Below are 56058 nucleotides of genomic sequence, written 5' to 3' on the forward strand. Positions count from 1 at the left end.
GTTTTCGACACCACACTGCGCGACGGTGAACAAACGCCGGGCATCTCATTCACGCTTGAAGAGAAGCTCGGTATTGCAGAGCAGCTCTCCGATATCGGGGTACACGCCATCGAAGCGGGCTTTCCCGCATCCTCCGACGCCGAGCGCGAGATCGTCAAAGCTATCAGAGGCCTCGATCTCTCGACGCAGGTCTGCGGTCTTGCGCGGTCGCTCCGGGCCGATGTGGACGCGTGCATCGACTGCGACGTCGATATGATCCATGTCTTCATCCCGACGTCCGACGTCCAGCGCGAGTACACCATCAGGAAGACCCGCGAGCAGGTCCTCGAGGCCACCGGCGATATCATCGCGTATGCCCGCGACCACGTCGGCCAGTGCATGTTCTCCGCGATGGACGCGACAAGGACCGACTGGGATTACCTGATCGAGGTATACCGCGTTGCGGTGGACGCCGGGGCCACGGTCATCAACGTGCCCGACACCGTCGGCGTGATCACCCCGACGACCATGAAGCGCCTTATTTCCCGGATCGATCAGGAGGTGAGGTGTCCGATCGACGTCCACTGCCACAACGACTTCGGGCTTGCGGTGGCAAACACCATCGCAGCGGTCGAGGCCGGCGCCTCCCAGGTGCAGGTGACGGTGAACGGCATCGGCGAGCGGGCAGGCAACGCCGACCTCGCGCAGACGGTGATGATCCTCTCGTCCATCTACGGGATCGATACCGGCATCCGGACGACGAGCCTCGTCGAGACCTCAAGGCTTGTCTCGCGCTACTCCGGGATGGGCATTCCCGCCACACAGCCGATCGTCGGCGAGAACGCCTTTGCTCACGAGAGCGGGATTCACTCCCACGGCGTCATCACCCGGTCGGATACGTTCGAGCCCGGGATCATGACGCCGGAGATGGTCGGTCACCGGCGCAGGCTGAAACTCGGCAAACACGCCGGGAGGCATGCAGTCAGGCAGATGCTCGCCGAGGTGCATATGGAGCCCGTCGATGCCCAGCTCGACGAGATCGTCCTGCGGGTGAAGGCGATTGCCGGCAAGGGCAAGCGGGTGACGGACGCTGACCTCTACGAGATCGCCGGAAGCGTCATGCAACTTGCACCCGACGAGAAGACCCTGGAACTCCAGGATGTCGCCATTATGACAGGCAATCACGTGATCCCGACAGCCAGCGTCATGGCAACCGTCGATGGGGTTGAGCATATCTTCTCAAGCGTCGGGAACGGACCGGTGGATGCGGCCGTGCGAGCGATCCTCGGCATCATCCCGGCCCCGGTCCAGCTCAAGGAATTCAACATAGAGGCAATCTCGGGAGGGACCGATGCGATCGGGCACGTCACCATCGCCGTCGAGGACGAGCAGGGCCGGGTCTTCGATGCCAGCGCCTCAAGCGACGACATCATCCTCGCATCCGTCGAGGCGGTGATCAACGCGATCAACCTCGTCTGCCGGACGCGAAAGCTCGACCGCGAGCAGGAGAAGTGAAGATCTCACTTCAACATTTTTAAAAAAAATTTAACTCGTGGGGGTAAAGGGGGTGGAGCGGGAAGTCCCCACCGTTCAGGGTGGGGATGAAAGCGGAGCCGCCCTTCGTCACTTTCACCCTGCACGGATCAAGTATATTTTATTTCAGATGAACTCTCTTGTTTGTCTATGCTCATTTCCTACAAGTATCGAGCGTATCCAGACGCAACCACTGAGGCACGGCTGAATGCCGCACTCGATACCTGTCGGTGGCTCTACAACAAACTCCTCGAAGAGTGCAATACCGCACGAGAGGCCGGGATCGCTCCGACAATGCGAGGAACGCAGGCGCGGATTGTCACCCTGAAGGATGAGAGTCCGTCTCTGAAGAACGTGTACTCCAAAGTACTTCAGATGGTGAACGCCACCCTCTGGAGCAACATCGCCGCACTCTCGCAGACAAAGAAACGAGGACGGAAGATCGGCAAACTCCGGTTCAAGAGTGCAGTCCGGTACCGGACGCTCAACTATAACCAGTCCGGGTTCAAGATCGACCGTGAGCATAGTTCGATTACGTTCTCGAAGATTGGAACAATTCCCTTCACCATGCACCGACCCTACACCGGAAAGGTGAAGGGTATTCTGATCACCCGTTCTGGGGATCGATGGTATGTGATCGTTCAGGCGGAACAGAAGGTCTCTGAATCGAAACGAGAAGGGAGATCTGTCGGGATCGATGTCGGTCTGAACTCGTTTGCAGTCGATAGTGACGGTGCGGCGATCGAGAACCCCCGGTTCTATGAGCACTCACTTGACCGGATCAAGAAGTTACACCAGAGTATTGCCCGGAAACAACGGTTCTCGAAAAACTGGAAGAAGGCAAAAGGGAAACTGGAGAAGGCGTATGAACATATCACGAACCAGAAGAACGATTTCCTGCACAAACTTTCTCGTCAGTATGTTGACACCTATGCAACGATCTGTGTTGAAGACCTGAATATCAAGTATCTGAAAGAGCACGGCACATCTCGCGGGCTCCGGAGAAGTATCCACAGTGCGTCGTGGGGACGATTCTATTCTCACCTCTCGTACAAGGCTGAAAGTGCTGGTACGAACTTCATTCAAATCGATCCCCGAGATACGACGCAACTGTGTGCAAACTGCGGAAGTATCGTGACGAAGGATCTCTCGGTGAGAGTTCACGATTGCCCATACTGCGGGTTTGTTGCCGATCGAGATTACAATGCTGCGGTGAATATTCACCGCGTGGGGATGGAACAGCCCTTCGAGCCGGTGGAGCCGAGACCTCTCCATCACATCTCTGTGGTGCAAGTGTTGGCCATGAAGCAGGAAGCCCCGCCCTTCAGGGCGGGGTAGTTCACTGTTCAGGTAGCGCCGGGAGGCTGCTGTTTTCCTTCGAGCGCGCCCCGGATCTGTGAAGAGAGCTGCTCGAACCTGCCCTGCAGGGCCTTCTCCTGCTTCTCGAGCGACTTGACCCGGAGTTCGAGCGTCTCGACGCGCTCGTTTAAGGAAGCGAGTACCTGCTCTCTGCTCTTCTGCATCATGACGCTGCCGACGTTCATGAAGACCGCCGCGTTCTCGGGGACGTCGGCCAGATCCTCGACCGCCCGCCGGGCTTCGCGGATCGTCAGTTCGTACTGTGCTTTCTGCGAGACTACAGTCTGCAGTTGCTGCTGCATCTGCTGGAGCATCGCCAGCTGGTTCTGGACCTTTGGTGGGATATTTTCCATATGCATCAACCCTCCTGAAACGGGACAAAGTTGGTAACAATATTTCAGGTAACCGACAGAGAACGCTCCGTCCTCTGCCATCTCTTTACATGATAGGGACGTGGAACTCATTAAATGTGAGGGTTCGGAGAAGGGGGATCTCATTCATCCGGACGGGGCAGCGATCTCCCGCATCTCGATCGCTATGGTGATCAGCCGCAGCCAGGTGTTGAGGGCCGCCCGAAGCGCCGGGATATCGGTGGCTATCACCTCGAGGACGAGCGTATCGTCGCCCACGAGCCGTACGCGGGCCGACGACCGATCTCCCACGTCGTCCATCTCCCGCGAGACCGAGAGGTAGAGGGCGCGGGCGTCGTCGGCGGTGAACCGGAAGACTGCCGTATGCATCAAGGGAGAACCTTCAGGGTGTACCGTTTCCGTTGCGTTCCGTCAAAGACGATACGGTGGTCCGGGATGGTTTCCCCGGCGAACAGAACGTTGAGGTAGTCCTTGAGGGCCTCATACACGGAACGGTCCGAGACGAAGAGCCCGCGGGCGATCACTCCGGGACGCTCTGTGACCGTAAATGACTTAACCGTGATCTCCGCCGCCGGTTCACCATCTGAGAAGGCCTGGATGAGAAAAAAAGGACCTGAACGGGAGACGATCACAATTGTCCCGTCAAGGGCGAAAAGGTCGCCCATGCCCGCCTTGCCCCGGGTAAGATACTCGGCGCCGGCCGCGAACGCCAGGTCCCGGGCGAGGGAGCGCACCTCGGGGACCGGTTTACGTGACGTCGTGACGACCGTCATCGAGCCTTCAGGTCTTTTATCGCGGCTCCGCGTTCCTTGAAGAGGATGCGGTGCCCGCAGTAGGGACAGCGGATATTGACGTCGATCTCCACTTTCTGTTTGCAACGAGCGCACTTATAGGCAGCCACGACCTATTAGCCCTCCTTCTGCAGCGAGCGCTCGATGCTCCGTGTAGCGACGCGCATCGCGGGCGTCTCCGGGACGTAGCTGCCGCCCGCAAACTTAAACCCGCACTTGCGGCACGTCCAGATACCCGTTCCCTCACGCTTGACCGCTGCCTGGTCGCAGCGGGGGCAGGTGTGACTCGCGCGGGAGACCGTCTCGATCTGGTTCACTCTCTTGCGGATAAACCGGCCATACCTCGGGCCAAAGCGCCCGGAATTTCCGACTACCCTGCCCTTTGCACTCTGTTTGCGGCTTGCCATTTCGCGTACCTCTGATATGTCCTATAATTTTTGCGTTGGCGACTAATATAGTTACTCACAACACGCGTTCGATGATCCGGGTCTCTGCATTTCCCTTTGAAATTTTGTTCACCAGGTCATAGAACTCTTCCTGGATGCCTGCTGGAATCCTGACGACGGCGATCCAGGAACCGTCTTTCTGCCACTCATCCTGTTCGAGCATCCCGGCGTTCTTGATTTCGTAGCCTCTCGCGGCGTAATCCGGCGGGAGCTTCACGGCGATGCGGATCTCCTCGAAGCGGATGGGGAGAAGCGGCCGGAGTGCCTTGATCACCTCTTTGACCTGCTCCTCGACGGATTTGAAGGGATCGATGCTCACCCTCGCCTCCTCCATGGCGAGTTCGATGCGTTGCGGGGGGTGAGGGAACCCGGTCTGCGGGTTGACGGCGTTCCTCGATATGAACGTGACGACCCGGCTCCGTTTCTCTGCAATAAGGTGGCGGCGCTGTTCGGAGGTGAGGTGGATCTCGCCCTTCTTGATGATCCGTATGGCGGCCTCTTCAAACTCAGTCGTCTTGAAGACCTTCAGGAGAGATTCATCGGATGCCCGTTCGGCATGGGCGGCGTTTGAGAAGATGGAGTCGGCTGCAACCGCGTCCTCCAGGTCGACGTCCTCCCCCTGCCGGATACGCTGAGCCTGGTCGGGGTCGACAAGCACCTCAAACCGTTCGCCGTAACTCTCAAGCCGTGCTACAACTGCCTGGTCCAGAGGTATCATAGGGGGTGTCACTCACTCTTCGAACTGGTCGACGTAGATCTTCACTTCGTCCTTCTCCAGCTTCCGGAATTCCCGGGTCGCGATGGAGACGAGACCGATCTCGATGGCGCTCACGTCGAGTTTGCCTTCTGTTGCGGCGTGCAGGGCCTTGATACCGAGCTTGATGGCGTCGGCAAAGTTCCCTTCCTCGTTGTACTCGTCCTCGAAAACCTTCATGACCGCGGGCCGGCCCGTGCCGATCCCGGTTGCCTTGTACTCGAGCAACGTGCCGCTCGGATCGGTCTCAAAGAGCCGGGCCTCGCCGTCGCTGACGCCTGCAATCAGGAGAGCGGTCCCGTAGGGGCGTGCACCGCCGAACTGGGTGTAGGTCTGCATGTGGTCGCAGAGTTTCTTGGCCAGGGTTTCGACGTTGATCGGTTCGTTGTAGGAGACCCGGTTGATCTGGGACTCGACCCGCGCCCGATCCACGAGGGACCGCGCGTCGCCGACGAGGCCGGAGGATGCCACACCGATATGCGAGTCAATCTTGAAGATCTTCTCGATGGAGGCAGGCTCGAGGAGACGGGACGTCACCCGTTTGTCGACGATCAGCACGACGCCTTCGCTGCACTTGATCCCGACTGCCGTCGTACCCCGTTTCACCGCTTCTCTGGCGTACTCAACCTGGTAGAGCCTACCGTCCGGGCTGAAGACAGTAATCGCCCGGTCATATCCCATCTGATATTGTGGTTGCATTATCGTTCCTCCAAATCGGCTTCGGTGAAAAATAATAACTTCTGATGTTTAATACCTTGTTCAACCAAATCAACCTTTTGACGGGGGTAGCGGTACACCGTGAAACAGTGCTCCGCGAACCTCGTTTCTCCTGCCTCAGAGAGAGGCCGGATTGGTTTCATCCGGCGCTTCAGAGCATGGATGGTCCCGGAGACGGCGACCGTCCGGAGGGCAACCGGCCCATCGGCGATCGCGGTGACCGTTGTAAGGGCGGTGGCGATATCCTTCTCCGTTCCGCGACGGCATCGGACCACAACGTACCCGGTGTCGCAGAAGACCACCGCCGGCTGTGCGAACCCGACGGCCGCGTCGCCAAAGAGCGAGGTCGCGGCCTCGATGACCGAGAGGTATGCCTGTTTCTGGTCAGGGGTCACTCCGTACGGGAGGACCCGAACCAGGATGTAACGCCTTTTTGCCCGCATCGCCGGGGGCCTCGGCTTCATCCGACCACCCTCACGGGCTGCTCCGGTTCGATGAACCGGCCGACCGACGCGAGAGCCTCGCTCACTTCCGTTCCGGTCATGCCGAAGAGCGCGCAGAGGCCCCGGACCTCGCGGACCGACCGCTGCTCGAGAATCGAGTGTGCGTCGGACGATATCGTCAGTGGGAAGCCGTAGCGCCGTTGCAGCGAGAGGATGTCAGCGTACCGCTCCAGCGCCCTCTGGCGTCGGGTTCCCCGGAGCCGGATGATGGGGGCAAGCGAGATGTCCACCGCCACGCCACGCTCGGCCGCTGACCGTGCGGCAACGTGGTCGAACGCGTTCCTCCGGGCGGCATGGATATTTCTGATGCCATTCACCTCTCTCAGCCCGACGACGGCCCGGTTGAAAGAGGTGTCGCCGGCATTGACAAAGACCACGTCGGCACGCCGGACGGCAGGCTCGCGCACCCGCCTGATGACCTCCTTGTGGGACGCGGCGCTGATCACGACCCCGCGGATAACCTCCGCCCCAAGGGGTTGACGCCCGACCTCGCCGATGGCGACGATGCTGTCAAACCCGAGGTCCGTCGCCTCAAGCGCCATCCGTGCAAGCGTCGAGTCGCCGGTGGGGTAGGGATATACACTCGCGTCCGTGACCTTCATCAGGAGTAAACCGTATGTAAAAAAAGGTAATTATTTGCCGCGGTTCGCATGGGAACGGATGCTCGGGCGAGTCTTCTCGGTCCCGTGCCCGCGCGTCCGCATCCCGCGCCCCTTCATGCCGGCGGAGGTCTTACCGCGCTCCGCCCGGCCCCGGTGAACCGGGTCGGCCAGCCATGCGAGGTTGCGGTCGCTCCGGATCGATGGGTGGTGCCCATCGACCAGGATCACCTCAAACCACTTTGACCGTCCATCCTCGCCGACCCAGTAGGAGTTTAAGGCCTCCATATTCGGGAACTTGCGGGATGCACGCTCTTCGGCCATCCGCTGCAGGCTCTTTGCCGGGGTCATGCGGCGCATACCCATACGTGCGGACCGGCGCCCGCGAATGTACCGGGGCTTCCTCCGGCCACCGCGGCGGACCTTGACCCGCACGACGATGATCCCCTGCTTGGCCTTGTAGCCAAGCGAGCGGGCCCGGTCGATCCGGGTCGGATGCTCCACGCGTACGATACTCCCCTCGCGCCGCCAGACCTGGAGGCGCTCCCAGAGGAGACCTTTCACCTCGGAACGGTCGGGCCTCTTCCATGCCTCGCGAACGTAGGCATACATTGACTTTGCCATGCTTTTAATCACCTCAGGTTCAGCGTTTCCGCCACATTCCTTTTCCGGGACGTGTCCCGTGGTTCCTAACAGGTTGGCGAGAGCGCTAATAAAGAATTCCTTTCTCCGCGGGAAGACCTAGATGCCCTTCCTCTTCTCGACGACACGGATGGCATCGATCCGGGTGACCGGGTACTGCCCGTTCTCGTCTTTTTCGGCCGATTTGACCATATCCCAGACGGTGAGGAGCGCAACGGAGACGCCGGTGAGCGCTTCCATCTCGACGCCCGTCCTCCCGTAGGACTTCACGCGGGCGGTCGCCTCAATGTAGCCGTCCCCCTCCTCGAAGTCGATGACGATGCCCGCAAGCGGTATGGGGTGGCACATGGGGATGATGCGCGCCGTCTCTTTCACCGCGAGGGTGGCCGCCACCCGCGCGGTCGCGAGGACGTTGCCTTTGACCGCCGTCCCTTCCCGGATGGCCCGAAGCGTCTCGCTCCGGAGGTAGATCCTCCCGGCCGCAACTGCTTCCCGGGGGACCTCGGTCTTTGCCGAGATGTCAACCATCTGCGCGCGGTCGTTCTCGATGTGGGTGAAGACCGGGGTCTTGCTGTGTTCGCCGGACTCGCTCATGTGAATCAGGAGATCTTCGGTCTCTTTGGGGATAAAAGGAAACGCCCGGGGTGAGGTCACTCCGCCACCGGGCGGCCGAAGAGTTCCTCCGGAATGCAGTCCAGCATGTCGGTCGCGAGCATCCCGCATCCGCGCCCCTCCGCGGCCCGCATCCCGGCCTTGCCGCAGACGTACGCGGCGATGCAGGCCGCCTCGAACGCCGGAACCTGGCAGAAAAGCGCTCCGGCGACACCGGCGAGCAGGTCACCCGTCCCCCCGGTGGTCATTGCAGGGGTTCCGGTCCGGTTGAACCTGACCCGCGTTCCGTCGGAGACTACGTCGACCGGCCCCTTGAGCAGGACGGTCCCCGCCGTTGCGGCGGCTTTCACGCACCGGCCGCGCGCCGCGAGGTCCGCCGGGGGTTCTGTCCCGGTGATCCTGGCAAACTCCCCTGCATGCGGGGTGTAGATCGTCTCCTTCGCCGCCGGCAGGGGGTGGGCGAGCGCATCGGCATCGAAGACCGCCCGCCTGGCCGCCCCGGCGACGGCGAGGACGACGTCGTGGCTCTCGACCCCGAGACCCATGCCGCAGACGACTACATCGGCCCGCCCGGTGAGCCGGAGGATCGTCTCCAGGTGGTCGGCCGTGATCGCCTTCCCTTCTAAGGGCTCGTAGATCAGGTCGGGCATGGGGATGTATGCCGGGGAGGCAATCCGGACGATATCCGCGCCGGCACGGAGCGCCCCCATCGCCGCGATGTAGGGCGCCCCCTGGTAGGGCCCGCCCCCGATGACGAGCACCTCACCGCCGACACCTTTGTGGGCCCCGGACGCCCGGGCCGGGACGAGCGTGAGGTCACCGGGCCCGCAGAAGACCTCAGCCTCGAGCGGGATGCCGATACCCACGACGTCCGCGCCCGCCACCTTCGCCCGGTGGAACGATACGACACGGTCAGCCCGGAGGCCGGGGGTGGGGATATCGACGGCGAGGACCGGCGCGGCGCTCGCGTTCGCCCGGGCGACGAGGGTTGCAAACGGCTCCCGCACCGCGCCCGATCTCCCGGTGCCGAGCATCGCATCGACGATGAGATCGGCCGCATCGAAGAGATGGCCGAGCCGATCGACGTCGGCGGCGCACCGGACCGGGTGGAGGGCGACTGAGCAGCGGTGGAGGAGCGATTCCTGGAGAGCCGCCGCGGAGGTGATCGAGCCGCAGTCAGGGTAGACGACGTCGACCGCATCGAGGTACTGGAGGTACCGGGCCACCACCATCCCGTCGCCGCCGTTGTTCCCCCGCCCGCAGAGGACGAGGACCCGGGAGGGACCGGAGGCGAGGACAGCGTCCGCGACGGCCCGTCCGGCGCTCTCCATCATCGAAAGCGACGAGTGGCCGAGCGCCACAGCGTTCCCTTCGACCGCCCGCATCCGGCCGGCGTCGATCACGCCGGTCTCCAGAAACTCATGCATATCGTTCGTTGTCATGCTCTGCACCTCCAGGAGTGTTGCCTGGTTGGTGCTATGGTGTTTCTTTCTTAGATAGTTTTAGTTTTTTTTGACCGGGAGAAATGCCGGGGGGCCGCCGGGTTAGAGCGGTGGAAAAACCCCGGATGCTGGACCGTGGGATATCGCCACGCGGGGGCGGGGCCGATGGGGGGGCAGTTCCCCTCCCCTGTCTCCACGCTTCAGGTATGACGGTAACCCCCTCACCCGTCATCGATCCCATGCTCCCATGCTTTATTGACCTTTCACGACGCACTCCTATGGAGATGGGCCTCGAAAACGATCTACGGAGAGCAGCGGATCTGGCCTGCGATGCGGAGTCGGTGACGATCATCTCCCACATCGACGCCGACGGCATCAGCACGGAGTCGATCCTCTCGCAGGCGCTCAGCCGCGAGGGTATACCCGTCACCTCCGTCTTCGTCCGCCAGCTCGAGCCGATGGCGATGCGTCACGTCCCAAAGGACGACTCCCTGAAGGTCTTCACCGACCTCGGGGCCGGCCAGCAGAGCCTTCTTGCGGAGCACGGCCTCTCTGCGGACGAGGTCCTGATCCTCGACCACCACGTCAGCCAGCCCTGCGAGACGGCCTACCCCCAGGTGAACAGCCTTGATTTCGGCATCACCCGGATGAGCGCCGCCGGTATCGCCTACCTGGTCGCAAAGGCGATCGACGCAACCTGCACCGACCTCGCCAAACTCGCCGTGGTCGGGAACGTCGGGGACATGATGGCCCGGGAAAACTGTGGGCTGGTCGGTCCGGCCCGCGATATCGTCCAGGATGGTGTGGAGTACGGCAACATCGTCGTGCAGAAGCCGGACTTGAACTGCTACGGGACGTCCACACGCCCGATCCACGTCTGCCTCGGCTACTGCGACGACCCCTACATCGACGGGATCTCGAACAACCCAAACGCGGCGCTCCGGTTCCTTGAGAAACTCGGCGTCGAGTTGAAATCACCCCGGGGCGGCTGGCTTGTCTGGGAAGAACTCCCGTTCGACGACAAACGCACGATCATCAGCGCCCTTGCCCAGCAGCTCATCGCTCACGGGAGGGAGACCGACCGCCTGCTCGCCGAGATCTACATCTTCCCCGACGAGCCGGAACGGACACCGCTCCGGAACGCCTCCGAGTACGCCACCCTCTTGAACGCCTGCGGGCGGTGGGCAAAACCCGGGATAGGGGGGAGCATCTGCCGCGGGGATCGCGGGGACGCCTACCGCGATGCGGAGTACATGCTCGCCCACCACCGGACGGTCATCCGCGACCTGCTCCAGTACATCCTCGATACCGGGGTGACGGAGCTCTCGCACCTGCAGTATATCCACACCGGCGACCGGTTCCCCGACACCATCGTCGGGATCGGGGCGGGGATGGCACTCTCCAAACTGAACTGGAAGAAGCCGATCATGGTCTTAAGTGCGATGGTGGACGAACCGGAGGTCACGAAGGTCTCGATGCGGACGAACGAGTGGGCGCTCGGCCGCGGAGTCGACCTGCAGGAGGCTCTCGTCGAGGCGTCGGCAGAGGTCGGCGGCGCGGGCGGCGGGCACCGGATCGCGGCCGGGGCGTTCATCCCCTACGATACAGAAGAGGAGTTTGTTGATAGTGTCAACCGAATACTCAAACGACAGTTCGCTTCGGCGGATCCGGACAATCGCTGACTTCCAGTTCGGCACCGGAGCAGGAGACGCAGTCTTCCCCGATGAGTGCACCTTCCAGTTCTCCACGACGGGGCGCGTCCGCCAGGTGCGCCTCGGGAAGGAGCGGCTTGCAACCGTTCGCGCACAGGACGGTCGCCTGACCCTCGGAGTCGGCGGAGCGGCGCGACTTTGCGCCCATCTTCCTCCGCCGGCCTACCGGGTGACAGTGCAGGAAGATGTGGCGACATTTATTGCGGACGGGAAGAACACGATGGCAAAGCACGTCGTCGCTGCCGACGACGGCATCCGCGCAGGGGACGAGGTGCTGGTGGTGACCGGAGACGATGTGCTCCTCGCCACCGGAGCAGCCCTGCTCTCCGGTCGGGAGATGCTGGCATTTAATTACGGTGTAGCGGTAAAAGTACGACAGGGAAGGGGATCTGAATGTTTCCAGGTAAGATAAACCCGAAAAAAATGAAGCAGATGATGAAGCAGATGGGCATGGAGATGGAGGAGATCGAGGGCGTGGAGAAAGTGGTTATCTACACGCCCGCGGGAAACTACGTCTTTGACGAAGCCCAGGTCGTCGCGACCACCATGCAGGGGGTCACCACCTACCAGCTCACGGGAGAGGCCCGGTTTGAAGAGGCGGTCCCGGAGATCCCCGACGAAGACGTCGCCCTCGTCGCGTCCCAGACCGGAGCAGCCAAAGAGGTTGCGAGGACAACACTCATCGAGACCCGCGGCGACATCGCCGAAGCGATCCTGAAACTCTCGCAGCAATGATCGAGGATGGGGAACACCTCCTGCTCGTCGGCGGGGAGCGCGAATACTTCGTGAAGGCGGGCGAAGGAAAGTTCTCCACCGACCGGGGGATGATCGATCTTTCGGCGCTCGCGGGCATGAACCCGGGAGGCGAGATCAGGACCCACCTCGATGTCCCGTTCACCGTGCTGCGCCCCCGGCCGACCGACTTCTTTGTCCACGCAAAACGGAGCGGAGCCCCGATGCTCCCCAAGGACATCGGGATCGTCATCGCCTACACGGGCATGAACCGCAACGATGCGGTCCTCGACGCCGGGACCGGGAGCGGCGTCGCCGCAATCTACTTCGGAAGTATCGCCCGCGCGGTGAAGACCTACGAGGTGCGCCCGGAGTTCGCCAGACTTGCGGAGAAGAACATCAGGAATGCGCGGCTCGAGAACGTCGAGGTGGTCGCGGCCGACATGCTTGAAGCGACCGGTGAGTTCGACGTCGTCCACCTGGACCTGACGATAACCCCGGCACACGTGGAGCACGCCTTCTCGCTCCTCTCGCCCGGCGGGTACCTTTCATGCTACACCCCGTTCCTCGAACATACGTTTGTTGCGCTCGACACCGCAACGCCGCTCTTCCGCGACGTCCACTGCTATGAGTGCATGGAGCGGGAGCTGACGCGCTCCGCCCGGGGGACCCGGCCGTCGACACGGGTCGCCCACAGCGGCTACGTCACGATCGCGCGAAAATAGGTGGGCTTACTCCTTGAGCGGGTGTTCCCACCCGGTGTAGCCGCAGTAGATGCAGCAATCGCCGTCACAGTGATGGCACTTCTGCGAGGGCTGCGGCACCATTACCGTACCTTGTTTGTTGCAGTAGGTACATCCAAGCCCTCCGCAGTGACAACAGACCTCAGGGGCATACTCTTCCTTCTCTTCGGACATGTCTCTCCTCCCAGAGTAGTATGATGTGTGCGGAGGTGACAAAGGTTTGTCTTTGGTAGTGTTGGAAAAAAGGTATTAGTGGATGCGGGGCGAACCAGTATTCAGGAGAGAAGAGGTGTTTTGTCCGCGTCACGGCGGGAGGCGGGATGATCCGGGCGCCACCCCCGCCGGCCGGGCTGAAAACCCCGGAAGGTAGCCACACGATGTACCACATTATCTCTATCCGCGATTTTGAAAAGAGCGATCTCGATCACCTGCTGGACCGGGCTGAGGAGTTCGATACCGAGAAGTACCGACCCCGGATGCTTGAGGGCAAACTTGCGGCCCTCCTCTTCTTCGAGCCCAGCACCCGCACGAGGATGTCGTTTGCGACGGCTATGGCCAGGCTCGGCGGGGACTCGATCAGCGTGGACTCCGTGGAGGCAAGTTCCATCGTCAAGGGAGAGACGCTGGCCGACACCATCCGGGTGGTGAGCGGCTACGCGGACGCCATCGTGCTCCGCCACCCAAAGGAGGGGGCGGCACGGCTGGCAAGCGAGTTCGCCACGGTGCCGGTCATCAACGCAGGGGACGGCGCGGGGCAGCACCCAAGCCAGACGCTGCTTGACCTCTACACCATCAGGCAGTCGATGCCGATCGACGGGCTCGACGTCGGCCTCCTCGGCGACCTGCGCTACGGCCGGACCGCGCACTCGCTGGCGCTCGCCCTCTCCCTCTACGGCGTCACCCTGCACACGATCGCACCGGGTGGACTGGAGATGCCGGCGAACATCGCCCTCGAACTGCGTGAGCGCGGGATGGACGTGATCGAGCATACGGACGTGGAGGAGGTGATCCGGGAGTTAGACGTCCTCTACGTCACGAGGATCCAGCGCGAGCGGTTCCCGGACTCGGCATCCTACTACAACGTCGCGTCCAGTTATCAGATCACGCCCGATCAGCTCCGCGGTGTCCGGGAACACCTGATGATCCTCCACCCGCTCCCGCGCGCCGGGGAGATCGACCCTGCGGTGGACCAGACGCCGTATGCGCGCTACTTCGAGCAGGCGAGGAACGGGGTGCCGGTCAGGATGGCCCTCCTCTACGAGGTGATGAAATGAGCAGAAAAGACCCGTCAGGGGGGTTGGTCATCAGCCCGATCAAGAACGGCACCGTCATCGACCATGTCACTGCCGGAGAAGCTCTCAACGTCTTGCGGATACTCGGCATCACCGGATCGACCCGGGAGTGCCTGAGCATCGCAACGAACGTCAGGAGCAAACGGATGGGGAGGAAGGATGTCGTCAAGATCGAGAACCGGGAGCTCCGTACGGAGGAGGTCGACCGGATCGCCCTGCTTGCGCCGCAGGCGAAGATCAACATCATCCGGGACTACCAGGTGGTGGAGAAGAAAGGTGTCGAGATCCCGCACCTCCTCAGAGGTGTGGTCCGGTGCCCGAACCCCGGCTGCATCACGAATACGAATGAGCCGGTGGAGAGCACATTCGAGGTGCTTCCGAAAGGGCTGCACTGCCTCTACTGCGACTGGCTGATCAAGAATGATATTGCAGGCCACATCATCTGATCAGGTTTCCGTGCCGGTCGATCTCCCCCCGGTAGATCCGGGTGCTCGAGATCCGTCGGCCGTCTTCGGCGAGGACGCATGAGATCTCATGGAGGTCCACTTTTCTCTTCCCTCGCTCTCGTCGGCGTTCGTTGATCTCCACGGCGACCGGGAAGGTCTCCTCGGAGACGACGAGGATATCGAATTCCGTATCGAGGGCGCTGCCGTAGCGGTCAGCGAGCGGCTCGACCTTCCACGCCGCGGTGTAACCGCGCTCCTTGATGAAGGACGCAACGGTTGCCAGCCGTTCCTGGTACGAGTGGACGGGGTGGACCTTCGCCCCGGCAAACTCGTCGGTTGTCAACCCGATGATCACCTCTCCGTCAGGCCCGGCGAGCTCAAAGGAGCGGGCGAGGAGTTTCCTGTGTCCGGCATGCAGGGGATCGAACGTCCCCCCGACCATCACTCTCATCTGGAGGCGTTTGACGTGAGGGGGTTTATGGGTAGTGGTCGGCAGTGGTGCGGTGAGCACGGTCCAGTCTTCCCCCTCACCGCCGGGGGAGAGCATTTTGTATCGAAGCGATCAATAGTAGACGTACATGGAGAGCGGATCAATTGTGGGGGACCGCGTCTTTATTGCGGAGAACGCAACCGTCATCGGCGATGTGACGCTTGCCGATGATGTGAGCGTCTGGTTCGGTGCCGTTGTCCGGGCTGATCGGGATACAATCGCCGTAGGGACGGGCTCAAACATCCAGGACAATGCCGTCGTCCACACGACGCCCGGGTTCCCGGTCGGGATCGGGGCGGGGGTCTCAGTCGGTCACGGCGCCATCCTGCACGGCTGCACCATCCGTGACCGGGTGCTCGTCGGCATGGGTGCCGTCGTCCTGAACGGCGCAGTGGTGGGCGAGGGCTCCATCATCGGGGCCGGCGCCGTCGTTACCGAAGGAAAGGAGATCCCGCCGCACTCGCTGGTCCTCGGCGTGCCCGGGAAAGTGGTCAGGGAGACGACGCCCGAGCAGCAGGAGAGCATCATTAAAAACGCGCGTGAATATATCAAACTCGCAGGGAGGTACCGCCATGGCTGACGTCGTGGTCATCGGCGCCGGGGTTGCCGGCATCCAGGCGGCGCTCGACCTTGCCGACCACGAGGTCCACGTGCACCTCATCGAACGCGAACCGACCATCGGGGGGCACATGGCCCAACTCGACAAGACGTTCCCCACCAACGACTGTTCGATGTGCATCCTCTCTCCGAAGATGGTGGAGGTGGCCCGGCACAGAAACGTCACGATCCATACCTGCTCCGAGGTCGAGTCGGTCGAGGGCGAGGTCGGCAACTTCACCGTCCGGGTCCGGAAGCACCCCCGCTACATCATCGAGAGCGAGTGCAACGGGTGCGGGGACTGCACCCGGATCTGCCCGGTGGAGGTCTACAACCGGTTCGACGCCGGCATCGGGGTCCGGAAAGCAATTTATAAACCCCACGCCCAGGCGGTTCCCGATATCGTCATCAAAGACCAGGAGCACTGCATCGAGTGCGGCCTCTGCTATGACGTCTGCGGCAGAGAGGCGATCCTGCACGAGGAAGAGGAGCGGGTGTTCGATATACCGGCGGCAAGCATCGTCGTGACAACGGGCTATACGACGTTCGATGCCCGGAACAAGAGGCAACTGCGCTATCTCATCATTCCGGACGTCATCACGAGCCTCGAATTCGAGCGGATGATCAACGCGAGCGGCCCGACAGGGGGTAAACTGAGACGCCTCTCAAACGGCAAGCCGCCCCGGAGCATAGCCTTCGTCCAGTGTGTCGGCTCCCGCGACCTCGCCGCCGGCCGTCCCTACTGCTCAGGGGTCTGCTGCATGTATGCGATGAAGAACGCCATGCTCGTACGCGAAAAGAACCCCGATGTCGAGGTCACGATCTTCTATAACGACGTCCGGGCGTACGGCAAAGGCTACGAGGAGTATTACGAGCGGGCGAGGAACCTCGGGGTCCGGTTCGTCCGCGGGTTCCCGGGCGAAGTGCTCGAAGAGAACGACCACCTGATGATGGTCGCGGAGAACACAGAGACCCGTGAGGTGGAGACGTTCCACCCCGACCTGGTGGTGCTCTCCGTCGGGATCGAGCCTGCCGACGGCGGGGAGGCGATCGGCCGGATGCTCGGCATACCCCGGGACGACTCCGGATTCTTCGGGGTCGCCGACCAGAAGGTCGGCCCCGTCCTCACGGTGAAGCCCGGGATCTACGTGGCCGGGACCGCCACCGCGCCGAGGGACATCCCGGACTCGGTCGCCATGGGCGGGGCGGCGGCGATGCGGGCGTACCTCGACGCGATCAGGGTGGGATAGATGCAAAAAGAGCCCTACACCATCGCATGGGACGCGGAGACCGACTGCATCGTCTATATCGACCAGACCCTCCTCCCGGGGAGGTACGACGTGATGCGGTGCACCACCGTCGAGGACCTCGCCCGGGCGATCAGGAGACTCGAGATCCGGGGGGCACCGGCGCTTGGCATCGCCGGCGCGATGGGTGTTGCACTCGCGGCCGCCCGGAGCGCCGAGACGGATCCGGGGCGGTTCCAGGCGGAGATCAGGCGGGCCGCCGGCCTGCTCAGGGGCACTCGCCCGACCGCGGTCAACCTTGCATGGGGGATCGACCGCGTGGCAAGAAAGGTCGCGATGGCCGCGTCGGTCGCGGAGGCGAAGGCGCTCGCGGTCGCTGAAGCAAACGCCGTCGCCGAAGAGGACGAACGGACCTGCCGGAGGCTCGGTAACTTCGGCGAAGAACTCTTTCCGACCACGTGCACGGCGCTCACCCACTGCAACGCGGGAGCGCTCGCCTGCCGGTGCTGGGGGACGGCGCTCGGCGTGATCCGGTCGGCGGTTGCGACCGGAAAGGACGTCAGGGTGATCTCCTGCGAGACCCGGCCGCTGAACCAGGGGTCGAGACTTACCTGCTGGGAACTCGCCCGCGATGGGATCGACGTGACCCTTATCCCCGACTCCTCGGCAGCATACCTGATGCGGAAGGGTGAAATCGACCTCGTCATCGTCGGCGCGGACCGGATCACAAAGGACGCGGTCTTCAACAAGATCGGGACCTACATGCACGCCGTTGCCGCCCACCACCATGGGATACCGTTCTATGTCGCGGCCCCCCTCTCCACCTTCGACCTCTCCCGCAGGGAAACGGATATCGTTATCGAAGAGCGGGATAGGGCCGAACTCGCCGGCTGCGGCGACCGACAGCTCGCACCCGACGACGTGAAGGTGCTCAACTACGCCTTCGACGCCACCCCGCTCGACCTCGTCGATGCGATCATCACCGAGATCGGGGTGTTGCGACCGCCGTATGATAAGTCGTTCCGACTGGTCAGTGAGCCGGCAGAGAGCCGGGAGATCTAACCATGGGGTTCTTCGACTCTGGGATCTGGATTCAGTTGATGACCATCGTCGGGGAAGTCACGTTCTTTCTCATCCTCGGCATGCTGATTGCGGCAATAGCCCTCGCAATCATCGCCACCGCCTCGATCACCAGAGGGAAGTTCTACCTCCCCCGGATCCTGATACCCGGCATGGTCCTCCTGGAAGGGCTCGTGAAGGCGTTCTGCAAACTCCTGGGGCTGGACGACAAAGACCTCGTCACGTTCTTCATAACGCTCAGGAACACCATGAACACCAAGGCCTTCGCCGAGACACCGGTTGAGCAGCGGGCGGTCTTCCTGCCCCAGTGCCTGCGGTCGGCACAGTGTCCGGCGCACCTGACGCCGGAAGGCCTGAAATGCCGGCGTTGTGGACGCTGCTCCGTTGGAGAGAACGCGGAGTGGCTGGAGGGTGTCGGCTACCGCGTCTTCATCGTCCCGGGCTCGACGTTCATCAAGCGAATGGTCAAGAAGTATCATCCGCAGGCGCTCATCGGCGTCGGCTGTCTCATGGAGGTGAAGGACGGGATCGATATGTGCGACCGGGTGGGGATTATCGCCATCGGTGTCGTGAACGTCAAAGACGGGTGCGTGGAGACGATAGCGGACTGGAACGGGGTGAGGGATGTCGCCCTGCTCGGCCTCGAGCACCCGTCAGTTCCCGTAGACCTTCACGGCCCTGCCGAATAACCGCTCGCTGGTGACCTTGCCGTAGACATAGATTGTCTCGGCGCTGTTCACGTCGCCGACCCTGACCCCGGGCCGGAGAGTGATGTTTCCCCCGGCCTGGATGGAATGGAGAGACGCGTTATCGCAGATGGTGGCGGTTCCTTTGATCCGGAGTGGCCCTTTTATCTTCGCATCGTGTCCGACAACGATGCTCTCCGCCTCGATGAAACCGCCGACCGTTGAACCCGACCCGAGTTCGAGACAGCCGGCAACTACTACATTGCCCCAGATATGCGTCTCCGGAGGAGTGATGAAATTCCCGTCTACCTTCACGTTTCCGTCAAAAAAGGAACCTTTCGGTGCTATGTATGTGTCCCCGTGCCGGTAAACTTTCATGAAGATCTCTTCCGGATAACAGGTCGGTCCGAAACCAGATAAAATTATCAGTAGGTTTATCCGAAGATTGCAGAGCTGCATCTGTTTTTGCCGGCCCATATTCGCCAGGTACTCACCCGCTGGCTAAAGCCTAGAAAATTCCTGCACCGACCACAGCCCGGCAACCCGGCCTCGCGGAGCAATGCGTGGCGATAGGTGACGCGTGCCCCCCGGGCAGGCGGAGTTCGAGCACCGTCAGGTGCGCAGTCCAGGGGAAAGACGAGCCCCAGGGAGCGAGTTGGGGCTCCACCCATTTCCCGTATCATCCCGTCTGGTGGACCGTGGAGGCTATCGCCATTGGGGGAGTGCGACGGGCCGACGGGTGCGACGTTCCAGCGGAATGCGACGGGCCGAAGGGTGCGATGGTCCGAAGGACCAGAGCTTGAGAAAACGCGAAGCGTTTTCGGGGCCGGAGCATGAGCACCGTCAGGTGCGAACGGAGCAGGAGAAATCCTCAGGCTTCGATTCCGGAGCTGGAGAAACCCAAAGGGTTCCGGGCCGGGAGCATGAGCACCGTTAGGTGCGAGGGGCTGACGGGGAGTGCGATGTTCCGGCAGGAACGGAGCATGATAAGCCGTTTGGCTTTGAGGGGGTTTGTCCCCTCCCCTGTCTCTATCGCGTAAGGCTCTATCGAAAGCCCCCACCCGAAGGTCTTCGAGGGGAGCGGGGAGGGGGTCTCCCCCTCCCCGCAGGTGGGTACCCATACAGCTCTCTGTCCCAGGACAGAGCAACCTCGAGATCTTCGCGGCAACGCGAGAGGTACCAACCTGACGAAAATTAAGGTGCAATGCTCCAGTAGTGAGCCACTGAGGCTCCCGTGGTTATATCACCGCGGCAACCGCAAAGACCGCGAGCGCGACGAACATCCCGGTCCGCAGGATCGACGTCGCCCGGGACTCCCGGACACACCCCGGTGTCGTGCATGAAAGGCCCCGGGAGGCCCCGAAGAGGATGACGGCATCCACAACCGCAATGGCGGCGAGGTAGAAGGGGCTCCACCAGTCGCCGACGGGGAGGACGCTCGCCGCGACGGCGCCGCAGGCGCAGGCGAACGCGAGTATTCCCGTCCGCCGGACGCCGATGATCATGGGAAGCGTGTGTGCGCCTCCCGCCGCATCCCCGTCCACGTCCTCTGCATCCTTCAAGATCTCCCGTGCTATGGTGGCAAGGAACGTGATCGCCGCGAGCGAGAGGTTCTGGACGAGCCCCCCGACGCCCGCGAACGCTCCGCCGAAGAGGAAGACGCTGGCAGCCAGGTAGGCGACGGCCAGGTTGCCGAGGACCGGGATCCCCTTCAGCCGGGTGGCGTATGCGATGAGAATGATCGAGTTGGCGAGGGCGATCGCGAAGCAGAGCGTCGTCGTCAGCGCGGCGAGCGCGATTCCGCCGGCAAAGAGCGCCGCCGTATACGCCCCTGCACCGGCAAGGCTGATCTCTCCTGCCGGTATGGGCCGCTCGGGCCGGTTGATCCGGTCAATCTCGACGTCGCAGATGTCGTTGATCACGTTCCCGCCGGCAGTGATGAGCGCGACGACCGCGGCGAGCAGGAGCGACGGCGGCGTGAGGGTGCCCGTGGCGATAAGGTACCCGACGAGCGCGGTAAGGCCGGCAACGACGGCGTTGTGCGGGCGGGTGATCCTGACGAAGGCGGAAGCGCTCATTCTCGAAGGGTTAGGTTCTCAGGCGGACGATAAATAACCCGATGGTCTATCAGGATGGGATTTGGAAAAACGACGGGCTTGGGGGGATTTGAACCCCCGACATTCAGCTTAGGAGGCTGACGCCATGTCCGGACTAGGCCACAAGCCCATACTATCGGAGTAAAAGTATTACTCATGAGAAGGTATAAGGGTATCGAGCATCCACCTTTTCCGGAAGCATGGATGTTGTTGCGGTTACGGAAGGAAAAACCCGGTTCTTCGTGCCCATACAGGATCCTCACCTCCAGTTCCCGCCGGGAAGCGGTCCGGTCTTTTATAACTCGCGCATGGAGTTGAACCGTGACGCTACCATCCTCCTGCTCTCCGTCCTCCGGCCGGAGGGTTATCTCGACGCAATGGGGGCATCCGGCGTCCGGGGGCTCCGGGTGGCGCACGAAGTCGGTATACCGGTGACGATCAACGACCGTAACGTCAAGGCGGTCGATCTGATCCGGCAGAACGTAGAGACGCTGGGTCTTGCCGCCGAGGTCACCAGGGAAGATGCAAACGCGCTGATGAGCGCAAGAAGGTTCGATGCGGTCGACCTCGACCCCTTCGGGACGCCGGCACCGTTCGTCGATTCCGCGGCACGGAGCGCTGTGAAGTATCTCTTCGTCACCGCCACCGACACCGCGCCCCTCTGCGGGGCGCACCTGAAAGCCGGCATGCGCCGCTACTTCTCCCGTCCCCGGAACACCGAGTATCACGCCGAGGTCGGCCTCCGGACGCTACTCGGGTTTGTTGCACGCGAGGTGATCAAGTACGACCGTGGCTTCGAGCCCCTCTTCTGCTACGCGCACGAACACTTTCACCGCCTGCACCTCCGTATCCGGTACGGGGCAGCGGCGGCCGACCGGACGCTTGCGCGGATAGGCTACGTGATGCAGTGTCCGCACTGCCTCTATCGTTCGGAGAGGACCGGGATGCTCCCGGAACCCGAGGCGTGCCCCCTCTGCGGCGCAGACCTCGTCCCGGTCGGCCCGCTCTGGACAGGGAGGATAGAGGACGACGCGACGCTCTCTCTGATGCAGGAGGCATTACCGGGGGTCACGGCCGGGACCGGGGCGCGGATCGCGCGGCTGCTCGATACCTGCCGTCAGGAGCTGGAGACCTCAAGCCACTACGACTACCACATTATTGCAAAAGCGTTGCGGGTCTCTCCCGGCGGGATCGGGACTGTCATCGAGCGGTTACACACGCTCGGCTACCAGGCGAGCCGCGCGCACTACTCAGGGACCGCCCTCAAGACCGACGCGCCGCTCCCGGTCCTCGAAAGCGTGATCAGCGGCGGGTGACGACGGTGAGGATGTCCTGGTCCTCGAGTTTGTGAGTGAGGCCGACGCGCTGCGCGTCGTGCTTGGCCGAGTTCCCCCAGACCTTTGCGTACCGGAACTTGTCCGCGAAGTCCCGGTGAAGGCGGTTGCAGACGTCCTCAACCGTCGCCGGGCTCCGGATGATCAGCGGCTCGTCCATATCCGCGGGGCCGCCGACCGGTTTTAAGTAGACCCGCATGAACCCCAGGTTATCGAATATGGCGTCTTTGAGGTCTTCGATGCGGTAGCCGCTGTGCGCCGACACCATGATCGGGGCTTCGTCGAACCGTTCGGTCAGTTCTCCCTCGATCTCCGTCCGCGTCTTCTGGTCGACCAGGTCCACCTTGTTGACCGCGATGAACGCAGGGACGTAGACCCGGTTGCCGATCATCGCGTCGATGAAGTCGTCCTGGGTGACGCCGTTGCGGATCAGGACATCGGCATTGACGATCTTGTTCTCTGCGAGGATTGCGCGGATATCCTCGAGATCGAGGTCGACGGCGCCGACGGTGTTCAGCCTGATACCGCCGCATCCCGCCTTCTTTATGGTGATATCGGGTTTTGGCCGGTTGATCCGAATGCCGGCGTCGTGGAGCTCGCGGAGAAGGACATCCACGTGCTTCTCGTTGAAGACGTCGACCAGGACCAGGATCAGGTCGGCGCTCCGGACAACGGCGATCACCTCTTTCCCGCGGCCCTTGCCCATAGCCGCACCGGCGATCAGGCCGGGGATATCCAGGATCTGGATCTTTGCGCCCCGGTGCTCCATTGCGCCCGGGATGACGGAGACGGTCGTGAAAGCATAGGCAGCCGTCTCGCTGATATCCGAGCCGGTGAGCCTGTTGAGCAGCGTACTTTTTCCAACTGACGGGAAGCCGACCAGGACGACGGTGGCGTCTCCCGACTTCTTCACGGAGTAACCTTCGCCCCCCCCGGAGGAGGCCATGGCCCGGGCTACCGCTTCATCACGAATTTTTGCAATTTTTGCCTTGAGGCGGCCGATGTGCTTGGAGGTCGCCTTGTTGTACGGGGTATTCTTGAGCTCGTCCTCAAGTTCTCGTATCTGCTCTTCGACACTGCTCATTGCTGCCGGTACAGATATGTGTGGCAGCTACTTATTGATGTCTATGATGGAAATCATCGTGCCGGGAGGAAATTTGAGCCAGGAAATGACTCCGATTGCCGGGTTAGCGGCAGGACCGGAGGGTGGGGGACATGAGAAAGACTTAAATAAAAATGTATCTAACTATTTAGAGCACGTTGGTGCGCGCTGCTATAGTGTAGACCGGCCAATCATGCAGGACTCTCACTCCTGCGACTGGGGTTCGAATCCCCATAGCAGCATTCCGTTTTTCCAGACTTCACTTCCGAGACATTCCCATGGACCAATCCCCCGACCAAGACGTTAAAACTCAGCGATATCTTGGCGATAAGGGCCTGATCATTCTGATCGCTCTCCTCTCCGCCTTCGTCCCGCTCTCGACCGACCTCTACCTCCCCGCCCTTCCCGGCATGGGGGATTACTTCGGCGTCTCCGCGACCCTCACCAACCTGACCCTGATCCTCTTCTTCATCTTCTTCAGCCTCGGCCTCCTCTTCTGGGGGCCGCTCTCCGATAAATACGGCCGCAGACCCGTCCTGCTCGCGGGGCTCGCCCTCTACATCGCCGCAAGTCTCGGGTGCGCCGCGTCGGGAGCGATCTGGCATCTGATCGTCTTCCGCATCCTTCAGGCCGCCGGGGGGAGCGCGGCCTCCGCGGTCGCGACCGCGATGGTAAAAGACGTCTACGACGGGAGAAAGCGTGAGTCGGTCCTCGCGCTCGTCCAGTCGATGGTCGTCATCTCGCCCGCCGTCGCCCCGGTCCTCGGCGCGTTCATGCTCCCCTACACATCGTGGCGGGGCCTCTTCGTGGCACTCGCTCTCATCGGGGTCGTCTCGATGGCCGGCGGTCTTCTCCTCCAGGAGACCATTCCCTCTCGGTATGCCGGCACCGTGGCGCAGTCCGTTCGCCGGCTCGGCGTCGTGCTCAAAAACCCCGGCTTCACCTCGCTCCTCATCGTCTTCTCGCTCGTGAGCACCGCATCGCTTGCGTTCGTCTCCGCCTCGTCGTACATCTACCAGGAGGGGTTCGGGCTCTCGGAGCAGGGGTACAGCCTCTACTTTGCCATCAATGCCGTCGCCCTGATTGCGGGCCCGCTCCTCTACCTCCGGCTCTCCCGGAACTTCAGCCGCAGGGCAATCGTCGGGGCCGGGTTTGCCGTCATGATTGCGGCAGGCCTGATCGTCTGCTTCTTCTGGAACCTGGGGCCTCTCATCTTTGCCCTCGCTCTCTTCCCGGCGTCCTTGATGGGGAGCGCTGTGCGCCCGCCGGGTGCATTCCTGATGCTCGACCAGCAGAAGGAGGACACCGGCTCTGCCGCCGCCCTGATCAACTGCTCAAGCCTCGTCTTCGGCAGCGCCGGGATGGTCCTCGTCTTCCTCGGCGGAAGCAGCCTTGCTTTTGCCCTCGGCGCGATCAACGTGGCCGTCGGGGCGGTGTGCCTCGCAGGGTGGGCGGCGATCGGGAGAAGGGAGGTGGTGAGGTGCTGAAGGGAGGCGTCCTTCGCGGCTCCCGAGTTATCCTGGTTTGATATCCTCGGATGAGCCCTCAGAATATCCCCACTGCTGAAGGCATCTCGGTCATCGCAGCTCCCGGGACGGCAGAGCCTCTGTAGGAGGACCGATTCCGGAGAAGATTGCCAAAAAAGCAACTGGCAAAATTAATGCCGCGTGAAGCCGAGTTTCTGAAAGGGGTTTTTCATGGGCCGGGATATTGATAAACAGTTCTCCAGTTGCTTGAAGCGATAGCAAAGCGTGAGAATACAACCGTTGAGATGCTGGGAAATACATTTGCATCTAAGGAGATCGAGAACAGAAGGACGTTTTACCGTCCAGATCTTTCCCAAACTCTGTGCGTGTGATATCTACCAGGAACAGAGAGCCACGGTTGCAGGAAACCTCCTCAAGATGCTCTCCCATACGGGAAACGTCCCCATCACCGAACTGGACCAGGTAGGCCTCGATCTCAGGAAGATGGACCTCTTCGAGGTTTTCATCCGCCTCTTCGCAAAGAACCTGCTGACTACGATAAAGAACTCGCTGAGAAGAGAGTACATCCGGAGCTCAGATGAACTCCATGTAATCCGGGGGCGGATAGACTTCCGGCACCACATAAACCCTGCTCGCATGCATATCATTCCCTGCCGGTATCACGAGCTCTCGGCCGACAGTCTCCTGAACCGAACCTTCAAGTATACCTGTTATCTGATGTCGAGGACAGCCTCTGACTTTACGACGATCCGGCTGCTCGGCGCGATCGTCAACCTCCTCGAGCCGGTGACGCTGACACCGATCTGCGTAGCAGAGATCGATCGCATCGCATACTCCCGTCTCAACCGCATCTTCGAGCCCTATATCCGGATGTGCAGGATATTCCTCTCGAACTCTTCCCTCACCCTGCAGGCTTCAGAAGTCGAATCATTCTCTCTGCTGATCCCGATGGAGAGGCTGTTTGAAGAGTTTATCGGTACAGTCCTTGCAGAAGACCCGGCCTACTTCTTCGGGCGGAATGTGCCGGTCAGATCGCAGGCAACCGTGGGCAGGCTTGCCAGGGATGCGAACGGGGCTGAACTCTTCAGCATGAGGCCGGATATCATCGTCGGGTGCCCGCAGATCGAGGCCGTCATCGATACCAAGTATAAGCAGCTGGACACGGCCGATCGGAAAGCAGGCATCTTACAGGCAGATCTCTATCAGATGTATGCATATGCAGCGAAGACAAACGCCAGGAGATGTATGCTCCTCTATCCGGAAGTACTCCTCAAGCAGAAGCAGGACTTCTTCCTCACAGTGCGCTCTCTGGAGGGGATGGACGTGGACATTTTGCTCATGATCCGGGCTATCCGACTCTCCCACGACCTCAACCGTCGGGAGGGATGGGAAGCGTTCCATAGCGAAATCCGGGAGATTGTCAGGCCCCTTATCGCGAAGCAGAATCCCCTGGCGACAGGGGGAGCGGCAGAGCTAACGCATAGGTGTAATCACCTTGCCATGAGCATGCCCGTAAAGCGGAAATGACGCCGCTACATCACATCGCTGTGCTGTAAGGGGTCAATAGACAGCAGCCCCCGTCAGGGCGGGGTAGTTGACTCGCTAACGGTATCAGTTCTCCGCTTGCGGTGCCGGCTCCCGGACGGACAGCACAAAGATCCCGCAGACTGCTGTAGCGATCAGGAAACTCACGAAGAATCCCGGGCCAAACCCGGCGGCGGCAACAATGATCCCGGTAATCAGGGGCCCTGCCGAGTGCCCGATGTCCATGATCGACGACAACGCCCCCATCGAGGCCCCCATCTGCTCTTTTTCTGCAACGTCTGCGACGTATGCACTGGTCGCAACCGTAGAGAGCGACATACCCAGAGCGAGAAGGGAACTTATGAGGAGAAACGTCGTAAACGTCGATGCAAACGGGATAACGGCAACCGAGCCCCCCAGGATGAAGAGTCCTACGACGATCTGGAGACGTTTGTCGACCTGGTCGGCGAGCCTGCCGAAGACTGGTTTCGACACCGCGATGATCAGCGTCTGGGCAGCGAATAGGATCCCCGCCTGGTACGCACCCATCCCCCGGGAGAGCAAGACGAGCGGCAGGAACGTCTCGAACGCCCCGAAGGCAAAGTAGGTCGCCATATCCACGAGTGCCGTTGCCCGCAGTCTCCGGTTCGTGAAGAACGTTACAAAGCTTCTGCGAAACGCCGAGAACGGGAGGACCTTCAGGGGGCCCGGAGTATCCTCCCGGTAGAGCAGGATCAGGATAACTGCCGGCACTGCGGCAATCGCCGCAGTGAGGTAGACCATCCGATAAGGGATAATTCCGGGGTAAACGATGAAGAACGATATGATAGCCCCGCCGACGAGCGGGGCAAGGGTCCTCCCGATCAGCGTTGCGGAAGAATACTGCCCGAGCACCTCCCCCTTCTTCCCGGGAAACCGTACTGCAATCATCGCAGCGATCACCGGCCCGAGGATTGCGGTTGCCATCCCGTGGAAGAACCGGACCGGGATCAGCCAGAGCGGGTCGGTGATGAAGAGGTAGAGCAGAGGCGCCGAGAGGAATACCGCTCCGGATGCGATGAGCAGCCTCCTCTTCCCCAGGTGATCCGAGAGGACCCCCACCGGGAACGAGAAGAGGATACCGGCGAGCGGGGAGACTGCCGCAACGAGACCGATGACCGCATCGCCGGCACCCAGGGCCTGAGAGAAGAGGGGCAGCACCGGGTTCTTCGAGATGGTCGTCGAGAAGATTGCAAAGAACCCGATCAGAAAGAGACCGTACATTGCGTCCGGTGCGGAATGGTGCCCGACCATGGTTCTTATCGCTGGAGATCTCTTCCGCGAGCGGGCTTATACGTTGCGATTGACGGGGAAGGGTCTCTGCATGACCTTCCGGACAGCACACCCCTGCAAGAATCGGGCACGATATCCCATCTCCCGGACGGCGGTTTTTCAGCGAAGATCCCGGCCCCCGCGGCCGGGCATCCACGGGAGAGACCTCACGCAGGACACACGAATGGCGGATTTATCTCAATGGTCCAGGCAATTCCGCCAAAATCTGCTGAGATCCGGCACCTTCTGGCGGTATTTATCATGTTGAATCATTACAAAACCTATAAAGCACATATGAGACCACGCTTTACAGTTCATTCCGACCTACTGGTTTTGCTTTCCCGGAAACGGCCCATCGTTCAGGGAACATGAACTCGCAGGATCATAAAGACACCTGAGTAGAGATACTCAAAGACATGAGGAGACAACCATGGTCAAAAGAATGCTGAGTGAATTCGAGTCGTACGATCTCCTGAAACAGTACGGTGTACCAGTACCCGAACATGCCATCGTCAAGACCCCTGCCGAAGCGGGCAAAGTGGCGGAGAAGATAGGTTTTCCGGTCGTTATGAAGATCCACTCGCCACAGATCGTCCACAAGAGCGACGCCGGTGGTGTTATCGTCAGCATATCGTCAAAACAGTCCGCGGAAGAGGCGTTCAATAAGATTGTCGCGAACGCGAAGGCGTATAACCCCGATGCCGAGATCAAGGGCGCCATCGTCGAGCAGCAGGCGGCACCGGGGCTTGAGCTCATCATCGGGGGGAAGACCGATCCGGCGTTCGGGAAGGTGCTCACCTTCGGTATGGGGGGGACGCTCGTCGAACTGATGAAAGACGTCACCCTGCGTATCCTCCCCGTCACTGAAGAGACGATACGGGAGATGATCCGGGAGATTAACGGATACCCGATAATCAAGGGCTACCGGGGATCGAAACCGAGGGACGAAGAGACGCTTGTTCAGGTAATTTGGGCGATCAACCGCTTTTTTTCCGAGAACACCAACATCGTCGAGTTCGATATCAACCCGGTCAGGCTCTACGAGTCCGGCGCCTGCATCGTCGACGCCCGGATCTTCGTCGACGACGAAGCCGTCGAAAAGGTAGCCAAAGAGCGACCGTTCGTGCCGATCGAGTATTTCACACCCCGTTCCATAGCGGTTATCGGCGCGTCCTCCGAACCCAAGAAGATGGGATACGCCGTGATGCACAACCTCCTTCACTTCCCGGGGCAGCTCTACCCGGTGAACAACAAGCGCCCGGAGGTCCAGGGGCTCAAAGCCTACACCTCCATCCTTGAGATCCCGAACCCCGTCGATATGGCGGTCATCACCGTCCCGGCAAAACACGTTCCGAGCGTGATCGAGGAGTGCGGTCAGAAAGGAGTCTCCATGGCGATCATCATAACGGCCGGGTTCAAGGAGATGGGCGAGGGAGGAAAAGCCCTCGAAGAACGGGTCCTCGCGATCGCAAAGGGCTACGGGACGCGGATCGTGGGACCGAACTGCCTCGGGTTGATCGTCCCCCCGAAGGGCATCGACACCACCTACGTCCACGAGTCCCCGAAACCCGGCAACATCGCCTTCATCTCCCAGAGCGGCGCCATCGTCAACACGGTCGTGGACTGGAGCATCAGGCAGGACATCGGTTTTTCCGCCGTCGTCTCGGTGGGCAACCAGGCGGACCTCAATTTCATCGACTTCCTCAGGTTCGTGGAGCGTGACCCCAAGACCAAGGGCATCATCCTCTACATCGAGGAGATCCAGGATGGCAAGACCTTCATGAAGGTGGCGAGCGAGGTCGCAAAGACCAAACCCATCGTGGCGATCAAGTCCGGTTCGTCCGAGAAAGGACAGGCGGCGGCCTCGTCCCATACCGGTTCGCTCTCGGGCTCCTACGACGTCTACATGGAGGCGTTCCGCGAGTCCGGCGTGATTCCCGTCCACACCCTGACCGGCACGTTCCAGGTCGCAGAGATGCTCTCGCTCCCGAAGGGCTACCCCCGCGGCAAGCGGGCGGTCGTGATCACGAATGCCGGCGGGTTCGCCGTGCTTTCCTCCGACTACGCCGAACGCTACGGCATCGATCTGATCACCCTGCCGCCGAAGGTCTTGAAGGAACTCAACGAGATCCTGCCCGATTTCTGGAACAAGAACAACCCGATCGACCTCCTCGGCGACGCCAACGAAAAGCGATTCGAGCAGGTATTCAGCGTCCTCGCCAGGCACCAGGACTGCTGGGACATCGCGTTCGTCGTCGGGTTCCCCAACCTCGTCATCGGCTCCGAGCAGCTCGCAAACCAGATCATCGGGTTCTCAGGAAATACCGAGAACATGATCGTCTCAACGCTCCTCGGCGGCGGGTCCATGGACCGGGGCCGCAAGATCCTCAGAGAGAACGGCATCCCGCTCTTCGATGAACTCGACTTCACCTTCCGGGTGATGGGAAGAATCCTCTGGCAGAGATTCCGGTAAGGCTTCTCCCGGGACGAACACCTTTTTTAGCCGGCGGTCATTCCCCGCCCTCACCGGGCACCACTCGCCCATCCCTCCGCCAGACCACCAGGAACGACGAGAGGACGACCAGAGTGTAACTGGCCCAGAAGAGCGGAATGGCCGTACCTGAACCCGATCCCCCGGAGGCGAGCCGCACGATGCCGACAGTCATCGATACCAGAACGGCCGCGATCACGATGAGGACCGGTGCTATCCGGACCCGGGCGGACCCCGACGCCACCTTCGGCGTCACGACGAACGGCAGCTGCTTTCCCGAGACGGCGTACCATATCCCCCGGGCGTAGACGAAGGCGAGCGTGTTGAAGATCGCCTGCGAGAGAGCGAGGTCACGCAGGGAGTACTGCCGTTCGCGGATGCTGATGATGACCTGGATCGCGATCACCACGGCGAGCACCACGGCAAAGACCGGGGGGAGCCAGACAGGCAGGATCGGGACACCGAAGATCAGCGTGGCGACGGGGAGAAGAAAGAGCACCACGTTCACCCCGCCGAGCAGGTAGATCGAGACGGTCACGATGAACTCAAGCCACTGTACCGGGGCCATGCTCCCGGGGTGCATCACGAGTTGCCGGAGGATGGTCCCGAGGAGCCTGGTGTTGCCGTATGCCCAGCGGAGTTGCTGCGTGAAGTACGCGGCGAGGTTCGGCGGCGCGATGCCTTCCGCGTAGACGACGTCGAGAAATACTCCCCGGCGTCCGCAGAGGTGGAAGAGGAAGGACGTGGCGATGTCCTCGGCGATGCTCATCTCGTCCATTCCCCCGATGGCAACAAGGTGGCTCACCCGGAAGATGCAGTTTGAGCCCGTCAGCATGGCGGTGTCGTTGGCGGAGAGCCCCCTGCAGACGTGTTTGTTGTAGATATGCTGCTGGTACGAGAACGTGACACTTATCGAGTCATTCCGCTCCGACCGGAAGAACTGGGGGGTCTGGATGAAGGAGACGGAGGGGTCGGCATCGAGGACCGGGATGAGGTCAGCCAGGATCGCCGGCTTCACCTTCTGATCGGCGTCGATGACCATGAGGTAGGGTGTATCGGCGCCGAGGAGGGAGACGGCATGGTTGATCGCCCCGGCCTTAAACCCCCCCCTATGGTTGCGGTGGACGTAGCGGAGGCGGTACCGGCGACAGATATCCTGCATCGATACGCGTTTCTTCTCATCCGTGGAGTCGTCAAGAAGGAAGATGCTGACGTCCGGATAGGCAATCGCCGTGCATGCCCGAGCACAGGCCTCGACCACATCGGGCTCTTCGTTGTAGACAGGGATGAAGACTGCAACGCGAGGGAGGAGTCCGTCGGATCGTTGTGGCGCTATGGGATGTCCAGAGTAGGCGTAGAGCGAACGGAGGAGGTGATCGGCGTAACTCACGAACTGGATCACCCCGAACGCGGTGACAACGACCAGGAAGGCCGAGAGGAGTCTCGCAACAAGTCCCCATTCCGCTCCGGCGAGGATGAGGTGCAGGTCCCGGAGGAGGACGAACGCGAGCAGCGCCATGAGCGTGGCGGTAAAGAGCGAGATACGTGTTGCCGTCTTCATGGAGGGTCCACCGTTGTCCGGATAAGCACGCGTGCGTACGACGCCTTCGCGGTTGTACGGAGATCCGGTCATGACCGGGGTACCGGGGCGAGGTTCCTGGCGCGCGATGCGGTTCAGGTAGCATCCATCATACCGGTGCATTTAAAGGTTGTGGCGAGAGGTGCGCCGGGGGTTTCGGAGCGGTCCTTTCAGGTGGGTCTTCAGGCTGTCGGGAATAATCGTCGAAATACTCGTGCTCAAGCCGGATCTCCGGGCATGATAGGGTTGGGTCGTATCCGGGCACCCGAACCGCACACGTCGGGCAGAGACGCGGGAGAGCGCTCTGCCGTATGACCGCCGGCCGCCGTAACTATGAAATAGATTGCTTTCCTTCTGACAACTGATAACTATGGCTGCACAGAAGATGGCAACGACGCCGTTGAAGAAGTATGAACTGCCGCCCCTGCCCTATGCGCCCGACGCTCTCGAGCCGCACATCTCAAAAGAGCAACTTTCCCTCCACCACGACAAGCACCACCAGGCATACGTGACCGGGGCGAACGCGAACCTTGAGAAGCTGGAGAAGGCACGGCAGGAAGGCGCCGAGCTCGACATGAAAGCACTGTTAAAGGAACTCTCCTTCAACATAGGCGGTCATGTCCTGCACACCCTTTTCTGGCCGACCATGGCACCGGGAGGCAAGGGCGGCGGCGGAACCCCGACCGGTGCCCTTGCAGAAAGGATTGACCGGGAATGGGGTTCCTTCGACCGGTTCAAGGCCGAGTTCACAAAGACCGCCGCGAGCACCGAGGGGTCCGGCTGGGCGGCGCTGGCCTACGACGCCATGACGGACCGCCTGGCGATCATGCAGGTCGAGAAGCACAACAACAACGTCTACCCTTCGTTCCCGCTCCTGATGGTGCTCGATGTCTGGGAGCACGCCTACTACGTCGATTACAAGAACAACCGGGCCGGGTTCATCGACGCGTTCTGGAACGTCGTGAACTGGGATGTCGTGAGCAAGAGACTGGAAAACCTCTAACCTTTTTTTCCCTCCACGAGCCCGCACCCGGCTTCTCACTAAAGATGCCTCCGGGGCAGTCACCGTTTCTCTATACCGGGCGGGTCGGGGGAGGAAGCGTCGCGTCGGGGGGAGAGGTGGCTCTCTCACTGCATCTATCACAATCTTTATGTGGTCCCCTTCGGATCGTAGTCAAACGTCGTTGTCAATAAAGGGGGGGACCAATGAACCGATACTGCAGGCCGTATACCGCCATCCTTAGATATCCGGGCTCTTCAAGGGGAGGGCCGACCGGTAGCCCTCATGTACGGGCAGCAGGGGCCAGAGACCCCTGCACCTCATCATGTCATACTCCGGACCCGTTTTCATGGGTAGATCTGGCCGGCGCAGGGATCGACCATGCTCAGTAAAGCTCTCCCGGCAGACGAGCGGATCCGGGACGCGATCACAGCGGGGGCGATACGTCACCTGCTGCGCGAAGAGGACCCACGGCTCCGGAACTTCCAGCTCTGCAACGCATGCGGCTCCTGCACGCCCTACTGCACGGCACAGATCAACGATCCCGGGACGGAGAGAGACTGGGGATACCTTGCACGGAAGGTGACCGCCGCCCTCCAGGCAGGTAGGTGCCCGGATATCGACCTCTCCGACTGCGTCCAGTGCTATTCCTGTGAGACTGCCTGCCCACGATCCGTCAGCATCGGTGGGATCATCAACGCGGTATACGAGGCGGAGCATGCGCAGCCGCTCTTTAGAAAAATGCTCCTCGACCGGGGGTGCCTCCCCCCTCCCGCCTTCCTCCCGCTGTACACCGGCAGGGGCCGGTTCAGGAAGTTCGTCGCAAAGGCCGCCCTGCGCCCGTCCCCGGTGGATGCGAGGGCCGTCGACGAGGTCCGGAAGATGCTGCTCCACCCCGTCCGGGCATCGACGTTCTCCCATCCAGGCGGGCACGTGCCAGAACGGCCCTCCGCCCCCCCGGATCGAGTCGTTCACCTCACCTCCTGCTGCGCCTTCAACTACCCGGGCTCCGACCTCTCGCAACGGGCGATCCTCACCTCGCTCGGGATCCGGTATGAGACCTCCGGGATGCAGACCTGTTGCGGGGGAGCGCCTCATTACATGGGCAGCGCAGGGTTTGCGGACCGGCTGCTCCTCACCGCCCGGAACCTCAGTGTCTTCCAGGATACGCCCGGAGCGGGCGACGAGATCGCTATCACCGGGATATGCCCGACCTGCAGCGACTCGTATGCGTCCACACTGAAGCTGCTCTCCGGGAACGGGAACAGAGCGGCGGTGAACGAGGTGCTGGGCCGGATCGGACGGCATGTGGGCGATCCGGGGGTCTTCCGGGTCGCAAACATACTCGACCTCTACCCTCTCTATCTTGACGAACTCCGGCGGCTCGTCGAGACGCGGCTATCGAGGCTGCGCGTCGGGGTGCACGTCAGCTGCCACTACCGGAAGATGAACGGCAGCCTCGCCGTCCCGCCGGGGCTGCGGGACCTTGCGGCGGTCACCGGGGCGAAGGTCGTCAGGAGCGAGATGGAGCACTACTGCTGCGGCGGGGTCAAGAACCTCTTCGACCGGCACCTGACGTTCCCTGTCGAGGGACTCTCCCGATTAAACCAGATGGTCTACCAGGACTTCGTGCAGCAGCATCTGGACGTGATGGTCGTCGACTGCCCGGGGTGCGAGCTGGTCTACGACCACATGGGGGTGCCGGTACTTCATATTACCGAGCTCCTCGCGCTCTCGCTGGGTGCCGACCCCCGGGAGACGGTCCGTATCCAGGGCCACCTGACATCGCTCAAACCGGCACTCGGCCGGATCGGGCTTTTGTAACCCCCGGCAACGGTGAGCAGAGGGGCGCCGGCCCCCGGTGCTCTCCCTCCGCCGCACGGAGAGCATGCAGCCTCCAGAAGGACGAGAGGTGCGCATACATTGGCCCACCAGAACCACCGGCAATCCGGCTTTAAGAGGGTTATTACCGCAAATCTCTTATCTACAGGAATATGAGTTTGTTTACATAATTTCCACCGAATAATATTCTTGAGGGGCAAATTCATATGAGCATTGTAGATTCGGTGTCTACTCAACCGGAAGAGACGTTTCAGATCCTCGACGAGCCGGGTGTGGGCATCTTTGTGCTCAATCGGGATATGCAGGTGACCTGGGTAAACGCTTACGCCAGGGAGATCCTCTCGGCCAACGAGGATGAACTCCTGGGATCCGATATCTGCCAGGTCCTCGATACTCACCTGATGCCGCTCGTAGACGAGGAGGAAGAGACAGGGAAACTCCTCGCCGCGGTTGGTGCCGGAGACGAGGTGCCCTGCCTCGACCTCCGGGTGCAGGACGGCCAGGGAGAGGCACGCCGCTACGTCTACTCTAGTCGGCGGCTGAACCGGGAGCCGTTCGCAGGGATGTGGGTGCTCCGGATACGGGACGTCACCGGCAGGAAAACGAGCGAGCGGCTGCTCTCCGCAAACAGACAACTTCATATCCTTAACCAGATCATGGGGGTATCCGCATCGTCCCTCTCGCTCGACGAGCTGCTTGAGGCGTCCCTCTCAAAGACGCTGGACCTGATCGGCTTCGATATCGGGCTGACCTGCCTCCTGAACCCGGAGAGGACGCTCGCGCTGACGCGCTACCACCACGCCGTCCCGGCGGAGTTCCTCGCCCGAAACAGGGCGATAAAAGTCCACCACTGGCCCTGGAACTTCGTCTTTATTGCCGGGCAGCCGCGCTATCTTGAACTCTGCAGCGAGCCGGGCACGATCGAGCGAGATATCCTTGCATCGCTCGGGGTCGCCACCCTTGCCTGCATCCCTATCCTTGCGGAGTCAGTCGTGGTCGGCGCGCTCTTTCTCGGGAGCAGGGAAAGAGATAGACTGCAGGATGAGGAGCGCCGCCTTCTTGAGTCAATCGGGAACGAGATCGGCTCGGGGGTCCTCCGGAGCATGCTCCACAAGCGGCTGGAGGCAGCCCACCGCGAGACGAACCTCTACCTCGACATCATGACCCACGACATCAAGAACGCGGGGAACGTCGCGAGCCTCTACTGCGACCTCTTGCTCGACATGCTCGAAGGAGACGCCGCAACATACGCGAAGAAACTCAAGGAGAGCGTCAGGAAGAGCACGGGCATCCTCCAGAACGTCTCGACGATCCGCCGCATCCACCAGGAGCCGCCCGAACTCGCACCGGTCCACCTCGGCCACGTCATCAGGGCCGGGCTCGACCGCACCCCGGACACGAGCGTCTCGTTTGAGGGGGCGTCGGCCGAGGTCTGGGCCGACGACCTGCTCCCTGAGATCTTTACGAACCTCATCGGGAACGCCGTTCAGTTCGGCGGACCGGAGGTCGGGATCACGATCCGGGTGGAGGACTCTCCCGAAGAGGACCAGATGGTAGTGGTCTCGGTGGAGGATACCGGCCCCGGCATCCCCGACGGGATGAAAGAAGCCGTCTTTGACCGGTTCAACCGGGGCTACGGAGAAGGGCTCGGCCTCTATATCGTCGGGATGCTCGTTACGCGCTACGGCGGCAGGGTCTGGGTTGAAGACCGGCTCCGCGGGCGGCCGGACGAAGGGGCGTCGTTCCGTTTCACGCTGCGCGAGGTGGTCCGCACGGGGACCGACGAGACGGCGTGAAGGTGTTCTTCACGCTGCTGCCGCTGCAGCCTGCCTACCCCTGAGCCCTGTGGTATAGCGGCGCGCCCAGGCGTACCCGAACACCGCACCGACCGCGTTGCCCGCCGCGACCCCCCACCAGACGCCGGAGAGGCCGAACCCGAGTTCGATCGCAAAGACCCAGACGAAGAGGGCCGAGAGGACGACGGTCTGCAGGACCGTGATCGTGAGCGACCGTGCGCCGAGCCCCGTCCCCTGGAAGAACGACGCCGAAACGAACCCGAACCCGATCATCGGGTAGACCAGGCTCATCACCCGGAGGTAGGTTGTCAGTTCCAGGGTTATCCCGGCACCGTCGCCCGGCGCCGCAAAGAGTGCGGCGATCTGGGGGGCGAAGACGAACATCCCCACCGCGAGGCCGAGCCCGATGAAGACCCCGAGCCTGACGGCGTAGAGGAGGGCGGACTCCATCCGGGCATACGCCCGGGCGCCGTAGGTGGCGCCGGTGACCGCGACCACTGCCGAGGATATGGCGAGGATGGGGGTTAAGCCGATGCTCACGATCCGCCACCCGGTCGAGTAGACCGCGACGCCGTCCGTGCTCGATATCAGGACGATGACGCCGTTCAAGACCAGAGTCATCAGGGCAAGCGAGAGCTGCTCGACGGCGGCAGGGAAGCCGACCCGCAGGATGTCGCGGGTGGCCCCGGCGTCGGGGACGAACTCCCTGAGGTGAAGGGAGACATAGGTATCCCGCTTCACGAAGAGCCAGTAGACCATCGGGACGGCGGCGATGACCTCGGCGATGATCGTCGCCCAGGCTGCGCCGCCGATCCCCAGATGAAGGGTGTAGATCAGGATCGGGTCGAGGACGACGTTTGCCACTGCTCCGAGCGCCATGGCGTACATCGCCCGTTTTGCGTCCCCTTCCCCGTGCATGAGCGCGTAGGCGATCTCGCCGAAGAGGAGGGCGAACGTCCCGAGGAAGAGGATCCGGGCGTACTCGGTGGCAAGGCCGGCGGCACTCCCCGCCCCCATCAGGACGAAGATCTCTTCGGCGAAGAGGGAGAGCGGGATGGTGACGGCGACGGCGAGGACGGTCATCAGGAGGATCGTGTGCATCGCGACGCTGCTCGCGCCGGGCCGGTTGCGGGCGCCGATCATCCGGGAGAGCGCCGCTTCACCGCCGGTGCCGAGGCCGGTCGCTAACCCGATGGTTATGATGGTAAGCGGGAATGAGAACCCGACGGCGGCAAGAGCATCTGCACCGAGGCCCGAGACCCAGAACGCGTCGACGGCGTTGTAGAGGGTCATGAGGGTCATCGCGACCATCATCGGCAGGGAGAGCCGGATGATAGCGGTCTTCGGATCGGCGAGGAGGAGTTTTGTTCCTTCTGTCTCGTTCTGGTTACTACTTGATGGTGTGTCTTCTTCTGAGTCGCTGGTTGGCATACATATCGCCTGCTGGCGTGCCCACGCCGCGGCTTCCCGGTCGAATCCGGGAGCGGTTGTAGGGGGGCTGGGACGCCGTGCCGTTCTGTGGCTACTGATTGTCAGGTCCGCCCGGTACCGGTGGCCGAACTGAAAACGGCCTTTAAGGGATTATTTCCATCACCTGATTTCCGGGCGGCATACGACAATACAAGAGAAATATGAGCGCGGATTGGTAAATATACCTTTGTTCCGGGGAAGGGGGGCTCACCCCCGGGAAGGGGCAAAAAAGGTTCAACGGGCGGGCGACGCTGCGATCGCCGCCGCCCCCCGCTTCTTCACGGCACGGTCGTAGAGAATCCAGTTCTCTTCCCACTCCGGATTCCGGTCATGGAACTGCTCGAGCACCCGCCGCCGGATCTCGCCGGTAGGCATCCCGTCGTAAGCGACCCGTTCGATCGCCTCCCCGATCGCCCGGGCATCCTCCGGCGGTGCGCCTGATTTGAGCGCACTCACGATCACCTTCTCCCGCACGAACGGTTCTCGCCTGCCATCAGCCTTGACAACATCGACCACCTCATACACCTCCAGGTGGTGTCCCGGGTCCGCCCGGGGGTATTAAGACTTACGGTCAGGCCCGTGCCCGGGTCCCCGCACGCCGCCGTAGACGATGACGTTCCTGATGCCCCGGGCCCCGAGCATGCGCATAGCCTGCTCGATGAGGAGGTCGGAGGCGAAGACCCGGTCGGCCATTCTCTTCGTCCCCGCGGCGGCCAGGAGTTCCCGGCCCATCGCCGACCGCCACGCCCGCTCGTAGGCCTCGAGGGGCTCGCCGGCGAGCAGGTGGCGTGCGGTGGCAAGTCCGGCGAGCCGCCCGCAGATCATGGCGGTCGCGATCCCGCCGCCGTTCGAGGCGACGACCTGCCCCGCGGCATCCCCGACGGCGAGGACGTTGCCGCGGACCGTCGTCTGGATGGGACCGGAGACGGGGACGAACCCGGCCTGGACGTCCCGGGCGGCAAACCCATGCTGCGAAAGGAACGCCCGGAGGAGGACGGGGACCGGCGGCGCCGGACGTTGCACGCCGAGCCCGACGTTCGCGCACCCCCGCTTCGGGAAGATCCACGCGTAGCCTCCGGGGGCGACGCGGCTCCCGAAGAAGATCCGGAGGCGGTCGCCGAACTCCCCGTCGACCCGGCAGGTGATGGCGGGGGCGAGGACCGCGCTCCGCTCCATCCCGGCAAAGCGGCAGACCCGGGAGAGTGGGCCGTCTGCAGCGATCACGATCCTGGCTTCGACATCGCCCCGGCTGGTCCGCACCCGGCGCCCCTCCCGGCCGAGGAACGTGGTCTCCGGCGCGAGCGCGGCGCCCGCACGGACGGCCGCATCCGCGAGGTGCCGGTCGAAGGCATCCCGGTCGACGGTATACCCATCGAGATCGAACCCGTACTCCCGGCCCTGCGGGGAGACGGCGATCATGCCCCGGATCGCCCGCCTGACCTGCCCGGGATCGACCGGGAAGAGTTCGTCGAGACCCGGGGCGTTCGGGAGCGCTTCCGCGAGCACCGCAGGGGATGCGTTGAACTCCCCGCAGCAGACGGGGGTGCCGATCTCCTTCTTCCTGTCGATCAGGAGGACGTCGAGCCCCGTCTCCGCCGCGTAGCGTGCGGCGGTGCTGCCGGCGGGGCCTGCACCGACGACGAGGAGATCGCACCGGTCCTGCATCGGTGCTCCCGTAGGAGCAGCGGGATATAAAAGGGTGGGGTTATTGGCCGCTACGACTCTTCAGCCGCGCGATCCGCTCAGCGACCCGCTGCCGGGCCGCCTCGGTCGCCTCGACGTCCCGGCGGACCGTCATCTCCAGGATATCCCCCTCCCGGGCATCGCCGGGGAGGAGGGCGACGGGGAGGGTGAAACGGACCGACTCGTCCTCGCGGAGGAGGAGGACGGCGAGTCCCTCCTCGACCCGGTCGAGGCTGACGCAGAAGGTCGACTCCATCTTCACCCCTCCAGGGTGCTGACGACTGTCCCGTTCGCGTCGGCGAGCGTGGCGGTGTCGCCGTCGTTGTTCCAGACCGCACTCGACCGGCCCCAGTAGAGGTCGGTCGCGGTGTCGTTGCCGCTCCCAGAGTGGACGGTGACATCGGCGCCCGAATCAAGGGTGAAGACCGGGAAGGTGTAGGTGTTCCGCATCCCCTCGTCGGCGATCGTCCAGCCGGTGAGGTCGACCGGCTCCGAAGCCCCGTTCGTGACGGTGACCCATTCCTCCTGGAGGTCAAGCGCCGCGATGGAGACGCGGGTGGCGGCCGCCGTCGGTGCCGGCGTCGCTACCGGGGTCGGGGTCGGGGTCGCAGTCGGAGTCGCCGCCGCAGGCGTCAGGGTGGCGGCCGGGGCCCCACCGGCCGTAACGGAGAGCGTCCGCCCGTCGGTGGCGACGACGACCGTCCCGTCAAGGTCGGTCCGGTAGATCCTCGAGCCCGTTGCCTCGATGCGTTCGACCGCCTCCTCGTGCGGGTGGCCGTAGTCGTTCCCTTCCCCGACATGGATTACGCTGATCGCAGGGCTGACTGCGGCGAGGAAATCGGCCGAAGATCCGTGCTGGCTCGCGTGGTGGCCGACCTTCAGGACATCGGCATTCAGATCGAGCCCCGCCTCCATCATGCTCTCCTCCGCAGGCTTCTCAGCATCGCCCACGAGAAGATAGGAGATGCCACCATAGGTGACCTTCAAGACGACCGAGTCCTGGTTGATGTCGCCGATCGGTTCCGCGGCCGGGTTCAGGACCAGGACCTCAAGGTCGGGGGCGAGGGGAACCGTCTGCCCGCGTTCGGCGGCCGTATACGGTATCCCCTGCTCCTCGACCAGGACAAGCAGGTTCTCATAGGTCGCGGTGGGGTGGACCTGTGCGGCATCGACGAACTCACCGACCGGGAAGGCCGAGATGACGTCGGGAAGCCCGCCGATATGGTCGGAGTGCGCATGAGTCGCCACCACCACATCGAGTCGGTCGACGTTCTGCTCCTTGAGATATGCGACGACACGCTCTCCCATCCCGCGTTCGCCGGCATCGATGAGCATGGCCTTATCGCGGAACAGAAGAAGGGTCGAGTCACCCTGGCCGACGTCGATGAAGTGAACGGCGAGGTCTCCGGAGGTCCCCGGGATGATCTGGGGCTGATCTCCTTTGACGAAGCAGCCGGCAGTGAGCAAACAAGCTATGATGCAGGCACAGAATGCGATGCTGGACAGGTATCTGGGTATGAACGACATGCTGCTCAAGAGGTATCGGACTCCCGGGTATAAGTACGCTGGGGTTTGGCGGAAAAACATTCAAAAGGGAGATTCACCGGGGGTAGACGGCCCATTCCAGATACGCGGCCAACCACCAGAGGAGGAGATAGAAGGCGCCGGATAAGGAAACGCACAGGATAGAAAGGGTGCGCAGGAATAGAAAGGGTGATATGTGTCGACCGGCACCTCTTATCTGTAAGAGCATGAAAGAGACAGCCCCTCTCAAGATCTACAATGAGTTCCACGGCGACATTCAGGCGATCTTTCGGTCGAGACTGCTGACGCAGATACTGCTTGTCCTCGGGGACGGGACCAAACCTCTCTCGGTCCTTCGTGATGTCACGGGGAGTTCGTCGCAAGCGCTCATCCCAAAGATCCGGCAGCTCGAGGCCTTGCATTACGTCGAGTCGGTGCGGGGCGACTACGCGCTCACCCCTATGGGCAGGCTCGTCGAACCGGAGATTGGGCGGCTTGCGGCGCTTATGGGGGTATTCCAGCGTCATCGGGAGTTCTGGGTCGAGCACGAGATCGAGGGCATACCACCCGGTTCCCTGATAGAGATAGCCCATCTGTACAATGCGGAAGTGATAAGGGACGTTGAGGAGGATATCTTCGCCGTGTACGCAACTTTTTTGAGCATACTCAAGAAAGCTTCGTGGATCCACGGTGTATCGTCGGTTATGAGCCCGGTCCATGCAAATGTGATTACAGAGGCAATTCTGGACGGGAAAGAGGTTGAACTCATCGTCTCCCAGGAACTTGCTCCCAGACTGATCGATGAGCAGTATAGCGCTCTGCGGAGGGCTGTAAATGGACATACCAATTTCAGAATATACATCTCCTCCGAGCCAATCCGCCTTGGGATGACGGTGACTGACGCATATCTATCGTTAGGCCTGTATAAATATGATACGAACTCCTATGATGCCGCCACGGACTTCGTCAGCACCGACACGGCGGCGGTTGCCTGGGGCGAGCGACTCTTCAAGCGCTATAAATCGACCGCCAGAATACTGCAAGTGTCCCCGGAATAACCTATTTTTCGATCTCCAATATCCGGCGACCGACTGAGATCCGTGGTAGCGTGATCGCTCCACGGCCGGCCAGGGATAACAGATCTTCTCGAATACAGCCATCCCCCTCAAGTACCGTTACTACCGGCCAGGGACAAGCCGGAACAGAGTGTGACCACTCAAGGTAGCGGAGGTACACCTCGCATGCTCACGCAATCTCTCCGGAGCACCGCGCTCAGGCACCCGCATTAATCGAACTGATGAATCTTCATCATCGTAAGAAATGTTCACATCATTTATCACAAATAATTCATGTTCAGATTCGTCAATCAAACCGACCTGATTCAATCAATCTTCCAGGCCTCCATCCACTTCATCGTGTACAGCTCCCTGTACCTCTCTGTCGCAGGAGCGGCGATGGTATACATTTCATGCCTCCTGCAGGGCCTCCCCTTCGACCCGGTTGCCGCAGTAATAGTAATGCTCGGCACGTTTGCCATTTACAACCTCAACCGCAAGACCGACGAGGACGAAGACGCCATAAACCACACCGAACGGTATGTTTTCACAGAAAATTACGGATCCATCCTCTTTTGTTCGGCAGTCGGCACCTACGCCCTTGCCCTCTGTTTCTCAGCTCTCCAGGGGTTCGGCAGCCTTCTGATCGCTGTGGTCCCCCTGGCTGCCGGGATTGTCTACAGCGTACCCCTCTTTCCCGCTCGGTTCGGCTTCCGGCGATTGAAAGAAATACCCGTCATGAAAAGCCTTGTTGTCGCATTCTCCTGGGCCGTTCCCCCGGCCCTTCTGCCGGTCTGTCACGCCGCCCTTCCCGCGGGCATCGCCACCAGCACCGTCGGTGTCTTTCTCTTTTTCCTGGTCTTCTTGAACACAGTAGTTTTTGATGCCAGGGATGTGGAAGGTGACGCGGCATCGGGCGTCAGGACGATCCCGACAATCCTTGGTATCCGAAGGACACTCCATCTCCTGACAGGTATTAACCTGACCATCGGGGTCGCCCTGGTACTCATCAGCAGAACTCTCCCGGGATCCAGCACGGCATTGATACTGGCATCAGGCATAGCCTACGCTCAGGGATACATTCTGTGCTTCGAGCAACTTGTAAAGGAGAAACTCCTCTTCGAGCTGCTTGCAGATGGACAATTCATCATGCTGGGCAGCGCCCTCTACCTGCTCACCCTCGCAATGCCGTCTCTGGTATGATTCAACGCTGCTCCGCCACTCTACCCCTATTTTTCGAGTTCTCCGTAGCAGCACTGCTCTAAAACGCCCTTTAACACAGATAACCTTTAACACAGATAAAGAGGCCGGGCTCCGGCCCCCGAGATTTTTAATCGTGGTGATGAATATTCACCGGCGCAATAAATGTCTGGCAGCCCGAGAGCATCTTATAGTACGACAATGAAGTTACTCAACAACATCGATCCGCTGAAGAGTAACACCGGCACCCAGTATTACGGACCATCGGATCCGGAGACTCCGGGCCGGGACGGCGGTAGCGTGTACGAGCTCTCAACAGACGGGTTAACGCAGGAAAACGAGGAGAAGCCACGACGCTTTGAATGTGTTTCATGCATGTACTATGAACCTGGGCGGGTTTACTGCACGTACATCCATACACCTATATCGATCCTGTTCGTCTGCCCGCAGACCCTCGATAACCGCAGGTAACTCCCGGATTTCAGCCAATCCGTGGCCTGCACGGCCTCCCGTCCTTCACCGCAACACGACAGGCCTTGCATACATCCGTATGCTACAAGAGCGACCGGGAAGACCTGATCACAGACGAAGACCATACCGATCCTGTTCGGCGCAAGGTTGCCGGTTGCGAGGAACCAGGAAATATGTCCGAAGCCAGGGCCGATGGAAAATCGGTCACGCCGGGGTGAGGACCATCCGACCCCCAACACTTTTGTATCACTTGCGCTATGGCGTAGCCTGAACGCCATGCCAGGTGCAGACTACATATACCCAAACGTCACGGAACTGGCCCGGCGGGGCGGGCTCCTGGAACGCTGGCACCTCGCTGAACCGCTCGGGTGCACGTACATAGAGATTCCCGCAGACTTCGTCAAGAACAGGACCGAGGTGGAACGAACCGGACAGGAGATCGGCTCCATGCTCACCCGATCGTCTATCGAGCACCTGTACGAGCAGGACCGGGACCTCCCGGGCTCCCTCAGCTACGTCATCCATACCGAACCGGCCATCCCGCGGAGAGACCAGCACGGCCGGCAGGTGACGGCGGCGCTGCGGTGGCACGACGCGGACTGGGTGGGCGCTTTCTCGGACATGCTTCTCGAGATCGAGGATTTTCTTGGCATCCCCCCTGATATCATCGAGATCCACCCCGGCGACCGGAAGAATACCCATGCCGCTATCGTCGCGGCGATGCATACCCTGATCGTCGCCCACTGGGACGCGTTCGGCGTGGAACCGCTGGTGCTGGTCGAGAACCACAAGGATCAGGGCGTCTCCACCGGGAGCCGGATCCAGGCATTCTGGGCTACGCTCAAGAACCTCCACCCCGAGATCGCCGGCCTCGCCGGGATAGCGCTCGACCCCTGGCACCTTTATTCCGCCGCGAGAGAGGAGTTCCCCGGATCGCTCGGCGAGATTCCGGCCGAGGCGTTGCGGGCCTTTCATATCCATAACAACCTCAATTTGCCGTCGATGAACGACGCGATACCCTGGCGGGAGGTATTCCGGGTGATCAGCAGGATCCCGGAGACGCCCCGCATCAAACCCGTTGTCTACCAGAAGAGCAGGGTTGCCGGAGCGATCGCCTTCTGCGACGAACTGCTCGCCGCACTGCAGCCGGTGATCGCAGCGCCGCCGGCGTAACTCACCCGGATCGCGAAGGTTCATAATCCCGGACAACCAGGGGTGCCACATGAAACCGATAACGGCCCCCGATCTCCCCGCAGGTCTGGAGTGGTTCAACGTCGACCACCCCCCCTCCATCCGCGACTTCTGCGGCAGGGTGGTGCTGCTCGCGTTCCAGACGTTCGCCTGTTCAAACTGCATGCGGCTGGCGCCGGAGGTCCGGCGCCTCAGGGACGAGCACCCGAACCTGGTGGTCATCGAGGTCCATTCCCCCGATCTAGAGTCAGGTGCCGCCACCGGGAACATCCGGGAGGCGATTCGCCGTGCCGGAGCGGATTACCCCGTTGCCATCGACCCCGCCTGGCTGCTCAGGCGGGCCTTCGGGGTCCGGGACTGGCCGACCTTCGTCCTCATCGACCCGGCGGGAAACCTGGTTGGAAAGACCGCCGGAGAGGGGCTCTACGAGCGGCTCAGCCCGAAGATTGACCGGCTCACCCGCGAGTTCGAGCAGCGCGGCCAGCTTGAGAAGGGACCGTTGCAGTCCGGGGCCACACTCGAGACGGAACGGGAAGGGACCCTCTATCGGCCCGGCAAAATTGCAGCGGACAACCCGGGGATGCGGCTTTTTGTGAGCGATACCGGCCACCACCGGATTGTCGTCGCCGACGGAGACGGCAAAGTTCTGGAGACGATCGGCTCCGGGACCGCCGGAGACGCCGACGGGGGATTCGGTGAGGCGGCGTTCTATCTGCCGGAAGGCCTCGTCTTCGACGAAGAGACGGGCATCCTCTACGTTGCAGACACCGGAAACCACACGATCCGGCAGGTCACCTGGCCCGACCGGAGGGTGATAACGATCGCCGGGACGGGGCTCGCGGCCCCCTCACCCGGCGAAGGCGGACCGGGCACCAGTGTAGCGCTGAACGCGCCAAGGGACCTCGCGCTGCTCGGGGGTCACCTCTACGTCGCGATGGCCGGGACAAACCAGATCTGGCGGATGGATCTTGCGACCCGCGAGATTGAGCCGTACGCCGGGTCGAGCCGGGAGGGCCTGGTCGACGGGCCGCTTCATGAGGCCGCCTTCGCCGGGCCCTCCGGGATCGTCACCGACGGCGAGGCACTCTACGTGGCTGACGCCGAGGCGTCGGCGATCCGCCGCATAAAGCGGGGCATGGTCGAGACGCCCATCGGGCACTCCCTCGAGGACTTCGGTGACCTCGATACCATCGCTCGCATGGCACGCATCAACCACCCGGTGGGCGTAGCCTACCGGAACGACTCGATCTACATCGCCGATACTTACAACCACAAGATCAAAGAGTTCAATCCGGCCACCGGCTGGGTCCTCACCGTCGTCGGGAGCGGCGACCGCGGCGACCGGGACGGGCTCTCGGGGGACGCACGCCTGAACGGGCCGGGGGGTCTCGCGGACTTCAGAGGACTCTGGTACATCGCCGATACCGGCAACCACGCCATCAGGGTCTATGACCCGGTCCGTCACGTGGTCTCGACCATGGTGCTCTGGAAGTAGGAATGCCCGGATTCTCTCCCGGGCTCCGGAGACCAATGTTTTATCTAGATGAAGGGAGGAGAAAGTCTCCAGAAGGGGACCATGCGAACAGATTATACGCTCATCATAACCGCCCTGGCCGTCGCGGCGGTGCTCGCCTGCGGTTGCACAGCCCCACCGGGAGACGGAACCCTGAACCGGACGAACAGCACGCCGGCCGGCGAGAGCCTGCCGATCGACGAGGTGCTGGGCCGGGACGGCAACTTCTCGACGCTCATCGACGCCATCAAGTTAGCCGGGCTTCAGGGGATCTTCACCGGCCCGGGCCCCTACACGGTCTTTGCGCCCACCAATGAGGCTTTCGACCGGTTGCCGGACGCCGTGATGGAGGACCTCCTCGGCGATCCGAAGGGCCACCTCGCCGAGGTCCTGCTCTACCACGTGGCCCCGGGCAGGCATACGGCAGCCGGTATCGCGGAGAACGATACCCTCGCAACCGTGCAGGGCAGCCCGCTTGCCGTCGACGCCGCCGGCGGCGAGGTGACGGTGAACGGTGTGAAACTGCTCCGGGCCGACATTCCGGCCTCAAACGGTGTCATTCACGTCATCGGTACGGTCATGCTCCCGCCGGACGTGCCCCTGCCGGAGGGGACGGCGGTGGTGGAAGAAACCGGCAATACGACGAACGCGACCGGGTGAGAGGGCTGACCCGGCTCCCTCCTTCCGCGCCGGAATAGTATACAATATATATACGATAGTATACAATATGTATTCGTGCTCGAACGGCTCATCCCCTCTAAGACCCGGGTGAAACTCCTCACTCTCTTCCTTCTGAACCCGGAACGCGAGATCTACCTGCGAGAGGCGCAGCGGATGACCGGGGAGAACCTCAACGCTGTCCGGCGGGAACTCACGAACCTCGAAGAGATCGGCCTCCTGATAAGCACCCGCCGTGGTAATGCGCGGTACTACGTGGTAAACAGGGATTTTCCGATCTACAACGAGTTGACCGCCATCATCCTCAAGACCGAAGGAGTGGCAAAGGTCGTACGAGAACACCTCGCTGGCGTCGGCGGCGTCGATACCGTCTTCATTTTTGGCTCCTTTGCCAGCGGAAAGGCCGGTGCGGCAAGCGACATCGACCTCTTCGTCGTCGGGCATGTTGATGAAGACCTCCTGATGGCCGCCGTCCGGGAGGCAGAAGCAGCACTTGGAAGAGAGATAAACTATGTTCTCTTCCCGAGAGAGGAGATGGATCAAAGAATCGCCGAGGGCGATCCGTTCGTCGTGAATGTGCTCAATGAACCAAGGGTGATGCTGATTGACAAAAAGTGAAGACCTGGAGCGACAGGGGCTGATCCGGAAACTCCCCCCGGATCCAAAGGCAGTGGAGAACGCTATCGCTCTGGCACACAGAGATGTAGCGGTTGCGAGAAACGCCCTTACCAGCAACGCCGATTGGGCATATACGATCGCTTATAACGCCATGTTACAGGCCGCAAGGGCGCTTATGTTCTCGAAGGGCTACCGCCCGGCAGGAAACAATCAGCATGCCACGGTGGTCCGCTTTTCCGGGCAATTCCTCGACGCTGAAACGGTGGATGTTCTTGATCGGATGCGAAGGAGGCGACATATCGTGGTCTATGACATGGCGGGCACGGTCTCAAAACTGGAGGCAGAAAACGCCGTTTCTCGCGCCGAATCATTCCTCAGTGCCGTTGAGGATCTTCTTCGTTGACGGGGATCTCGACCTGTTTCCCATATCTCGTCCAGATAGCAAAAAAGCCCGAATACCAACCATTTTCCCGCGGCGGCACAAACAGGTGAGTCATTACGGGGGCTTTCCCCGGGTTCTTCCATGCCCCGCTTCAACCTCAGTCCGTCGCTCATCGGCTGGTTCTTCTACCACGACTGCGAGCGCTACCTCCGCTACCACGCGACTCCCGAGCAGGAGCGGGAAGCGGCCGGCATCCCGGCGGTCGCGACCGACCGGAGCCCGGTGACGCAGGCCCTCCTCGCGGCGGGCATCCGGTGGGAGGAGGAGGTGGTCCGGACAAAACTCACGGGCCGCGTCCGGGTCCCGGACGGGACGGGGCCACTCTCCGGGCGGTCGTTCTCTATCGAGGAGAGTTTCAACCTCCTCCCCCGCCTCACCCCGGGGGAGGTGCTCTACCAGTCTACCATCCCGGTCTCGGTCCACTTTCTCCGGAACTATGGCCTCAACCCGGACCTGCACCGGTTCTCCCCCTGCCGCCCCGACCTGATCCGGTTCGGGGAGGGGAGCGACGGGGAGCCGGCCCTCTCGGTCATCGACATCAAGGCGAGTGAGGACCTCAGCGTCAGCCACCGGATCCAGGCGACGCTCTACGCCCTGATCCTCGACCACGCCCTCACCCTCCTCGGGATCGATCTCCCGGTGGACCTCGACCGGGCGGGGATCTGGCTCTACGGCGAGGACGAGCCGGAAACGTTTCGCCTGCACCTGAATGTCCGGGTGATCGAGGACTTCTTCCGCCACCGGATCCCGGGCGTTTTTGCCGGCCCGGCGGCGGACGTTCCCTGGCACATCACCTCGCGGTGTGAGTCCTGCGAGTTCTACCCCCACTGCCGGCACGAGGCGGAGACGACCGGTTCGGTCTCGCAGATCCCCGGCCTCTCCTCCGTCGGGCGGCGTTACCTCCGGGAGGCCGCGTGGAACGGCGGCCGTCCCATCAACACGCTCGATGACCTCGCGGGGTTCCTTTCGGATCCCGAGAGCGACCGCTGTCTCGACGGCTGCGGATCGCTCGCCGGCCGGGGAGACCGCCTGCGGGAGACGGTCCGGGCGATCCGGACAGGCGAGGTCGTCCCCCTCGCCGCGACGTCGCTCGCCCTCCCGATCTTCGAGGACGTCGGGCTTGTCCTCACACTCCAGAAGGACCCCGTCTCCGGCCGGGTCTACGCCCTCGGCTTCCGGCGAAACAGGGGCAATGCGGTCTATGGGACCCCATCGCGCGAGGAAATCTTCATCGCGGCAGACGAGGGCGACTGCGACCGCATACGGCGGGAGTTCGTCCGTGCGCTCGCCGCGGAACTCAGCGCCGTCGATGAGTACAACCAGGACCGGGAGTGGGCCGACAAAAAGTCGGTCCAGACCTACGTCTACGACACCTACGAGGAGGACCTCTTCACCCGGCTGATCGTCAAGGCGATCGAGGACCCCGCGACGGCGGAGGACGCCCTCCGGCTCCGGTTCTACTACCAGGACCCCGGCATCGCCACGGGATCCGCCCACCCATCAGGCTCGGTCCCGTTCCCGCTCGTCGTCCTGACCCGCGAGATCAGGCGGCTCCTCGCGCTCCCGGTCCCGTTCACCCTCCGGATGCCGGAGGTCCTCGCGGCCATTCCCTCCTCCCGCTTCGCCTACCGGCTCAACGCGGGCGACCTCTTCTGGAACGAGCAGAGCAACGCCATGAAGAGCGATGCCGTCATCATGGCCTGGAGCGGGAGCCAGCCGGAGGCTGCGGACTGGATCCGGCAGGAGGTCTCGCGAAGGCTGATCGCGGCAGGCAGCATCCTCGACGGGCTCCGTGAGCGGGTGAAAGGCAACCTCGTCCGCTGGGCGGAGAACTTCCGGTTCCCGCGGCCGTGGGATGCCGAAACGCCGGAGATCTCCCGCCTCCTCTTCATCGCGGAGTACGAGTCGGCCGTGGGTGCGCAGAAGGTCCAGGAGATGCGGAGCAGGCCGCGGGACGCCGGGGTCCGGGACGGGATCAGCATCCCTCTCAGGAAGAGCGAGGGGAACTTCTGGAAGGTCCTCGCCCCCCTCGACCTCGCGCTCTTCGAGCAGTCGCAGGTCTTCAGTTACCTCCTGGTTCGGGACGACGACGCCGGAAGGGAGGCGCAGCTCTCCTTTGAGGACGCCCGCTACCGGGCGAGCATGAACCCCGGCAGGAGCGGGGCCTGCTTTGCGATGGTCCGCGACAGCATCGTCGACCGGAAGGCCGGGCTGGTCAGGGGGCTCGTCCTCGAGGTGACCTACGGCCAGGGGTTCCCGCCCTTCGAGGAGGGCGACCTCGCGGTGCTGCACCCCCGGTTCACGGACTTCACGGTAGAGCGCGCCGTCGAGCGCCTCCTCGACCTCGACGCTCAGCCGGGGAACGCGTTCATCCGCCTCCTCCGCGACCCGCGGGGCTTTGCCGTCCCGGTCAGGGAGCGCGAGGAGGTCGTCTGCGATGCGGAACGGCTCGCCCGTGACTCGGGGTTCACGAAGAGCCAGGAGCGGGCGTTCCGGCAGGTGCTGGAGAACCGGCTCACGCTGGTCTGGGGGCCGCCGGGGACCGGAAAGACGCATTTTCTCGCGAACGCTCTCCTCTCGCTCGTCAAAGCCCGGCGGGTGCATGGGGAACAGGTCAGGATCGGGGTGACGGCGTTCACCCACGCCGCCATCGAGAACCTGCTCGTCAAGGTCCAGGAGTCCGTCGGCGAGTTCGGGCTGGACACGGATCTTGCGATCTACAAGTTGAAGGGCACCCGGACCGCGAGGGGCGAGCGGAGCCTAGAAGCCCTCCCCCACGAGCGGGCCGATACCGTCGTCGGCTGCCCGTCGCTCCTTCTTGGGGGGACTGTCCACAGTTTCGGCAAACTCGAGAAGTCCCTCCCCTCTCTTGACCTCCTGATCGTCGACGAGGCGTCGCAGATGCGGCCAGCGGAACTCGCGATGGTCCTCTCGGTGCTCGGCCGCGAGGGGAGGCTCGTCCTTGCCGGGGACGACCTGCAGCTCCCCCCGGTCGTCCAGGGGGCCTACCCCCCGCCGGAGGACGGCCTCCCCGGCCTCGAGGACTCGATCTTTGCCTACCTCCGCCACCGCGACGATGCCGTCCGGCCGGCCTACACCTGCCAGCTCCAGGAGAACTGGCGGATGAACCGGACCCTCTCGCGGTTCGCGGCCGAGACCCTCTACGGGCCCGGATACGCCCCGGCGACCGATGCGGTCGGCGGCCGGCATATCGCCCTCGCGGAGGGGGCGGCGGAGGAGTACATAGAGTGGGTCCTCGACCCGGCCTATCCCCTGGTCCTCTGCGTCCTCGAGAACGTCCGGACGACAGTTGAGAACCGGATCGAGGCGGGGCTCGCCGCCCGGCTCGCCTGCACCCTCCGGGAGCGGCTCATCGACCCCGACACGGGCCGGCCCTACCCTGCGGGGGGCGACGGCGACGCCCGCTTCTGGCAGCACGGCCTCTTCATCGTCAGCCCGCACCACGCCCAGATCGGCGCCGTCCAGGAGAGCCTCGCCCGCGAGCGGGCCTGGGAGTCCCGGCCGTTCGTCGATACCGTCGATAAGATGCAGGGCCAGGAGGCGGAGGCGGTCATCGTCAGCTACGGCGTGAGCGACGTCGAGACCGCCCTCGCGGAGGCGGAGTTCATCTACAGCAGGAACCGCCTGAACGTCTCGTTGACCCGGAGCCGGGCGAAGTGCGTCGTCTTCCTCCCCCGGCCGCTGCTCGAGCCTCCGCTCGACCTCGTCGGAGACGAGACGGCGGCGGCGGGGCTCGAGCACATGCTCGACCTCCAGGAGTTCTGCCGGACCCACGGGGAGATGCGGACGTTCTCCCTTGATGGGGAGGCGGAAGGGGTCCGGCTCACGGTGATGCGGGCGCAGATAGAGTGAAGAAATTCCGAAAAAGCAATCTCCCAATATTTTGAGCCGTTCAGAGGTTTTCAGCAGATTTTCTCCCCACGTGTCCTGATATAGTGGACCGTGATGGCTATCGCCACGGGGGGAACGACGCTCCGCAGGAGCGGAGTTCGAGCACCGAAGGTGCGAAGTGGGGCTGACGGGGAGTGCGATGGGCGGAACGCCCGGAGCTCGAGCACCCGAAGGGTGCGGAGTGCGAGCGAAGCGAGCTTGAGCACCGTTAGGTGCGAGGGGGTCTCCCCCTCCCCTGTCTCAACCCCACCCTAATCCGCACTTCTCGTCAACCCCACCCCGCCCGGCCTCCGGCCTCCTCAGTCGCACCTGCGGTGCTCCAATTCCTGCCGTTCCGGCAGTCGTTCCCAGCCCCAGGGGGCAGGGGCAGTGCGTGGCGATAGGCGACGTTCCGGTAGGGACGACTGTCCGTAGGACAGGAGTTTGAGAAGCCATCAGGCTTCGAGGAACGGAGCTCGAGCACCGGCAGGTGCATAGTCCGATGGAAATCCGTGCCAGGTGTTGCAATGGCATAAACACAACCCACGCAATTCAAGAGGCCCACACCCCCCGCCCAACCTATTTCCCCCTGTCAGACAAACCAGATGGTGTGATCGGCAGCCTCGACCCCGACCAGAACGACCTCGAACGGCGAATCCTCGCAGAGACCCGCGAGCACGGGCCCACCCCGGAGGCCGTCCGCCTCTTTCGCGACCTCATCCTCTCGCACTTCCGCACCCACGGCCGCGACCTCCCCTGGCGGCGCACCACCGACCCCTACCGGATCCTGGTCTCCGAGATCATGCTCCAGCAGACGCAGGTCGAGCGGGTCGCCGTGAAGTACCGCGAGTTTCTCGAACAGTTCCCGGACTTCGGGAGCCTTGCCGGTGCCCCCAGAAGCGAGGTCCTCCTCGCCTGGCAGGGCATGGGCTACAATCGCCGGGCGCTCGCGCTCCAGAGGACTGCACAGCGGGTCGTCGAGGAGTACGGCGGCCGGCTCCCCGCCGACGTCGAGACGCTCGCGACCTTCCCCGGCATCGGGAAGGCGACCGCGGCGGCCATCTGCGCATACGCCTTCAACACGCCGGTCGTCTACATCGAGACGAACATCCGCCGGGTCTTCATCCACTTCTTCTTCCAGGACCGCGAGGGGGTCAGGGACGACGAGATCCTCCCGCTCGTGGAGCGGGCCCTTTACCGCGAGAACCCGCGGGAGTGGTATAGCGCCCTGATGGATTACGGAACGGTCTTGAAGAAGCGGACGGCGAATCCCAACCGGCGGAGCGCATCATACTCCCGGCAGAGCAGATTCGAGGGCTCCGACCGGCAGGTGCGCGGAAGGCTCCTCGCCCTCGTCCTCGAGGAGGGTTCGGTCACGGAGACGGAAGCGGCCGCCCGGACCGGGGAAGAGCCCGAACGGGTGAAGCGGATCCTCGCCGACCTCGCCCGGGAAGGGTTCGTCGCCGAGAGTGGGAGTACCTACACCTGCCGGTAAGATTGATGCCGGGCGGGCGCCACCCCTGAAGGGATGAAGATCGGCTACCCGTGCATCAACCGGAGCATCGGCTGCTCCAGCGGCCGCACGTTCCGGCTCGCCTCCTACTCCGACGAGCGGCTGATAACGACCGTCCGGGAAAACCTCCGCTGTCTTGACGCGATCCTCCGCTTCAACCTCGCATCGGACCTCCTCTTCTTCAGGATCACCTCCGACCTCGTCCCGTTCGGGTCGCACCCGGTCTGCACCGCCCCGTGGGAGGAGATCTTCGCCGGCGAGTTTATGGCGCTCGGCCGGTTCATCACCGACCACGGGATGCGGATCTCGATGCACCCCGACCAGTTCGTCATCATCAACGCAAAAGACCCGGAGATCATCGGCCGGAGCGTCGCGGAGCTCCGCTACCACGCCAGAGTCCTCGACGCCCTGCACCTCGATGCAACGGCAAAGATCCAGATCCACGTCGGCGGCGTCTACGGCGATAAGGAGGCCGCGATGGAGCGGTTCTGCCGCGAATACGCCCATCTTGACGAGAGCATCCTCCGCCGGCTTGTCGTCGAGAACGACGACTCCCGCTACACCCTTGCCGACTGCCTCCGCATCCACGACGAGACCGGCATTCCCGTGCTCTTTGACTTCTTCCACCATACCGTCAACCCCTCCGGAGAAGGGGTGGCAGAGGCGGTCGAGCGATCCGGCGCGACCTGGCGGTCGCCCGACGGCATCCTGATGGTCGACTACAGCACCGCGATGCCCGGCGGACGGCGGGGCCGGCACACAGAGAGCCTTGACGCTGCCGATTTCGCGGAGTTCCTCAGCCGGACCGGACCGGCGGATATGGACATCATGCTCGAGATCAAGGATAAAGAAAAGAGCGCTCTCGCCGCCGTCGGGATTGCCCGCCATGACGGGCGGTTCCGCCGGCCGGAAGAGCAAGATCCGGTCAGGGCGTGACGATCTCGATCGTCGGCGGGACGAGCGCTGATGCGATCGCGTGGCAGATGCCGTTCGTGCAGACCGCGTCGGTCTCGACAAGCGGGACGCTGTTGACGGTGATGCCCCTATCCGATGACCGGAAGACGAGGTCCGTCCCGAGGCTCGACCTGATGGCGGCAATGTTCCGGAGATCCTCCGAGGTGAGGTGTCCCGGCACGACGTGGTAACTCACGATCAGGAGAAGTTTATCCGGATCCTGCCGGATTTCGTCCATCCGCGCTTGCGGGACCCTTGAGAATGCCTCGTTCGTCGGGACAAAGACCGTGAACGGCCCCTGCTCCCGGAGCATCGGCTCCATGCCCGCAATTCGGACCAGCTCGAGGAAGACGCTGAGGCCCTCGGAGTCTTCCAGGGTTTCGATGATGTTCTTCATACTGCTCTCTCCACCTGCCCCAGTCGTGCGCCGGGATATTTAAACGTTCTCACGGGGTCCAGCCTTACGGAGCAGCTGCCCTGACGACGGGCGGCAGGAGCAGGGTGTAGATCGCGTGACAGATGCCGTTTGTGCACCACGCATCGGACTCCACGAGCGGCACGTTGTTGACCACCACCCCCTCCGGGGCAATGTCAACGGTCAGGTCCCCTCCCTGGAGCGACCGCAGGGTCCGTATGCCGAGGAGGTCTATCATGGAGTGCACCCCCGGGACGATATGGTAGTTCAAAACATCGACGAGCCGGTCGGCGTCCCCCCGAATCGCGTCAAATTCCGACCGGGGTATCACCCGAAGCGCATCGTCGTCCGGGGCAAAGATCGTATACGGCCCTCCGGTGCTCAACCGCTCTTCCATGCCGGCTGCCTGTATGAGGTCGAGAAACGTGGCAAACGACCCGGATTCCTGCAGGGTTGCGAGGATGCTCTTCATGCGGACCAACTTTCGGCGGGAGTATATATAAGTGCGGATGGTTCCGCGACGGGCGTGATCTCCCCCGGCTCACACCAGCCTTTTGACCCGTGCCTCGACCGCTCGCGGCAGGAGCACCCTATCGACGATGTGGTAGATGCCGTTTGTGCACTCGATGTCGGGCTGGATTACGGTGGCGTCGTTTAACTGCAACGCCGTGATGGGCCCCGTTATATCCAGGAAATCTCCCTGGAGAGTCTCGATAGCCTCCAGCTGTGCGAGCTCATGCACGGTGAGTTTGCCCTGGACAACGTGGTACCTGATCATACCCGTGAGCCTCTCCCGGTCCCCCATGATAGCGTCCAGCATCGTCCAGGGGAACTCGGAATACGCCTCTTCGATCGGGAAGAAGGCCGTATACTCGCCCTCTCCCTGAAGGGTCTCCGCTATCCCTCCGACCTGCACCATCCGAACAGAAGTGCTTAACCGGCTGTCTTCCCGGGCTGTCTCAAATATGCTCTTCACGCTTGATCCTCCGGGAGCGCCCCGAACCCGGGCTCACTGGCTCGCTGCCGTGTAGGCCTCGAAAGCCTGGGAGAGCGTCACGAAGGGAACGCCGTCAAGGACGTGGATGATCCCGTTCTCCGCCTCGAT

Annotated in this window: 59 protein-coding genes and 2 tRNA genes (1 of these 61 only partly in view); 32 read left to right on the plus strand and 29 right to left on the minus strand. The window is 62.4% G+C overall.

Annotated features, from left to right (window positions below):
• On the plus strand, positions 1-1494 hold a 1494-nt coding region (locus PLN84_RS02255), incomplete at its 5' end, for a 2-isopropylmalate synthase (RefSeq protein ID WP_348531886.1).
• 168 nt (positions 1495-1662) lie between these two features.
• Complete coding sequence (locus PLN84_RS02260) at positions 1663-2850, plus strand: transposase (protein WP_348531887.1); 1188 nt, start codon at positions 1663-1665, stop codon at positions 2848-2850.
• Positions 2851-2858: 8 nt separating this feature from the next.
• Here the strand turns inward: PLN84_RS02260 and PLN84_RS02265 are convergent, their stop codons facing one another.
• From PLN84_RS02265 to PLN84_RS02320, 12 genes are all read right to left on the minus strand, one after another.
• Positions 2859-3224, minus strand: a complete 366-nt coding sequence (locus tag PLN84_RS02265) for a prefoldin subunit beta (RefSeq protein WP_292385242.1) — start codon at positions 3222-3224, stop codon at positions 2859-2861.
• A gap of 144 nt (positions 3225-3368) precedes the next feature.
• Entirely contained in the window at positions 3369-3611 is a 243-nt protein-coding gene (locus tag PLN84_RS02270) for a KEOPS complex subunit Pcc1 (protein WP_292384694.1), read from the minus strand.
• Complete coding sequence (locus tag PLN84_RS02275; protein ID WP_292384695.1) at positions 3611-4015, minus strand: hypothetical protein; 405 nt, start codon at positions 4013-4015, stop codon at positions 3611-3613. Before PLN84_RS02275 ends, PLN84_RS02270 begins: the two co-directional genes overlap by 1 nt.
• Positions 4012-4143, minus strand: a complete 132-nt coding sequence (locus PLN84_RS02280; protein ID WP_250987419.1) for a DNA-directed RNA polymerase subunit P — start codon at positions 4141-4143, stop codon at positions 4012-4014. Before PLN84_RS02280 ends, PLN84_RS02275 begins: the two co-directional genes overlap by 4 nt.
• A 6-nt stretch (positions 4144-4149) precedes the next feature.
• A complete protein-coding gene (locus PLN84_RS02285; protein ID WP_292384697.1) occupies positions 4150-4440 on the minus strand; it encodes a 50S ribosomal protein L37ae in 291 nt (96 codons plus the stop codon).
• A 55-nt stretch (positions 4441-4495) separates the two neighbouring features.
• Complete coding sequence (locus tag PLN84_RS02290) at positions 4496-5197, minus strand: ribosome assembly factor SBDS (RefSeq protein WP_292384698.1); 702 nt, start codon at positions 5195-5197, stop codon at positions 4496-4498.
• A 12-nt stretch (positions 5198-5209) separates the two neighbouring features.
• Positions 5210-5932 (minus strand): archaeal proteasome endopeptidase complex subunit alpha, encoded by a 723-nt coding sequence (gene psmA / locus PLN84_RS02295; protein WP_292384699.1) that lies wholly within the window; start codon positions 5930-5932, stop codon positions 5210-5212.
• On the minus strand, positions 5932-6414 hold the full coding sequence (locus tag PLN84_RS02300; RefSeq protein ID WP_292384700.1) for an Rpp14/Pop5 family protein: 483 nt from the start codon (positions 6412-6414) through the stop codon (positions 5932-5934). The genes psmA and PLN84_RS02300 overlap by 1 nt, the downstream gene beginning before the upstream one ends.
• Positions 6411-7055, minus strand: a complete 645-nt coding sequence (locus PLN84_RS02305; protein WP_292384701.1) for an RNase P subunit p30 family protein — start codon at positions 7053-7055, stop codon at positions 6411-6413. Before PLN84_RS02305 ends, PLN84_RS02300 begins: the two co-directional genes overlap by 4 nt.
• A gap of 30 nt (positions 7056-7085) precedes the next feature.
• Positions 7086-7676 carry a 50S ribosomal protein L15e gene (locus tag PLN84_RS02310; protein WP_292384702.1) on the minus strand — a complete coding sequence of 197 codons (591 nt, stop codon included), beginning with the start codon at positions 7674-7676 and terminating at the stop codon, positions 7086-7088.
• 117 nt (positions 7677-7793) lie between these two features.
• Complete coding sequence (gene moaC / locus PLN84_RS02315) at positions 7794-8288, minus strand: cyclic pyranopterin monophosphate synthase MoaC (RefSeq protein ID WP_292385244.1); 495 nt, start codon at positions 8286-8288, stop codon at positions 7794-7796.
• A gap of 56 nt (positions 8289-8344) precedes the next feature.
• Positions 8345-9748 carry an NAD(P)H-hydrate dehydratase gene (locus tag PLN84_RS02320; RefSeq protein ID WP_292384703.1) on the minus strand — a complete coding sequence of 468 codons (1404 nt, stop codon included), beginning with the start codon at positions 9746-9748 and terminating at the stop codon, positions 8345-8347.
• A 284-nt stretch (positions 9749-10032) separates the two neighbouring features.
• On the opposite strand from PLN84_RS02320, the gene PLN84_RS02325 reads away from it, so the two are divergent.
• Genes PLN84_RS02325 through PLN84_RS02340 form a run of 4 tightly spaced genes read left to right on the plus strand, consistent with a single transcriptional unit; the run spans position 10033 to position 12917 of the window.
• Positions 10033-11430 (plus strand): DHH family phosphoesterase, encoded by a 1398-nt coding sequence (locus PLN84_RS02325; RefSeq protein WP_292385245.1) that lies wholly within the window; start codon positions 10033-10035, stop codon positions 11428-11430.
• On the plus strand, positions 11375-11872 hold the full coding sequence (locus PLN84_RS02330; RefSeq protein ID WP_292384704.1) for a PUA domain-containing protein: 498 nt from the start codon (positions 11375-11377) through the stop codon (positions 11870-11872). The genes PLN84_RS02325 and PLN84_RS02330 overlap by 56 nt, the downstream gene beginning before the upstream one ends.
• Positions 11854-12195 carry a nascent polypeptide-associated complex protein gene (locus PLN84_RS02335; RefSeq protein WP_292384705.1) on the plus strand — a complete coding sequence of 114 codons (342 nt, stop codon included), beginning with the start codon at positions 11854-11856 and terminating at the stop codon, positions 12193-12195. Before PLN84_RS02330 ends, PLN84_RS02335 begins: the two co-directional genes overlap by 19 nt.
• Complete coding sequence (locus PLN84_RS02340) at positions 12192-12917, plus strand: methyltransferase domain-containing protein (RefSeq protein WP_292384706.1); 726 nt, start codon at positions 12192-12194, stop codon at positions 12915-12917. The genes PLN84_RS02335 and PLN84_RS02340 overlap by 4 nt, the downstream gene beginning before the upstream one ends.
• Positions 12918-12923: 6 nt before the next feature.
• On the opposite strand, the gene PLN84_RS02345 is transcribed toward PLN84_RS02340, so the two are convergent.
• Positions 12924-13109: a hypothetical protein gene (locus PLN84_RS02345; RefSeq protein WP_292384707.1), complete on the minus strand. Its 186-nt coding sequence runs from the start codon at positions 13107-13109 to the stop codon at positions 12924-12926.
• A 203-nt stretch (positions 13110-13312) separates the two neighbouring features.
• On the opposite strand from PLN84_RS02345, the gene pyrB reads away from it, so the two are divergent.
• Both pyrB and pyrI read left to right on the plus strand, forming a co-directional pair.
• Positions 13313-14209 (plus strand): aspartate carbamoyltransferase, encoded by an 897-nt coding sequence (gene pyrB, locus PLN84_RS02350; RefSeq protein ID WP_292385247.1) that lies wholly within the window; start codon positions 13313-13315, stop codon positions 14207-14209.
• Entirely contained in the window at positions 14206-14673 is a 468-nt protein-coding gene (gene pyrI / locus PLN84_RS02355) for an aspartate carbamoyltransferase regulatory subunit (protein ID WP_292384708.1), read from the plus strand. The genes pyrB and pyrI overlap by 4 nt, the downstream gene beginning before the upstream one ends.
• On the opposite strand, the gene PLN84_RS02360 is transcribed toward pyrI, so the two are convergent.
• Positions 14666-15124: a phosphopantetheine adenylyltransferase gene (locus PLN84_RS02360; RefSeq protein WP_292385249.1), complete on the minus strand. Its 459-nt coding sequence runs from the start codon at positions 15122-15124 to the stop codon at positions 14666-14668. The two genes, pyrI and PLN84_RS02360, sit on opposite strands and share 8 nt — an antisense overlap.
• Positions 15125-15251: 127 nt before the next feature.
• On the opposite strand from PLN84_RS02360, the gene PLN84_RS02365 reads away from it, so the two are divergent.
• From PLN84_RS02365 to PLN84_RS02380, 4 genes are read left to right on the plus strand one after another with little or no spacing between them, the layout of a single operon-like run.
• A complete protein-coding gene (locus PLN84_RS02365) occupies positions 15252-15743 on the plus strand; it encodes a gamma carbonic anhydrase family protein (RefSeq protein ID WP_292384709.1) in 492 nt (163 codons plus the stop codon).
• The gene (locus PLN84_RS02370; protein WP_292384710.1) at positions 15736-17010 is read left to right on the plus strand and encodes a CoB--CoM heterodisulfide reductase iron-sulfur subunit A family protein; all 1275 of its coding nucleotides are present in this window, start codon (positions 15736-15738) and stop codon (positions 17008-17010) included. Before PLN84_RS02365 ends, PLN84_RS02370 begins: the two co-directional genes overlap by 8 nt.
• Entirely contained in the window at positions 17011-18069 is a 1059-nt protein-coding gene (mtnA, locus tag PLN84_RS02375) for an S-methyl-5-thioribose-1-phosphate isomerase (RefSeq protein WP_292384712.1), read from the plus strand.
• Positions 18070-18071: 2 nt separating this feature from the next.
• Complete coding sequence (locus tag PLN84_RS02380; protein ID WP_292384713.1) at positions 18072-18776, plus strand: DUF116 domain-containing protein; 705 nt, start codon at positions 18072-18074, stop codon at positions 18774-18776.
• On the opposite strand, the gene PLN84_RS02385 is transcribed toward PLN84_RS02380, so the two are convergent.
• The 3 genes from PLN84_RS02385 to PLN84_RS02395 all read right to left on the minus strand — a co-directional run bounded on the left by PLN84_RS02385 (position 18741) and on the right by PLN84_RS02395 (position 20999).
• Entirely contained in the window at positions 18741-19088 is a 348-nt protein-coding gene (locus PLN84_RS02385) for a polymer-forming cytoskeletal protein (RefSeq protein ID WP_292558610.1), read from the minus strand. The two genes, PLN84_RS02380 and PLN84_RS02385, sit on opposite strands and share 36 nt — an antisense overlap.
• A gap of 923 nt (positions 19089-20011) precedes the next feature.
• Positions 20012-20851 carry a geranylgeranylglycerol-phosphate geranylgeranyltransferase gene (locus PLN84_RS02390; RefSeq protein ID WP_292384715.1) on the minus strand — a complete coding sequence of 280 codons (840 nt, stop codon included), beginning with the start codon at positions 20849-20851 and terminating at the stop codon, positions 20012-20014.
• 73 nt (positions 20852-20924) lie between these two features.
• A tRNA-Arg gene (locus PLN84_RS02395) sits at positions 20925-20999 on the minus strand.
• A gap of 70 nt (positions 21000-21069) precedes the next feature.
• Between PLN84_RS02395 and PLN84_RS02400 the strand changes: the two genes are divergently transcribed.
• Positions 21070-22185, plus strand: coding sequence for a tRNA (guanine(10)-N(2))-dimethyltransferase (locus tag PLN84_RS02400; protein WP_292384716.1), 1116 nt, complete (start codon positions 21070-21072; stop codon positions 22183-22185).
• Here the strand turns inward: PLN84_RS02400 and PLN84_RS02405 are convergent.
• Positions 22172-23287 carry a GTP-binding protein gene (locus tag PLN84_RS02405; protein ID WP_292384718.1) on the minus strand — a complete coding sequence of 372 codons (1116 nt, stop codon included), beginning with the start codon at positions 23285-23287 and terminating at the stop codon, positions 22172-22174. The two genes, PLN84_RS02400 and PLN84_RS02405, sit on opposite strands and share 14 nt — an antisense overlap.
• Positions 23288-23472: 185 nt before the next feature.
• Here PLN84_RS02405 and PLN84_RS02410 point away from each other — a divergent pair.
• From PLN84_RS02410 to PLN84_RS02420, 3 genes are all read left to right on the plus strand, one after another.
• Positions 23473-23547: transfer RNA gene (locus tag PLN84_RS02410), tRNA-Glu, on the plus strand.
• Between the two features lie 36 nt (positions 23548-23583).
• On the plus strand, positions 23584-24792 hold the full coding sequence (locus PLN84_RS02415; protein WP_292384720.1) for a multidrug effflux MFS transporter: 1209 nt from the start codon (positions 23584-23586) through the stop codon (positions 24790-24792).
• Positions 24793-25056: 264 nt separating this feature from the next.
• Positions 25057-26319, plus strand: a complete 1263-nt coding sequence (locus PLN84_RS02420; protein ID WP_292384722.1) for a hypothetical protein — start codon at positions 25057-25059, stop codon at positions 26317-26319.
• Between the two features lie 84 nt (positions 26320-26403).
• Here PLN84_RS02420 and PLN84_RS02425 read toward each other — a convergent pair whose 3' ends face one another.
• Positions 26404-27579, minus strand: coding sequence for an MFS transporter (locus tag PLN84_RS02425; RefSeq protein ID WP_292558611.1), 1176 nt, complete (start codon positions 27577-27579; stop codon positions 26404-26406).
• A 478-nt stretch (positions 27580-28057) separates the two neighbouring features.
• Between PLN84_RS02425 and PLN84_RS02430 the strand changes: the two genes are divergently transcribed.
• Positions 28058-30100, plus strand: coding sequence for an acetate--CoA ligase family protein (locus tag PLN84_RS02430; RefSeq protein WP_292384738.1), 2043 nt, complete (start codon positions 28058-28060; stop codon positions 30098-30100).
• A gap of 37 nt (positions 30101-30137) precedes the next feature.
• Here the strand turns inward: PLN84_RS02430 and PLN84_RS02435 are convergent, their stop codons facing one another.
• Entirely contained in the window at positions 30138-31679 is a 1542-nt protein-coding gene (locus PLN84_RS02435; protein WP_292384740.1) for a cellulose synthase catalytic subunit, read from the minus strand.
• Positions 31680-32067: 388 nt separating this feature from the next.
• On the opposite strand from PLN84_RS02435, the gene PLN84_RS02440 reads away from it, so the two are divergent.
• The 3 genes from PLN84_RS02440 to PLN84_RS02450 all read left to right on the plus strand — a co-directional run bounded on the left by PLN84_RS02440 (position 32068) and on the right by PLN84_RS02450 (position 36335).
• Complete coding sequence (locus tag PLN84_RS02440; RefSeq protein WP_292384742.1) at positions 32068-32700, plus strand: superoxide dismutase; 633 nt, start codon at positions 32068-32070, stop codon at positions 32698-32700.
• A 378-nt stretch (positions 32701-33078) separates the two neighbouring features.
• The gene (locus PLN84_RS02445) at positions 33079-34521 is read left to right on the plus strand and encodes a heterodisulfide reductase-related iron-sulfur binding cluster (RefSeq protein ID WP_292384744.1); all 1443 of its coding nucleotides are present in this window, start codon (positions 33079-33081) and stop codon (positions 34519-34521) included.
• Between the two features lie 242 nt (positions 34522-34763).
• Positions 34764-36335: a PAS domain-containing sensor histidine kinase gene (locus tag PLN84_RS02450; protein ID WP_299952656.1), complete on the plus strand. Its 1572-nt coding sequence runs from the start codon at positions 34764-34766 to the stop codon at positions 36333-36335.
• Between the two features lie 9 nt (positions 36336-36344).
• Here the strand turns inward: PLN84_RS02450 and PLN84_RS02455 are convergent, their stop codons facing one another.
• From PLN84_RS02455 to PLN84_RS02475, 5 genes are all read right to left on the minus strand, one after another.
• The gene (locus tag PLN84_RS02455) at positions 36345-37766 is read right to left on the minus strand and encodes an MATE family efflux transporter (protein ID WP_292384748.1); all 1422 of its coding nucleotides are present in this window, start codon (positions 37764-37766) and stop codon (positions 36345-36347) included.
• 273 nt (positions 37767-38039) lie between these two features.
• The gene (locus PLN84_RS02460) at positions 38040-38321 is read right to left on the minus strand and encodes an ATP cone domain-containing protein (protein WP_292384749.1); all 282 of its coding nucleotides are present in this window, start codon (positions 38319-38321) and stop codon (positions 38040-38042) included.
• A 42-nt stretch (positions 38322-38363) separates the two neighbouring features.
• Positions 38364-39470: an NAD(P)/FAD-dependent oxidoreductase gene (locus tag PLN84_RS02465; RefSeq protein ID WP_292384750.1), complete on the minus strand. Its 1107-nt coding sequence runs from the start codon at positions 39468-39470 to the stop codon at positions 38364-38366.
• Between the two features lie 40 nt (positions 39471-39510).
• Positions 39511-39744: a DUF3006 domain-containing protein gene (locus PLN84_RS02470; protein WP_292384752.1), complete on the minus strand. Its 234-nt coding sequence runs from the start codon at positions 39742-39744 to the stop codon at positions 39511-39513.
• 2 nt (positions 39745-39746) lie between these two features.
• Positions 39747-40955, minus strand: a complete 1209-nt coding sequence (locus PLN84_RS02475; RefSeq protein WP_292384754.1) for a lamin tail domain-containing protein — start codon at positions 40953-40955, stop codon at positions 39747-39749.
• A 7-nt stretch (positions 40956-40962) separates the two neighbouring features.
• Here PLN84_RS02475 and PLN84_RS02480 point away from each other — a divergent pair, with 7 nt between their 5' ends.
• The 12 genes from PLN84_RS02480 to uvsE all read left to right on the plus strand — a co-directional run bounded on the left by PLN84_RS02480 (position 40963) and on the right by uvsE (position 54520).
• Positions 40963-41160, plus strand: a complete 198-nt coding sequence (locus tag PLN84_RS02480) for a hypothetical protein (protein WP_292384755.1) — start codon at positions 40963-40965, stop codon at positions 41158-41160.
• A gap of 79 nt (positions 41161-41239) precedes the next feature.
• Positions 41240-42070 (plus strand): transcriptional regulator FilR1 domain-containing protein, encoded by an 831-nt coding sequence (locus PLN84_RS02485; protein WP_292384757.1) that lies wholly within the window; start codon positions 41240-41242, stop codon positions 42068-42070.
• A 291-nt stretch (positions 42071-42361) separates the two neighbouring features.
• Positions 42362-43270 (plus strand): UbiA family prenyltransferase, encoded by a 909-nt coding sequence (locus PLN84_RS02490; RefSeq protein WP_292384759.1) that lies wholly within the window; start codon positions 42362-42364, stop codon positions 43268-43270.
• A 198-nt stretch (positions 43271-43468) separates the two neighbouring features.
• A complete protein-coding gene (locus PLN84_RS02495) occupies positions 43469-43738 on the plus strand; it encodes a hypothetical protein (protein WP_292558614.1) in 270 nt (89 codons plus the stop codon).
• Between the two features lie 276 nt (positions 43739-44014).
• On the plus strand, positions 44015-44911 hold the full coding sequence (locus PLN84_RS02500; RefSeq protein ID WP_292384761.1) for a hypothetical protein: 897 nt from the start codon (positions 44015-44017) through the stop codon (positions 44909-44911).
• A 49-nt stretch (positions 44912-44960) separates the two neighbouring features.
• Positions 44961-46424: a thioredoxin-like domain-containing protein gene (locus PLN84_RS02505; protein ID WP_292384762.1), complete on the plus strand. Its 1464-nt coding sequence runs from the start codon at positions 44961-44963 to the stop codon at positions 46422-46424.
• Between the two features lie 48 nt (positions 46425-46472).
• Positions 46473-47102 (plus strand): fasciclin domain-containing protein, encoded by a 630-nt coding sequence (locus tag PLN84_RS02510; protein ID WP_292558615.1) that lies wholly within the window; start codon positions 46473-46475, stop codon positions 47100-47102.
• 75 nt (positions 47103-47177) lie between these two features.
• Positions 47178-47738: a nucleotidyltransferase domain-containing protein gene (locus PLN84_RS02515; protein WP_292384766.1), complete on the plus strand. Its 561-nt coding sequence runs from the start codon at positions 47178-47180 to the stop codon at positions 47736-47738.
• Positions 47725-48141, plus strand: coding sequence for a HEPN domain-containing protein (locus PLN84_RS02520; RefSeq protein ID WP_292384768.1), 417 nt, complete (start codon positions 47725-47727; stop codon positions 48139-48141). The genes PLN84_RS02515 and PLN84_RS02520 overlap by 14 nt, the downstream gene beginning before the upstream one ends.
• A gap of 120 nt (positions 48142-48261) precedes the next feature.
• Positions 48262-52053, plus strand: coding sequence for an AAA domain-containing protein (locus tag PLN84_RS02525; RefSeq protein ID WP_292384769.1), 3792 nt, complete (start codon positions 48262-48264; stop codon positions 52051-52053).
• Positions 52054-52681: 628 nt separating this feature from the next.
• Positions 52682-53566: an A/G-specific adenine glycosylase gene (locus PLN84_RS02530; protein ID WP_292384771.1), complete on the plus strand. Its 885-nt coding sequence runs from the start codon at positions 52682-52684 to the stop codon at positions 53564-53566.
• Positions 53567-53599: 33 nt separating this feature from the next.
• The gene (gene uvsE / locus PLN84_RS02535) at positions 53600-54520 is read left to right on the plus strand and encodes a UV DNA damage repair endonuclease UvsE (protein ID WP_292384774.1); all 921 of its coding nucleotides are present in this window, start codon (positions 53600-53602) and stop codon (positions 54518-54520) included.
• Here the strand turns inward: uvsE and PLN84_RS02540 are convergent.
• The 4 genes from PLN84_RS02540 to PLN84_RS02555 all read right to left on the minus strand — a co-directional run.
• Positions 54510-54935 (minus strand): fasciclin domain-containing protein, encoded by a 426-nt coding sequence (locus PLN84_RS02540; protein WP_292384776.1) that lies wholly within the window; start codon positions 54933-54935, stop codon positions 54510-54512. The genes uvsE and PLN84_RS02540 overlap by 11 nt on opposite strands.
• Positions 54936-54999: 64 nt before the next feature.
• Complete coding sequence (locus PLN84_RS02545) at positions 55000-55425, minus strand: fasciclin domain-containing protein (RefSeq protein ID WP_292384778.1); 426 nt, start codon at positions 55423-55425, stop codon at positions 55000-55002.
• 69 nt (positions 55426-55494) lie between these two features.
• Positions 55495-55929 (minus strand): fasciclin domain-containing protein, encoded by a 435-nt coding sequence (locus tag PLN84_RS02550; protein WP_292384779.1) that lies wholly within the window; start codon positions 55927-55929, stop codon positions 55495-55497.
• Positions 55930-55962: 33 nt separating this feature from the next.
• Positions 55963-56058: the final stretch of a fasciclin domain-containing protein gene (locus PLN84_RS02555; protein WP_292384780.1), read on the minus strand. It continues 351 nt past the right edge of the window; the window shows 96 of its 447 coding nt (coding positions 352-447); the start codon falls outside the window, past its right edge; it ends in the stop codon at positions 55963-55965.

The sequence above is a fragment of the Methanoculleus sp. genome (assembly GCF_035363275.1).
Taxonomy (GTDB): domain Archaea; phylum Halobacteriota; class Methanomicrobia; order Methanomicrobiales; family Methanoculleaceae; genus Methanoculleus.

Bases quoted from the DNA above. Each gene is read 5' to 3' on its own strand.
- PLN84_RS02260 (WP_348531887.1), top strand. From the start codon at position 1,663: ATGCTCATTTCCTACAAGTATCGAGCGTATCCAGACGCAACCACTGAG.
- PLN84_RS02265 (WP_292385242.1), bottom strand. From the start codon at position 3,224: ATGGAAAATATCCCACCAAAGGTCCAGAACCAGCTGGCGATGCTCCAG.
- PLN84_RS02270 (WP_292384694.1), bottom strand. From the start codon at position 3,611: ATGCATACGGCAGTCTTCCGGTTCACCGCCGACGACGCCCGCGCCCTC.
- PLN84_RS02275 (WP_292384695.1), bottom strand. From the start codon at position 4,015: ATGACGGTCGTCACGACGTCACGTAAACCGGTCCCCGAGGTGCGCTCC.
- PLN84_RS02285 (WP_292384697.1), bottom strand. From the start codon at position 4,440: ATGGCAAGCCGCAAACAGAGTGCAAAGGGCAGGGTAGTCGGAAATTCC.
- PLN84_RS02290 (WP_292384698.1), bottom strand. From the start codon at position 5,197: ATGATACCTCTGGACCAGGCAGTTGTAGCACGGCTTGAGAGTTACGGC.
- psmA (WP_292384699.1), bottom strand. From the start codon at position 5,932: ATGCAACCACAATATCAGATGGGATATGACCGGGCGATTACTGTCTTC.
- PLN84_RS02300 (WP_292384700.1), bottom strand. From the start codon at position 6,414: ATGAAGCCGAGGCCCCCGGCGATGCGGGCAAAAAGGCGTTACATCCTG.
- PLN84_RS02305 (WP_292384701.1), bottom strand. From the start codon at position 7,055: ATGAAGGTCACGGACGCGAGTGTATATCCCTACCCCACCGGCGACTCG.
- PLN84_RS02310 (WP_292384702.1), bottom strand. From the start codon at position 7,676: ATGGCAAAGTCAATGTATGCCTACGTTCGCGAGGCATGGAAGAGGCCC.
- moaC (WP_292385244.1), bottom strand. From the start codon at position 8,288: ATGAGCGAGTCCGGCGAACACAGCAAGACCCCGGTCTTCACCCACATC.
- PLN84_RS02320 (WP_292384703.1), bottom strand. From the start codon at position 9,748: ATGACAACGAACGATATGCATGAGTTTCTGGAGACCGGCGTGATCGAC.
- PLN84_RS02325 (WP_292385245.1), top strand. From the start codon at position 10,033: ATGGGCCTCGAAAACGATCTACGGAGAGCAGCGGATCTGGCCTGCGAT.
- PLN84_RS02335 (WP_292384705.1), top strand. From the start codon at position 11,854: ATGTTTCCAGGTAAGATAAACCCGAAAAAAATGAAGCAGATGATGAAG.
- PLN84_RS02340 (WP_292384706.1), top strand. From the start codon at position 12,192: ATGATCGAGGATGGGGAACACCTCCTGCTCGTCGGCGGGGAGCGCGAA.
- PLN84_RS02345 (WP_292384707.1), bottom strand. From the start codon at position 13,109: ATGTCCGAAGAGAAGGAAGAGTATGCCCCTGAGGTCTGTTGTCACTGC.
- pyrB (WP_292385247.1), top strand. From the start codon at position 13,313: ATGTACCACATTATCTCTATCCGCGATTTTGAAAAGAGCGATCTCGAT.
- pyrI (WP_292384708.1), top strand. From the start codon at position 14,206: ATGAGCAGAAAAGACCCGTCAGGGGGGTTGGTCATCAGCCCGATCAAG.
- PLN84_RS02360 (WP_292385249.1), bottom strand. From the start codon at position 15,124: ATGAGAGTGATGGTCGGGGGGACGTTCGATCCCCTGCATGCCGGACAC.
- PLN84_RS02365 (WP_292384709.1), top strand. From the start codon at position 15,252: ATGGAGAGCGGATCAATTGTGGGGGACCGCGTCTTTATTGCGGAGAAC.
- PLN84_RS02370 (WP_292384710.1), top strand. From the start codon at position 15,736: ATGGCTGACGTCGTGGTCATCGGCGCCGGGGTTGCCGGCATCCAGGCG.
- mtnA (WP_292384712.1), top strand. From the start codon at position 17,011: ATGCAAAAAGAGCCCTACACCATCGCATGGGACGCGGAGACCGACTGC.
- PLN84_RS02380 (WP_292384713.1), top strand. From the start codon at position 18,072: ATGGGGTTCTTCGACTCTGGGATCTGGATTCAGTTGATGACCATCGTC.
- PLN84_RS02390 (WP_292384715.1), bottom strand. From the start codon at position 20,851: ATGAGCGCTTCCGCCTTCGTCAGGATCACCCGCCCGCACAACGCCGTC.
- PLN84_RS02400 (WP_292384716.1), top strand. From the start codon at position 21,070: ATGGATGTTGTTGCGGTTACGGAAGGAAAAACCCGGTTCTTCGTGCCC.
- PLN84_RS02405 (WP_292384718.1), bottom strand. From the start codon at position 23,287: ATGAGCAGTGTCGAAGAGCAGATACGAGAACTTGAGGACGAGCTCAAG.
- PLN84_RS02415 (WP_292384720.1), top strand. From the start codon at position 23,584: ATGGACCAATCCCCCGACCAAGACGTTAAAACTCAGCGATATCTTGGC.
- PLN84_RS02425 (WP_292558611.1), bottom strand. From the start codon at position 27,579: ATGTACGGTCTCTTTCTGATCGGGTTCTTTGCAATCTTCTCGACGACC.
- PLN84_RS02430 (WP_292384738.1), top strand. From the start codon at position 28,058: ATGGTCAAAAGAATGCTGAGTGAATTCGAGTCGTACGATCTCCTGAAA.
- PLN84_RS02435 (WP_292384740.1), bottom strand. From the start codon at position 31,679: ATGAAGACGGCAACACGTATCTCGCTCTTTACCGCCACGCTCATGGCG.
- PLN84_RS02440 (WP_292384742.1), top strand. From the start codon at position 32,068: ATGGCTGCACAGAAGATGGCAACGACGCCGTTGAAGAAGTATGAACTG.
- PLN84_RS02445 (WP_292384744.1), top strand. From the start codon at position 33,079: ATGCTCAGTAAAGCTCTCCCGGCAGACGAGCGGATCCGGGACGCGATC.
- PLN84_RS02455 (WP_292384748.1), bottom strand. From the start codon at position 37,766: ATGCCAACCAGCGACTCAGAAGAAGACACACCATCAAGTAGTAACCAG.
- PLN84_RS02465 (WP_292384750.1), bottom strand. From the start codon at position 39,470: ATGCAGGACCGGTGCGATCTCCTCGTCGTCGGTGCAGGCCCCGCCGGC.
- PLN84_RS02470 (WP_292384752.1), bottom strand. From the start codon at position 39,744: ATGGAGTCGACCTTCTGCGTCAGCCTCGACCGGGTCGAGGAGGGACTC.
- PLN84_RS02480 (WP_292384755.1), top strand. From the start codon at position 40,963: ATGATGCAGGCACAGAATGCGATGCTGGACAGGTATCTGGGTATGAAC.
- PLN84_RS02485 (WP_292384757.1), top strand. From the start codon at position 41,240: ATGAAAGAGACAGCCCCTCTCAAGATCTACAATGAGTTCCACGGCGAC.
- PLN84_RS02490 (WP_292384759.1), top strand. From the start codon at position 42,362: ATGTTCAGATTCGTCAATCAAACCGACCTGATTCAATCAATCTTCCAG.
- PLN84_RS02495 (WP_292558614.1), top strand. From the start codon at position 43,469: ATGAAGTTACTCAACAACATCGATCCGCTGAAGAGTAACACCGGCACC.
- PLN84_RS02500 (WP_292384761.1), top strand. From the start codon at position 44,015: ATGCCAGGTGCAGACTACATATACCCAAACGTCACGGAACTGGCCCGG.
- PLN84_RS02505 (WP_292384762.1), top strand. From the start codon at position 44,961: ATGAAACCGATAACGGCCCCCGATCTCCCCGCAGGTCTGGAGTGGTTC.
- PLN84_RS02510 (WP_292558615.1), top strand. From the start codon at position 46,473: ATGAAGGGAGGAGAAAGTCTCCAGAAGGGGACCATGCGAACAGATTAT.
- PLN84_RS02525 (WP_292384769.1), top strand. From the start codon at position 48,262: ATGCCCCGCTTCAACCTCAGTCCGTCGCTCATCGGCTGGTTCTTCTAC.
- uvsE (WP_292384774.1), top strand. From the start codon at position 53,600: ATGAAGATCGGCTACCCGTGCATCAACCGGAGCATCGGCTGCTCCAGC.
- PLN84_RS02540 (WP_292384776.1), bottom strand. From the start codon at position 54,935: ATGAAGAACATCATCGAAACCCTGGAAGACTCCGAGGGCCTCAGCGTC.
- PLN84_RS02545 (WP_292384778.1), bottom strand. From the start codon at position 55,425: ATGAAGAGCATCCTCGCAACCCTGCAGGAATCCGGGTCGTTTGCCACG.